Origin of the sequence: Streptomyces flavovariabilis, assembly GCF_000725785.1 — a bacterium.
Lineage (GTDB): Bacteria > Actinomycetota > Actinomycetes > Streptomycetales > Streptomycetaceae > Streptomyces > Streptomyces hawaiiensis.
The window spans coordinates 688497-745626 of sequence record NZ_JNXD01000001.1 but is presented as its reverse complement, the minus strand read 5'-3'; the positions used below and the strand labels follow the sequence as shown (position 1 = coordinate 745626).

47 protein-coding genes, 1 other RNA gene and 3 pseudogenes (2 of these 51 only partly in view) are annotated in these 57130 nt (G+C 71.5%); 24 read left to right on the top strand and 27 right to left on the bottom strand.

The window, feature by feature from the left end; genetic code table 11:
* The 4 genes from IO24_RS0103305 to IO24_RS0103290 all read right to left on the bottom strand — a co-directional run.
* Positions 1–728 carry the 5' portion of a pPIWI_RE module domain-containing protein gene (locus IO24_RS0103305; RefSeq protein WP_031131568.1) on the bottom strand. Its footprint begins 2140 nt before the window's first position, so 728 of the gene's 2868 nt are visible here — the first part of the coding sequence; its start codon is at positions 726–728; its stop codon lies beyond the left edge, outside the window.
* Between the two features lie 92 nt (positions 729–820).
* Positions 821–4258, bottom strand: a complete 3438-nt coding sequence (locus IO24_RS0103300; protein ID WP_031131566.1) for a pPIWI_RE_Z domain-containing protein — start codon at positions 4256–4258, stop codon at positions 821–823.
* A complete protein-coding gene (locus IO24_RS0103295) occupies positions 4251–5426 on the bottom strand; it encodes a pPIWI_RE_Y domain-containing protein (RefSeq protein WP_031131564.1) in 1176 nt (391 codons plus the stop codon). Before IO24_RS0103295 ends, IO24_RS0103300 begins: the two co-directional genes overlap by 8 nt.
* Positions 5423–7063 carry a PD-(D/E)XK nuclease family protein gene (locus IO24_RS0103290; RefSeq protein ID WP_031131563.1) on the bottom strand — a complete coding sequence of 547 codons (1641 nt, stop codon included), beginning with the start codon at positions 7061–7063 and terminating at the stop codon, positions 5423–5425. The genes IO24_RS0103295 and IO24_RS0103290 overlap by 4 nt, the downstream gene beginning before the upstream one ends.
* Positions 7064–7198: 135 nt before the next feature.
* On the opposite strand from IO24_RS0103290, the gene IO24_RS0103285 reads away from it, so the two are divergent.
* The 4 genes from IO24_RS0103285 to IO24_RS0103270 all read left to right on the top strand — a co-directional run bounded on the left by IO24_RS0103285 (position 7199) and on the right by IO24_RS0103270 (position 12164).
* On the top strand, positions 7199–8074 hold the full coding sequence (locus tag IO24_RS0103285) for a hypothetical protein (RefSeq protein WP_031131561.1): 876 nt from the start codon (positions 7199–7201) through the stop codon (positions 8072–8074).
* A gap of 90 nt (positions 8075–8164) precedes the next feature.
* Positions 8165–9283, top strand: coding sequence for a hypothetical protein (locus tag IO24_RS0103280; protein ID WP_031131559.1), 1119 nt, complete (start codon positions 8165–8167; stop codon positions 9281–9283).
* The gene (locus IO24_RS0103275) at positions 9280–10797 is read left to right on the top strand and encodes a hypothetical protein (RefSeq protein ID WP_031131557.1); all 1518 of its coding nucleotides are present in this window, start codon (positions 9280–9282) and stop codon (positions 10795–10797) included. Before IO24_RS0103280 ends, IO24_RS0103275 begins: the two co-directional genes overlap by 4 nt.
* A complete protein-coding gene (locus tag IO24_RS0103270) occupies positions 10794–12164 on the top strand; it encodes an AAA family ATPase (protein ID WP_031131555.1) in 1371 nt (456 codons plus the stop codon). The genes IO24_RS0103275 and IO24_RS0103270 overlap by 4 nt, the downstream gene beginning before the upstream one ends.
* 180 nt (positions 12165–12344) lie before the next feature.
* Here the strand turns inward: IO24_RS0103270 and IO24_RS41930 are convergent, their stop codons facing one another.
* The 7 genes and pseudogenes from IO24_RS41930 to IO24_RS0103235 form a co-directional block, all read right to left on the bottom strand.
* On the bottom strand, positions 12345–13199 hold the full coding sequence (locus tag IO24_RS41930; RefSeq protein WP_157851232.1) for a hypothetical protein: 855 nt from the start codon (positions 13197–13199) through the stop codon (positions 12345–12347).
* Between the two features lie 765 nt (positions 13200–13964).
* A pseudogene (locus tag IO24_RS46185) lies at positions 13965–14072 on the bottom strand (DUF397 domain-containing protein); the annotation flags it as partial.
* A 462-nt stretch (positions 14073–14534) separates the two neighbouring features.
* The gene (locus IO24_RS0103255; protein ID WP_031131552.1) at positions 14535–15020 is read right to left on the bottom strand and encodes a PIN domain-containing protein; all 486 of its coding nucleotides are present in this window, start codon (positions 15018–15020) and stop codon (positions 14535–14537) included.
* Positions 15017–15346, bottom strand: a complete 330-nt coding sequence (locus tag IO24_RS0103250; protein WP_234335135.1) for a plasmid mobilization protein — start codon at positions 15344–15346, stop codon at positions 15017–15019. The genes IO24_RS0103255 and IO24_RS0103250 overlap by 4 nt, the downstream gene beginning before the upstream one ends.
* Positions 15347–15506: 160 nt before the next feature.
* Positions 15507–15956 carry a hypothetical protein gene (locus IO24_RS0103245; protein ID WP_031131548.1) on the bottom strand — a complete coding sequence of 150 codons (450 nt, stop codon included), beginning with the start codon at positions 15954–15956 and terminating at the stop codon, positions 15507–15509.
* The gene (locus tag IO24_RS0103240; protein ID WP_045295792.1) at positions 15953–18376 is read right to left on the bottom strand and encodes an AAA family ATPase; all 2424 of its coding nucleotides are present in this window, start codon (positions 18374–18376) and stop codon (positions 15953–15955) included. Before IO24_RS0103240 ends, IO24_RS0103245 begins: the two co-directional genes overlap by 4 nt.
* Before the next feature lie 218 nt (positions 18377–18594).
* The gene (locus tag IO24_RS0103235) at positions 18595–20268 is read right to left on the bottom strand and encodes a DUF262 domain-containing protein (protein ID WP_031131544.1); all 1674 of its coding nucleotides are present in this window, start codon (positions 20266–20268) and stop codon (positions 18595–18597) included.
* Positions 20269–20348: 80 nt separating this feature from the next.
* On the opposite strand from IO24_RS0103235, the pseudogene IO24_RS42610 reads away from it, so the two are divergent.
* Positions 20349–20573: pseudogene (locus tag IO24_RS42610) on the top strand (FtsK/SpoIIIE domain-containing protein); the annotation flags it as partial.
* Between the two features lie 316 nt (positions 20574–20889).
* Here IO24_RS42610 and rnpB read toward each other — a convergent pair.
* From rnpB to IO24_RS0103220, 3 genes and pseudogenes are all read right to left on the bottom strand, one after another.
* Positions 20890–21307: RNase P RNA component class A (gene rnpB / locus IO24_RS41935), an RNA gene on the bottom strand.
* Between the two features lie 115 nt (positions 21308–21422).
* Positions 21423–22139: pseudogene (locus IO24_RS47525) on the bottom strand (DMT family transporter); the annotation flags it as partial.
* 82 nt (positions 22140–22221) lie between these two features.
* Positions 22222–23049, bottom strand: a complete 828-nt coding sequence (locus IO24_RS0103220; protein ID WP_031131540.1) for a helix-turn-helix domain-containing protein — start codon at positions 23047–23049, stop codon at positions 22222–22224.
* A gap of 101 nt (positions 23050–23150) precedes the next feature.
* Between IO24_RS0103220 and IO24_RS0103215 the strand changes: the two genes are divergently transcribed.
* The 4 genes from IO24_RS0103215 (at position 23151) to IO24_RS0103200 (ending at position 26054) form a co-directional block, all read left to right on the top strand.
* Positions 23151–23903 carry a MerR family transcriptional regulator gene (locus IO24_RS0103215; RefSeq protein WP_031131537.1) on the top strand — a complete coding sequence of 251 codons (753 nt, stop codon included), beginning with the start codon at positions 23151–23153 and terminating at the stop codon, positions 23901–23903.
* Entirely contained in the window at positions 23903–24481 is a 579-nt protein-coding gene (locus IO24_RS0103210; protein ID WP_031131535.1) for a hypothetical protein, read from the top strand. Before IO24_RS0103215 ends, IO24_RS0103210 begins: the two co-directional genes overlap by 1 nt.
* Before the next feature lie 54 nt (positions 24482–24535).
* Entirely contained in the window at positions 24536–25318 is a 783-nt protein-coding gene (gene yaaA / locus IO24_RS0103205) for a peroxide stress protein YaaA (protein ID WP_031131533.1), read from the top strand.
* A gap of 73 nt (positions 25319–25391) precedes the next feature.
* On the top strand, positions 25392–26054 hold the full coding sequence (locus IO24_RS0103200) for a bifunctional 4-hydroxy-2-oxoglutarate aldolase/2-dehydro-3-deoxy-phosphogluconate aldolase (RefSeq protein WP_031131531.1): 663 nt from the start codon (positions 25392–25394) through the stop codon (positions 26052–26054).
* Here the strand turns inward: IO24_RS0103200 and IO24_RS0103195 are convergent.
* From IO24_RS0103195 to IO24_RS0103185, 3 genes are read right to left on the bottom strand one after another with little or no spacing between them, the layout of a single operon-like run.
* Positions 26029–27474: a bifunctional RNase H/acid phosphatase gene (locus IO24_RS0103195; RefSeq protein ID WP_031131530.1), complete on the bottom strand. Its 1446-nt coding sequence runs from the start codon at positions 27472–27474 to the stop codon at positions 26029–26031. The genes IO24_RS0103200 and IO24_RS0103195 overlap by 26 nt on opposite strands.
* A gap of 20 nt (positions 27475–27494) precedes the next feature.
* Positions 27495–28238: a zinc ribbon domain-containing protein gene (locus IO24_RS0103190; protein ID WP_031131529.1), complete on the bottom strand. Its 744-nt coding sequence runs from the start codon at positions 28236–28238 to the stop codon at positions 27495–27497.
* A complete protein-coding gene (locus IO24_RS0103185; RefSeq protein ID WP_031131526.1) occupies positions 28235–29089 on the bottom strand; it encodes a Nif3-like dinuclear metal center hexameric protein in 855 nt (284 codons plus the stop codon). The genes IO24_RS0103190 and IO24_RS0103185 overlap by 4 nt, the downstream gene beginning before the upstream one ends.
* Positions 29090–29286: 197 nt before the next feature.
* On the opposite strand from IO24_RS0103185, the gene IO24_RS0103180 reads away from it, so the two are divergent.
* Positions 29287–30585 carry a hypothetical protein gene (locus IO24_RS0103180; RefSeq protein ID WP_045295796.1) on the top strand — a complete coding sequence of 433 codons (1299 nt, stop codon included), beginning with the start codon at positions 29287–29289 and terminating at the stop codon, positions 30583–30585.
* A gap of 48 nt (positions 30586–30633) precedes the next feature.
* On the top strand, positions 30634–30801 hold the full coding sequence (locus IO24_RS45540; protein ID WP_167551587.1) for a hypothetical protein: 168 nt from the start codon (positions 30634–30636) through the stop codon (positions 30799–30801).
* A 78-nt stretch (positions 30802–30879) separates the two neighbouring features.
* On the opposite strand, the gene IO24_RS0103170 is transcribed toward IO24_RS45540, so the two are convergent.
* The 3 genes from IO24_RS0103170 to IO24_RS0103160 are packed head-to-tail and all read right to left on the bottom strand — an operon-like array spanning position 30880 to position 33835.
* The gene (locus tag IO24_RS0103170; protein ID WP_031131522.1) at positions 30880–31821 is read right to left on the bottom strand and encodes a 3-oxoacyl-ACP reductase; all 942 of its coding nucleotides are present in this window, start codon (positions 31819–31821) and stop codon (positions 30880–30882) included.
* 11 nt (positions 31822–31832) lie between these two features.
* The gene (locus tag IO24_RS0103165) at positions 31833–32909 is read right to left on the bottom strand and encodes a Zn-dependent alcohol dehydrogenase (RefSeq protein WP_031131520.1); all 1077 of its coding nucleotides are present in this window, start codon (positions 32907–32909) and stop codon (positions 31833–31835) included.
* Positions 32910–32941: 32 nt separating this feature from the next.
* The gene (locus IO24_RS0103160; protein WP_031131518.1) at positions 32942–33835 is read right to left on the bottom strand and encodes a MaoC/PaaZ C-terminal domain-containing protein; all 894 of its coding nucleotides are present in this window, start codon (positions 33833–33835) and stop codon (positions 32942–32944) included.
* Between the two features lie 319 nt (positions 33836–34154).
* Between IO24_RS0103160 and IO24_RS0103155 the strand changes: the two genes are divergently transcribed.
* Positions 34155–35372 carry a polysaccharide pyruvyl transferase family protein gene (locus tag IO24_RS0103155; protein WP_031131516.1) on the top strand — a complete coding sequence of 406 codons (1218 nt, stop codon included), beginning with the start codon at positions 34155–34157 and terminating at the stop codon, positions 35370–35372.
* A 125-nt stretch (positions 35373–35497) separates the two neighbouring features.
* Here IO24_RS0103155 and IO24_RS0103150 read toward each other — a convergent pair whose 3' ends face one another.
* A complete protein-coding gene (locus IO24_RS0103150) occupies positions 35498–36949 on the bottom strand; it encodes an MFS transporter (protein WP_031131513.1) in 1452 nt (483 codons plus the stop codon).
* 68 nt (positions 36950–37017) lie between these two features.
* Complete coding sequence (locus IO24_RS0103145) at positions 37018–38388, bottom strand: cytochrome P450 (RefSeq protein WP_031131511.1); 1371 nt, start codon at positions 38386–38388, stop codon at positions 37018–37020.
* Between the two features lie 268 nt (positions 38389–38656).
* On the opposite strand from IO24_RS0103145, the gene IO24_RS0103140 reads away from it, so the two are divergent.
* The 11 genes from IO24_RS0103140 to IO24_RS0103085 all read left to right on the top strand — a co-directional run bounded on the left by IO24_RS0103140 (position 38657) and on the right by IO24_RS0103085 (position 51094).
* Positions 38657–40396: an MFS transporter gene (locus tag IO24_RS0103140; protein WP_031131509.1), complete on the top strand. Its 1740-nt coding sequence runs from the start codon at positions 38657–38659 to the stop codon at positions 40394–40396.
* 112 nt (positions 40397–40508) lie between these two features.
* Positions 40509–41159, top strand: coding sequence for a class I SAM-dependent methyltransferase (locus IO24_RS0103135; protein WP_031131506.1), 651 nt, complete (start codon positions 40509–40511; stop codon positions 41157–41159).
* 107 nt (positions 41160–41266) lie between these two features.
* On the top strand, positions 41267–41554 hold the full coding sequence (locus IO24_RS0103130) for a hypothetical protein (protein ID WP_031131504.1): 288 nt from the start codon (positions 41267–41269) through the stop codon (positions 41552–41554).
* Positions 41555–41617: 63 nt separating this feature from the next.
* On the top strand, positions 41618–42568 hold the full coding sequence (locus IO24_RS0103125) for an N-acetylmuramoyl-L-alanine amidase (RefSeq protein ID WP_031131502.1): 951 nt from the start codon (positions 41618–41620) through the stop codon (positions 42566–42568).
* A gap of 157 nt (positions 42569–42725) precedes the next feature.
* The gene (locus IO24_RS0103120; RefSeq protein WP_031131500.1) at positions 42726–43565 is read left to right on the top strand and encodes a DUF5336 domain-containing protein; all 840 of its coding nucleotides are present in this window, start codon (positions 42726–42728) and stop codon (positions 43563–43565) included.
* Positions 43566–43664: 99 nt separating this feature from the next.
* The gene (locus tag IO24_RS0103115) at positions 43665–44675 is read left to right on the top strand and encodes an LLM class F420-dependent oxidoreductase (RefSeq protein ID WP_031131497.1); all 1011 of its coding nucleotides are present in this window, start codon (positions 43665–43667) and stop codon (positions 44673–44675) included.
* 46 nt (positions 44676–44721) lie between these two features.
* A complete protein-coding gene (locus IO24_RS0103110; protein ID WP_031131495.1) occupies positions 44722–45015 on the top strand; it encodes a hypothetical protein in 294 nt (97 codons plus the stop codon).
* A 1290-nt stretch (positions 45016–46305) separates the two neighbouring features.
* Complete coding sequence (locus IO24_RS0103100) at positions 46306–47373, top strand: polyprenyl synthetase family protein (protein WP_031131492.1); 1068 nt, start codon at positions 46306–46308, stop codon at positions 47371–47373.
* Positions 47370–48278, top strand: coding sequence for a terpene synthase family protein (locus IO24_RS0103095; protein ID WP_031131490.1), 909 nt, complete (start codon positions 47370–47372; stop codon positions 48276–48278). Before IO24_RS0103100 ends, IO24_RS0103095 begins: the two co-directional genes overlap by 4 nt.
* A gap of 10 nt (positions 48279–48288) precedes the next feature.
* Entirely contained in the window at positions 48289–49650 is a 1362-nt protein-coding gene (locus tag IO24_RS0103090) for a cytochrome P450 (RefSeq protein ID WP_045295799.1), read from the top strand.
* An 85-nt stretch (positions 49651–49735) separates the two neighbouring features.
* Complete coding sequence (locus IO24_RS0103085) at positions 49736–51094, top strand: cytochrome P450 (RefSeq protein ID WP_031131486.1); 1359 nt, start codon at positions 49736–49738, stop codon at positions 51092–51094.
* Positions 51095–51218: 124 nt separating this feature from the next.
* On the opposite strand, the gene IO24_RS0103080 is transcribed toward IO24_RS0103085, so the two are convergent.
* Genes IO24_RS0103080 through IO24_RS0103070 form a run of 3 tightly spaced genes read right to left on the bottom strand, consistent with a single transcriptional unit; the run spans position 51219 to position 54939 of the window.
* Positions 51219–52289 (bottom strand): prenyltransferase/squalene oxidase repeat-containing protein, encoded by a 1071-nt coding sequence (locus tag IO24_RS0103080; protein WP_031131484.1) that lies wholly within the window; start codon positions 52287–52289, stop codon positions 51219–51221.
* Positions 52286–53035 carry a class I SAM-dependent methyltransferase gene (locus tag IO24_RS0103075; RefSeq protein WP_031131482.1) on the bottom strand — a complete coding sequence of 250 codons (750 nt, stop codon included), beginning with the start codon at positions 53033–53035 and terminating at the stop codon, positions 52286–52288. Before IO24_RS0103075 ends, IO24_RS0103080 begins: the two co-directional genes overlap by 4 nt.
* Positions 53029–54939: a glycosyltransferase gene (locus tag IO24_RS0103070; RefSeq protein ID WP_234335137.1), complete on the bottom strand. Its 1911-nt coding sequence runs from the start codon at positions 54937–54939 to the stop codon at positions 53029–53031. The genes IO24_RS0103075 and IO24_RS0103070 overlap by 7 nt, the downstream gene beginning before the upstream one ends.
* 210 nt (positions 54940–55149) lie before the next feature.
* Between IO24_RS0103070 and IO24_RS0103065 the strand changes: the two genes are divergently transcribed.
* A complete protein-coding gene (locus tag IO24_RS0103065) occupies positions 55150–55809 on the top strand; it encodes a TetR family transcriptional regulator (protein ID WP_031131477.1) in 660 nt (219 codons plus the stop codon).
* 291 nt (positions 55810–56100) lie between these two features.
* Here the strand turns inward: IO24_RS0103065 and IO24_RS0103060 are convergent, their stop codons facing one another.
* Together IO24_RS0103060 and IO24_RS0103055 are read right to left on the bottom strand one after the other, a co-directional pair.
* Complete coding sequence (locus IO24_RS0103060) at positions 56101–56334, bottom strand: ferredoxin (RefSeq protein ID WP_031131475.1); 234 nt, start codon at positions 56332–56334, stop codon at positions 56101–56103.
* Between the two features lie 2 nt (positions 56335–56336).
* Positions 56337–57130: the 3' portion of an aldehyde dehydrogenase gene (locus IO24_RS0103055; RefSeq protein WP_031131473.1), read on the bottom strand. Its footprint extends 658 nt past the window's final position; 794 of the gene's 1452 nt are visible here — the last part of the coding sequence; its start codon lies beyond the right edge, outside the window; the stop codon is at positions 56337–56339.

Here is a 57130-nt window from a genome sequence, read left to right as displayed (position 1 = left end):
GGCGAGAAGGGAACGGTGCGCACGGTGATGCGGAGGGTCGCCGCGTAGTAGGCCGGCTTGGCGTCGCCGCCTCGCCGCCTGGGTACGTATTCGATCACGTTCGACATCAGCTCGGCGCCCCCGCTTCCCTGACCCCGGGCACCCGTGCGGCCGGCGACCTGCCGGAACGACAGCTGCTGCCCGTGGTGTTCGTACGGTCCCTGGCACACGATCCGTTCGGCGAGGATGTCGGGAAGCAACCGGTACACGTGGGACGCGGGCAGAGCGGTTCCCCCGGGCGACAACTCCTGTTCGAGGAGGTCGATCTTGCCGGGCCGCCAGCTGAGAGCCCCGGTGTCGAGATCACGGAAGCAGTTCATCAGCAGGGCCGTGGTCTCGGGATCGTCGGCATCGCGCGGGAGGCTCTTGAGCCAGGTGGCGATGTAGAGGTTCGTCACCGCCATCGGGTACGCGTCCTGGCAGTACAGCCAGGGGGTCTCCGAGCCGAACCGTGCCGTGGAGTCGACCGTGACGATGTCCGGCGCGGTGGCGCGCATCAGCTGGTTGACCGCCGCTGTGGGTACGCGGCGCCATCGCTCGGCCTGCCCCTCGGTCATTCCGCCGTGGTAGAGGCGCAGGAGTGGTTCCTCCCAGTGGGCAGGCAGGGAGAGCGTGTGCATCGGGACGACGAAGGGCCCCTGTGCCGGGTCGGGAAGGTATGCCGCCGGGCGGTTGTACTGGTAGGCCATGGTGCCGTTCTCCTCGGGGCAGGTGTGAAGTGCGCGGACGCGACGCAGTCACGTCGCGGATGCGGTGCGGTGCGGTGTGGTGACGGACGCCGTCAGCTCATGTCCACCAGGGCGCGGTAGAGCGGTTCGTACAGCTCACGGACGAGGGACTTGTCGATCGGGGCGGGGTCCCGCTCCGCCGCGTTCCCGTCCTCGAAGTAGGGGGCGAGCACCTCACGCATGCTCGCCAGCAGGCTGGTGTCGGGGGTGTCCGTGTCCTGGAATCCGGCTTCTCGCGGGGAGAAAGCCGCGTCGACGAAGACCACCCGGGCCGGCACGCCACCGCGCACCAGACGACCGATGACCTGCCACATGACGACGAGCTGGTCCCAGGTGAACGCCGCCTTCTCCTCGTCCCGCAGGCTGGACCAGGCCAGCCGCCGGGTGAGGAAGCGGTTCCACTGACGGCGTGCGCGGCTGCGGAACGCCACGGCCGCCTGGTCGGGGGTGGCGGCGGCGAGCGCGTTCTGCCGGAAGGATCCGCCGGGGTCCCGGAGTTGGCGTACGGCCCAGTCGTTGATGGACTGAATGGCGAGTGAGATGTCGTCGGGCCGAGGGTGGGGGCGTGCCAAGAAGTAGACGGTGCCGATGGCGGCCTTGCCACCGCGCAGGACGATGTTGTGTCCTCGCTCCACGGCGAGCAGCGGCGCGACGAGAATGTCGCCGCCGACCGCAGGGAATGCCTTTACGTCACCGCGGGGCAGGGTCCGTGCGGCGGCATTCTCCGGCAGCCGGGTCCAGGCGGTGTCGGAGTCCGCGTCGTCGGACACGAGCCGGGTGACGCGGCCGTTCCACTCGGGGATCTGGTTGAGGTACTCGGCGGCCCGGCGTGCCTCGTCGTAGCTGCCGACGAGCAACAGGATGCGGCGGCGGTCCGGATCGTCGATCTCCTTCAGCTCGGCGTCCAGCATGCTCTCGGCGTCGGGCAGGCTCCGGTCGGGCACCGCGAGCTGGTGCAGCATGTGGAGAAGGGCCTGCGGCCGTTCTTCGGGGTCGCAGCCGGACAGGCGCAGCGGCTTGGGCCGGGCGTTCCCGGGCCAGTACAGGAACTCCTTGCGGAACTCGCTGCCCAGGACGGCTTCCACTTCCTCATCGTGAGGACGCAGTACAGCCCCGACATCGGCGTGCACGTGGTATCTGCTCGACGTACCTGCCCAGCTCGTCGCGGACATGAGCAGGACGTGCGGGCCCGGGCGGCCGTCCACGGCGCACAGGTCACCGAGCCGCATGAGCAGTTCGCGGCCCACACCGTTGCAGTGGAAGAAGCGGAGTTCACCGCTGCGGTCGCCGTCACGCTCACGGTCGTCGTGGCGGAACTGGAAGCCGAGCACGTTACCCATGGGCGACTCTGGGATGACCGCCTCGTAGTCCTTCGGGGGCCTGCGGGAGAGCACGTTCGAGGCGCTCTCAAGATTGAGGGCGGCCTCGACGCGCGGCCACAGCGTGGTCATGAAGTCGAGACGGCTGTGCAGGGCGGAAAGGAGCAGGGTGAACTCGAAGCGCCGGGCCTGGAGGCCGGCGTCGGCGAGCACCGTGCTGTCGTCTCCGACGATGCCGGTGAGCGTGTCGCGCAGCCTCTCACGCGTCCGTGCTCCCTGGGGCGCGTGCAGGAGTTCCAGGGTGAGGTGGACGAAGGTGTTCACCAAGGGTGTCACTTCATCGTCGTCTCCCGTGCTCTGCTGCTCGTGCAGCGGGTCGTCGCGGAACCGGCCGAGCGCACCGTCCAGCGTCCGGGCCGCCGCAGGTGGGCGTTCGCCCTCCTTCCGCCCCGGGAACCAGCTGTCCAGCAGCAGGTTGTGGAGGGTGAAGGCGCTGAAGTAGTCGACGCTGATCCACCGCCTGAGCTTGTCGTCTTTGACGAGCAGGGCGAAGAGGCGGTCGGTGGCTGCGCTGACCGTGTTGACGGCGTTGGTCCAGTCGTCGACGTCACGGGCGGACAGCTGGAGCCGCCCGTCCCGGGCCATCTGCTGGAACTTGTGGACGGCGACCTCGTCGAACCAGGAGTTCGGGGCCTTGCCGACCAGAGTGCTGGCCGGCGCGAAGGCTGTGTCGAGCTGCATCTGGACCCGGTCCGCCTCGTCGACGATGATCAGGTCGCTGAGCCGGCACGCGAGTTCGAGGTACCGGAGCTGTTCCTGGTGCTGGTGCAGCGGGACGGAGCTGTGCACCAGACCGGCCGGGGTGGCGACCCACACCTGTGCGTCGACCAGATCACGGGCCCCGCGGTGGCGCGGACAGCGGTTCCACAACGGGCACAGTCTCCGCTGTGGCTTCGGGCCTTGTGGGTCGCGCTGCGTGCTGTTCTCGTCGTCGAGGAGGGGATCGCCGTCCGTGGTCTCCTGCTCGGGGACGGTGTACAGCGTGATGCACGGTGCTTCACGGACGCCGAGCGGGCGGCGGGCTTCCAAACCGCGCAGCACGTCGACGGGGCAGGCGCTGCTGAGGTGGGCGAAGCCCGCGTGGTCGTGCCCGAGCATGGTGGCGGCGCCGGCCGTGGCGGTGCGGCGGTGCAGCCGGTTGATGTTGCGCTCCCTGGTGGAGTGCCCGAGGATCGGCGCCGCCCGTACACCGAGCCGGTCGAACTGCTCCACCACGGCGAGCGTCTCGGCCACGTCGCCGACGACGATGGTGACCCGACGGGGTGTTCGGGTCACGAGGTGGTAGGTCAGGATGTCCCGGAGGGTGGACTTGCCGGCTCCCACCATCCCCACGAGGTGCAGCAGCCGGTCGATCCTCAGCCGTCCCTGTTCGGTGAAGCGGCCGAGTTCCGTGTCGCGCACGAGCAGTTTCACTCGCCGGAGCCGCCCGGCCCATCCGCCCCACGCTCCCTGCGGCGCCGTCGCCTCGGCGGCGTCCATCTCGTCGGCGGCCTTTTCGAGCTCTTTCCAGGTGACGTCGACGGGCTCTCCCTGCCCGGCGGGTGGTGCGTCGAGTACGTGGGCGCGCGGCAGGGTGTCCGTCAGCAGTTCCTCGTCGAACACCACCGAGTGGGTACGGTCCTGCACCCGGAAGGTGTGCTCTCCCGCCTCGGCGAACGGAATGGATCGTGTCGCGAACCGCGGAGCGGTGCTGAGCAGTTCTTCGAAGATCTCGAAACGGCGTGTGGCGCGCGACGGCTCGCGACGGCTCGGCACGGAGCCGGTTCCGTCGATGTCGTATCCGCGCAGGTGCTGGGGGACCTTCAGGTAGTCGGCCAGTGCCTCCGACCAGGCGTGCCGTCGCCGCATGTCCCACAGGTAGTGGCGGGCGCGCAGAACGCGCAGCCGCTGTTCGTCGGTGCGGACGTCTCCGAACACCTCGCTGTACGGGTAACCGCCCAGCAGCGGCCAGACATCGGCGGCCGTGCGGGTGGGCGTCACGTCCTGCAGGAGGTACAGGCCCAGTTCGACGTCGAGAAGGTCGCCGGGGCGGAAGCTGCCGAGATTCGCCGGCCACACCTCGGTGAGCTGCTGCGGTGAGCAGCGCCGGTGCCATCCTCTGCGGTCACGCACGGCGTCCTCCTTCGGTCCGCGGGTCCCGCGCCTTGTCGCGCGGGGTGGAGATCTCGTCGGCGACCAGCCGCAGGAAGGCCTGGTCGTCCAGGAGGGTGACCCGGTCGGACAGGTCGTCCGGCAGGTTGCGGCGGAACTGCCGCCCGTACGCCTCGTTGTCGCGGAAGCGGTAGCGGGGCACGACGAGGAACGCCCGGTCGTACGGCGGCTCGTTCCTGAAGGGCGTGAGGGAGCGCGCCAGGAGAACGGGGTTCACCCGGTCCTTGACGTCCACCGCCCAGTGCCGTCGCCCCGGCAGGGGGACGCGAAGGTCGTACGCGTCGTAGTTGGGCCACATCTCGGCGGTGATTCCGAACTTCTTCTCCAGGGCGGCTTGCAGATCGGTCTCCGCGAGCCCGGGGCTGGTGATGAACATCCGCAGGGGGCGGCTGAGCTGGAAGACGCCGCCTTTGTCTGCGCGGAGCGGCGTGCCTTCGTCCGAGGTGCCGTCGCGGCGGCACCGGTCCAGTTCGCATCGGTGGCCGCCGTGCAGCAGCGGCACCATCAGGCAGCGGCAGCGAGCGCACTGCCGGTACGTGCCGCGCCGCAGGTAGGAGGCGGGCACGGGTTCGTAGCAGCGCTTGATCACGTCGTGCAGCAGCATCCCGCAGTCGGGATCGCCGCCGAGCAGCGCCAGCTCGGCGCCGGTCAGCACGGGCCTGGAGGTGAGCAGGGCCCGGAACGCGGTGTACGCCTGCGGAGACTTGGCCGCACGGCACACGGCGAGTGCTTCCCGGATGCGCTCGTTCTCGAAGAGCTCGGCGGCCGGGTCGGCCGCGCTCACCTCCCACTCCAGGCACAGCTGGTGCGGCAGCCGGGTCTCCGGATCGACGAGCAGGGCGGCTCCGGGAAAGTTGTCGGGCGGCAGCTCCAACGGCCACTCGGTCAGAGGCCGTTCACAGGCCCAGCGGACCATCTGCGGCACACTGCCGGGCGGTTCCTCGCCCCGGCGCAGGCAGTGCACGACGAGTCGGTTGTACGCGTTCTGCACCTTCGCCGGGTAGACCGGGTTGGGTACGGTCCTCTGCCGGGACAGGCACGCCAGGGCGCTGGCGATCTGGCGAAGCAGCGCCTCGTCCGTGCCGGCGGCGTCCTCGGGCCGTGCGTTCCTCGTGTCGGTCGTGGTCACGCCGCCCCCTCTCCCGCGACGGTGCCGTCAGGCGCGGCGCTGGGACACCACCGGGACACCGGGCAGGACCGGCAATGCGGTCCGGGGCGGGCGTCCCCTGCCTCGTCCTCCCGCCACGGACCGGCGTACCGCCGCAGTACCGACAGCGCCTTCCGCTGCCGGCCGGGGTCCGTCGGGTCGATCACGTGCGGATCGGAACCGTCCGGCCGGAGGATCTCCACCTCGACGCGCGAGCCGTCCGGATCGCCGTCCAGCGCACCCTGCGCCAGGAGCGTGACCGCCAGGGCGAGTTGGGGATAGGTGTCGAGAAGGTCCTCGTGGTGGCGGCGCCGCTTCCGTGTCGTCTTCAGCTCCCGCCACACCCACGAGCCGTCCTCCTGGTAGAGCAGGTCGGGTTTGGCGATGACGACGGCCTGCGCCGCGGTGTCGTGGACGACTCGGAGGGCTTCGGGCTCGACCCGCTGGATGAGGGCGGCGTCCTGGAAGGGGCAGGCGTCGACGTGGTGAAGCAGCATGTCCCGACCGGTCGCGGCGTCCTCGTCGGAGACCCGCCAGCGTCCCTCCGTCCAGTTCTCGCCCTCCGGGGGCATGTCCCCGGCCGTGCACGGCGGCCAGCCCGGGCGCCGGTGCAGCTCCTCGATCCAGCCGTGCACCGCCTGGCCGAGCCTGGCCGCGCTGCCGTACTCGTCGGACTTGGGCAGGTGCAGGGCACGGAGGAATCCCTGCGCGGGGCAGGATGCGTGATAGCGCAGATCGCTGATCGACACCTTCCTCAGCGGCGCCACTCGCGAGGAGAGTCCGAGGACGCCGGGCCTGCGCGGCACGGCCTCGCAGCCCGTGAACTGCTTGCAGTCGACGCAGGACGAGCCGGGTGCCGGCCTGCCGCCCGTCACGACACGGGCCACGTGCGCGTGCCCGTGCTCGGCGTAGTACGCCTCGGCCTCCTCGGCCGTCCCGTCGAACTGCACGCGTGGCCGTGCGTCGGCGAGCCCGACTTCGACGACACGCACCCGCTCCGGCCGGACACTGGGCCCGTACGGCTGAAACGCGCGCGCCCATTTCCGGGGCCAGGCCGCCTGGCGCCCGTGAACGGCCACGTACACGGCGATGGCGATTTCGCCGGGCTCGGAGTCCTTGGCCTCGCCGTGCCGCAGCCGCCGGTACTCGCGCAGCCGTCCGCCGGCCGACTCGTACCTGCGCCACCAGGCGTACATCTCCCAGAACTTGCCGTTCTCCCGCTGGGCCACCCAGTACGGACGGACCGGCCGCAGCCGCTGCTCACCGTCGCCGGCGCACGCTCCCACGTACGTACGGAGGGCGTGCTCGGCATACGTCAGGTGACCAGGGTGGAGAGCGGGGGTGCGGGAGTGCAGCCCCGCCAGGGCCTGGTCGGGTGTCTCACCGTGGAACTCGACCCGGTCGACGGCGTCCATCACCGGCCCGAGGGTGAACGTCTCGAGCTCCGGCTTCGGCAGCCGGAGACGCCGGGTCGGCAAGAGACCGGGCCGGGCCTTGGCCGCGGCGTGCGAGGGGCAGGTGTGCTCCTCGCTCCCGCCCGTGCCGGGCCCCACGCGCACGAGGCCGTCGTCCCCCGTCAGCCAGTGCGGCTTGTGCCATGCCGTCGTGTCGTGACTCATTGCCTCCCCCTTGTCTCGGAACAGACGGCACCCTTCGGACCAGCCGGGTGCGCCGCCGCATTCGACCGTAGCAGGAATCTTGGAACTCATTGGAAATTATTGGCACAGGTTGGTTCCTGCGCTAAGCTGCCCCGCATGGCGGCATCACTGGAGGAGCTCGAGCAGCGCCTGTCCCACCTGCGCACCGAGCTGCGCGGTGCTGTGCGCGCACGGGACAAGGCCGAAACCGCGCGCATCCGTCGCGCGCTGCGCGAGGCCGAGGCTGCTTGGGAGCAAGCCCTCGAGACCGAGGCGGGACCGGACGGCGAGGCACTCCTGACCGAGCCCCCGGCCCCGCAGGCGTCGGCAACCACAGGCGCACCACGCCGCAAGGAGCGCCCGACGCACGGTTCCATCCCGATCCGCGAACAGGTCCACCAGGCGCTCACCCTGCTGGGCGCCCCGGCCTCCCCGAAACTCATCTCGTCCACGTACGAGGCGTTCTTCACCGAGTCGCTGGTCGCCACCAAACTCGCGTCCCTCCGCCGCGACGAGGAGCGCTCCTTCACAGCACAGGGCTATGCCCGCCCGTACTACATCTGCGCGGCACTGACCCACGACCGCCTCGTCCCCGCACGCGGACTCCTGGCCCTGTCCACCTGGCCCGTGGAACGGCGGATCATCGGCCCGCTCAGCCCGCGCGCCGACTTCCTCACCCACGCGGTGGGGACCGCCGAGCAGATCCAGCGGCTCACCACCGCGGGGCATCCGGCCCCCGACGCGGCTTGGCGGCTGCTGCGCCGTTTCGCCCTCACGATCCCGGGCGCCTACGACGCCGCGGCCCCGGAACCCGAGCCCGTCCGCGTGATCGCGGCCGCGCACGCCGAAGCGGCCGTCCACCAGCAGGAGGACGACCAGCAGCGGCAAGCGGCCGCGCAACGCGCCCGTGCCCAACTCGCGGACGTACAGCAACTGTTCGGTGCGGCGCCGATGCGCGACGCCCTGCGCGACGCGGGTGGCACCCTGTCCTGACGCCCACTTCCCGACGGCGATGACGTCAGACGCCTCGCACGCCGGTGAGTTCCCGAAGACGTACCCGAAGACATTCCCGAAGCAGAGACGATGCCCTCGCAGCAGTCCGAACCTCCCGACGGCCGACTCGCGCGACTGCGTGGACCGCAGCCCCCTCAGCCATACACCGCCCGCAAGATCACCGCCCTGACCGCCAACCCCGCCTGCGCCCGCCGCGCCGTCCTCGACGCCACCGGAGTGGACAAGGCGTTACTCGCCCAGCAGGTCGGATACGAACCGCGCTTCGGCCAGTCACCCTTCGCCCTCGCCCGCGAACAGGCGTTCCACGGCCTCGTGAAGTGGGGTGGCTACGCCGAGCTCATCCGACTGCTGCGCGAGCAGCTCTCCGTCCCCGTGGCGGAGGCCCATGTCACCGACCTCAACGAGGTGGGGGGCAACACGGCCCTGCACGTGCGCGAGCGGGAGACCCGCCGCCTCATCGCGCACGTGGCCTCCGGCCAGGACGTACGGCTCATCCTCGACCGCCCCGTACTCACCCTCGAAGTCGCCGGTCAGACGGCGTACTTGGAGCCGGACGCGCTCACTCACCGCATCGACGGGAAGTTCCACGCCGTCCTGATCCGCTCGTTCGCGGCGATCGACGGCCAGGCCAACCCGACCGCCGTCGCCGAGGCGGCCAAGCAGGCCGCGGTGTACGTCCTCGCCCTGCGCCGCGCCTTCAACACCGCCGGCCTGCCCACCGAGCAGATCTCCCACAAGTTCCTGCTCGTCTGCCCCAAGGACTTCTCCAACCGACCCTACGGCCGCCTGATCGACCTCCGGCAGGAACTCGACGCCCTCCAGTTCCAGCTCTCGCGGCTGCGGCGCGCCGAGGACCTCGCGGCCGGGCTCCCCGAGACGGCGACCCTGGACACGACCCGAAGAGCGGACGAACTCTCCTCCTCCATAGAGGCGTTGGACGCGTCGTACGCGCCCTCCTGCCTGTCCTTCTGCGAGATGGCGCGCTACTGCCGCGACGAGGCCGACGGATGCGCCTCGCCGGCCCGCCTGGGCAGCGGCGTGCGAAACAACCTGCCGGGCATCGACTCCACCCGCACCGCGCTCGACTACCTGGACGGCGTCGCCGCCCCGGGAGAAGCCGAGGCGGAAGCCGCCGACCTGCTGCGCGCAGCCGCCCGGCTGCGCCGACTCCGCCGGGGGGCCGCATGAGCGTCCTGTCCACCGTCGCGGCGCTCACGGCGTCCCGCACCGGCCGTGCCGAACCGCTGACGACCGTCCGCCACCAGCACATGGACGACAAGCCGTTCGTCCTGGTACCGCTCACCCTCGCCGGCGAGGCGTGCGCGCCCCTGGCCGCACTCGCGGGCACGGACCCCGAGCACCCGACCCTCCTCACCGTCCGCCAGCCGCGCAACCGCGCCGAACGCTTCCGGTTCGCCGAGCGCCTCGCCGCACTCCTCCTCGCGTACATCGACGGGTGCCGGACGGAGACGGAGCCCTACACCGTGGGCCGCGGCAAGGAGAAGGAGGAACGCCTGCGCTTCCAGCGGGCCCCGCAGCTCCTCGTGCCGAACGGCGAGGGCATCGCGTACGTGCGCCTGCTCGGCAGACTGACCCGACTGCGCGCCACCGAGGGGCCGTACGCGGTCGACCCGTCCGTGCCCACCCTCGGCAAGTGGCTGACCTGGTGCGCGGAGCTGGCCGAGTTCCCGAACTCCGGTGTGCTGCTCGCGATGACCCGGCTGCTCGCCGCGCACTGGGCCACGGGCCAGAGCCCTTCCGAGGACTCCCACCTCGCGTCCCTGCTCGCCTGGATCGATCCGCCGGAGGGCAACGACGGCGCGCGGGCGGCGCGGGAGGCGGAGGACCCCGCCGTGTGGCCGCCGTCCGGCCCATCCACGGACCCGGTCTTCGACCGGACCCTCCACGAGCTGATGACACGCTACGACGAGGCGTCCGACGAGCGCGGACGCGAGGCGGTCGGCCGCCAGATCGACCGTGAGCTGAGCGGCCAGATGCTGCCCACCTGGCGGCTGATGTGGCGCGGCGTGGAACTGCTCCGCGATCTGCCGGAGGGCGCTCACGTCCCCGATCGCTGGGCCCTCGACCGGCGCTGGTTCTCGGAGTACGCCGAGTACCTGGACGCCGACGGCCGCCCGCAGGCCCGCCGCGACCAGGCCGTCAGAGCCGCCCGCCGCCTGGCCCGGCTGGAGGACGCGGTCGCCCGCTACGAGGCGGAGCGCGCGTACGACGATCCGCTGGTGATGGCGGAGTACGAGCTGACCGGCGAGGCGTTCACGGGGACCGTGACGGCCCGAGACGAGGACCGCTTCGTCCCCGGCGACCGTCCCGGCTCCCAGGTGTGGCGCCCGACGATCACGCTCCGCACCGGCACCGACACCCGCGTCGGCCTCGCGGTCGGCACGGAGGTGAAGTCCCCCGCCCGCCCCGGCCAGGGAGCCCGGATCCTCGAAGTACGGCAGGAGGACGACGGCAGCCACGTCGTGGTGCTCCAGCTCAAAGGCGGCTTCGCGCGGAAGCAGAAGCCGCCCGCACCGGCCGGCACCCTCGCGGAGACCGGCGAGGAACTGACGTACACCACGCTCAACCCCACGGCCATGCCGTCCGCCCTGCCCGACGAGGAGAACACCCCCTGGACCCACGGCGGTCCGCCCCAGCCGTACGAACCCACCGACGAGGACGCAGAGGAGACCTGGGAGTGACCGCCCTCCTTCCCGACACCGGGGAGCCCGAAGCCCTCACCCCCGGCGAACGCGCGGACCGGGCGGTCGCGGGAATCCTGACCAGCCTCGACACCGCGCCCGGCCGGGGCGTCGTCGTGGACTCGCCTCCCGGAGCCGGGAAGTCCACGCTGGTGGTGAAGGCCACCGGGCACCTGACGTCCGCGGGCCACCAGCTCATGATCGTCGCGCAGACCAACGAGCAGGTCGACGACCTGGTGGACCGCATCGCGCGGGAGCATCCCGGCCTGGCGCTCGGCCGCCTCCACGCCGGCGGCCACGTCCTCCCGCCCCGCGTCACCCGGCACCCCAACGTCACCGGGAGCAGCCAGGTGACGGACCTGCGCGACCTGCCCGTCGTGGTGTCCACCGCGAAGAAGTGGTCGTTCGTCACCCCGGAGAAGTGCGCGCCGTGGCGGTGGGCGATCGTCGACGAGGCATACCAGATGCGCTCGGACGGGCTCCTGGCGACGGCCCCGCTGTTCGCCCAGGCCGACTCGCGGGTCCTCTTCGTCGGGGACCCCGGCCAGCTCGACCCCTTCGCCACCGTGGAGACCGACCGCTGGCACGGCCTGACCTGGGACCCCCTGCGCAACGCGGTCGACGTCACGCTCGCCCACAACCCCGACCTCTTACGCCACCAGCTCCCCGTCTCCTGGCGCCTGCCGGAGACGGCGGCACCCCTGGTCGAACAGGCCTTCTACCCCTTCTACCGGTTCGTCCCCGGCACCACGGCACCGGAGCGCGTGCTGTCGTACGCCAGCCTGTCCCACGGCTCCGGCCCGCTGGACGACGTCCTCGCCCGGGCCGCCGACTCCGGCTGGGGCCACCTGGAACTCCCCGCCCGCCACACCCTCGACCAGGACCCGGAGGTGGCGGATGCCCTCGCGGCGACGGCGGCCCGGCTGCTGGAGCGCGGTGCGCTGGTCAACGGGGAGCCCCTGACCGCGGACCGCATCGCCATCGGCACGGCACGCACCGTGCAGGCGGACGCGGTCCGCTCCCGCCTCGCCGCCCGCGGCCTCACCGGTACGACCGGCATCACCGTGGACACCGCCAACCGCCTCCAGGGCCGCGAGTTCGACGTCACCCTCGTCTGGCACCCGCTCTCCGGCCGCCAGGACGCCTCCGACTTCCACCTGGAGACGGGCCGCCTGTGCGTCCTGCTGTCCCGCCACCGGTTCGCCTGCGTCGTGGTGGCCCGCGCCGGCATCCGGGATCTGCTGGACCGGCATCCGCGGACCAGTCCTGTGTACCTGGACGTGCCGCCTAAGTTTCCGGATGGGTGGCGGGCGCATCAGGTGGTTATGGGGTGGTTGGAGCGGGGGGAACACAGAGCACGTGGCTGACGGGCGCGCCCCTTGTCGTGCCGCGTGCGTTACCGCGAATGTACGACAGCTCTCCGCCATCGTCAGTGCTGCGGATGAACGGCGGTATTTCTGGCGGTCGTTCAGCTCTTCGTCACGTCGTCTCAGCCGGTGTCGCTCTCACGGCGCTCGTGGCCAGGTTCACCGGTGCGGCTGATGGACTCAGCTCTCCGTCCACAGTCTTTTCATCAGATGCCGCCTGTCGTCGGGTGCCGAGACTCTCCGAAAGACGCCGGGAGATACCCGGTGAACACAATCGACGCCATACCGGTGCAGCAGCTGAAGTTCCCGCTCGTCGGGCGGATCAGGGAGCAGCACGGCAAGCCGGTCCACAGGACGCGGACTGTGCGGGGCATAGTCCAACAACTGGGAGAGGGCTTCACGCACGTACGCGTGCTCGGTGCGGCTCTTCGCTTCGATCACCTCCACACTGTCAGGCCCCTGTATATAGATGTCACAGAGACCGGCTGGGGAGCGGAAGCGCTCAGCAGCAACGGTGAGCGTGGCGCAGAACTCCATGACCAATGGTTGTTCGTCACGCCTGTAGAGGGTCGTCGTCGCCGCGCGCTCGAAGCTGACGACCGGCGTGTGCTGCTGTTCCAATGCCGCCCGCTGAATCGGGAGCGGATCGCGGGCAGGCGGCTTCTCGACGCCGAGCTGCTCCAGCATCGTCCTGGTGGTTATGCGCAAACCCTCGATGACAGCTCGGGCTTTGTCACCTTCGAGCACCAACTGGCCGGGAAAGCCGTAGTTCTTAGAATATCCGATCAGCTCAGCCAGTTCCTCGTATGGAACCTCAGCTGGGACGAAGTCCCGCAGGCTGTACACGGTATGCCAACTCTTACCTCCGGGCGATGGTGGCCAGAGCGTGTCGGCGACCTCACGGTTGACGAAGATGACGCCGACTTCTCCTACAGCAAGCACCTTCTTCGCCCCGGTGAACAGAGCCACGTCGCCAGTACGAACGCTGGACATGGCCTTGTCATGAGTCGATGTGGCACCCCAGAAGCGGGCCATACCCGCAGGATGTAAGCGGCTGAGCTGCTCAAGCTGTCGAGGCGACAGATACCTCGTCAAGGCCTCCACAGTGAAGGGCACTTCCTGCTCAAGCGTGTCGCGCCAATGTCTACGCGACTCCTTGCTTCCGTATGCCGGACACACGAGCACTCGCGCTTCGAAGTCGACGTCCGGCACGGAGCCCGCCGCGTCCTGGGTGAGGTCAGCCGCACACACGTAGCGATCTTAACCGCAACTCAGCTAATCATACTAACTAGCGTAATCTTTCAGCCTTACTCCTCACTGAGCCAATCCCTCGCGTAGACAGGCGAGTTGTTCATGGCCTTGCACCCAGAGACACTTCGGGCCGCTCGGGGGGAACTGGGCGAGCGGCACGTCGCCAATCATGACTCCACGACTGGGCCATGGTCGACGTGCACGCGGGTGGACCACACCCCTGACGGCGTCTCCCACCTGCCTAACCGCCGCCACCGCTACGGCGGTGAGCTCTCCTTCCACCCCTACCCACCGCCCTGGCCGGTTTAAGGAAAGGGCGTGTAGCAAGTGGAAGGGCAAGGGGGACTTCCAGCCCCAAGGGGCACGTGTGGACTCGACGAAGACCAGACCACCTGCTGGGACTCGTGGATGCGCTGGCTCTTGATCAGGATGCTCGCCGTCACCGCCCTCGCCGTCACCCGGTCCCGCACCGGCGCTCCCGCACTGGCACCCGCCAGTGCCCGAGAACTCCTCCGACTACTGTGGGCCACCGCGCTGCCGCACCACCGCTCACACGTCCGTCAGGTACCCCACGTACCGCGACCACTCCTCGCGGCCGACAGCGAAGTGAGGGCGCGCCGCATCCTTGGAGTCCCGTACGCACACGGCCTGTTCGGTGTTTTGGGAATCATGCTCGGCGGGAGCGGCTCCGCCACCATTACCAAGGTCGCCGAGCGCACGGGGCAACACTGGGGACGGCAGGTTGTCGCCAAGGTGCCAGTCGAGACGTTGCGTCAGATCAACAAGATCCTGGGGGAAGAACTTCGTCACGAAGTTCGGGACCAAGCAGGGAATCATCGTTCTCGGTCGAGTGGCACCGTTCGGTATCGGCGCTGTGATTGGTGGGGGCGCCAACGCTGCCATGGCCACTCTGGCTGTGAGGGCCGGTCGTCGCGCATTTGGCTCGCCCCCGACGTCGTGGCCAGGGCTGACGTGCAGCACACCGCCGACTTCCGAGGAGTCGCCTGACTGACCCTCGGCGACTGAAGGGCGTCGAGCACCCCCACGCCGCGCTCCTGCCGACGGCTCGTTCACCGCCTGCGCGGCCACTGGACGGGCCGGGAGCGTGACTGCAGGTCGTCAGACGGCAACGACGTGCACGTCCGCCGGCGCGAGGACCGTCAGATAGGCGTGGATGTCCCCCGGGTCGGTCGTGAAGATCACCGCGCTGCCGTGCCGGGCCGCTGCCAGTGTCACCCAGGCGTCCACCGCGTCCGGCCTCTTCTTCGCCGGCAGGGCCGCCCGCCCCAGAGCGGTGCCGATGCGCCGCCAGTCCGCGAGGTCCGGGCCCGTCGCACAGGCCAGACACTCCGGACGGCCCGCCTTCGTCTCACGCATGGGCGGCTCGGACGTACGGGCCTGAGGAACCGTGCAGTCCTTCAGGACGCCGGACAGGGCGTGCACCAAGCCCGGCTGGGGGCGCCACACCTGGGCGAGGACGGGTCCGAGCACCAGCGCCCGGTGCGGGACCGTCCGCAGTCCCTCGTGGAGAGCCACTGCCTTCGCCTTGCGGTCGGCGAGTGCGATGAGCATGCCGGTGTCGTAGACCGGCACCCGTGCGCTCACGCGGCATGCCCCGGACGGCGGCCTTGCCGGTCCCGGCCGTGGACGAGGCCCAGGGCCTCCTCGACCTCGCGGCGTTCCTGCTCGGTCAGTTCCGCGGCCGCTTCCGGGGCGGGTTCGGCAGGCAGTCCGTCCGCTGCCCGCTCCGCCCGGACGATGAGTGCGTCCACCTCGGCGAACTGTTCCTCTATGGCATCGCTCTCGGCCATCTGGCGCGTTGCTGCGTGCACCAGGTAGGCCGAGACGTCCATGCCCGCCCGCTCCGCGTGCTGCCTGATGCGTTCGGCCTGGTCCTGCTCCAAGCTGATGGTGATGCGCGCCTTTGCCACGAAGGCATCGTAATACGCGTATGACGACAGTGCGAGTGCGTGCGGTCGGGGTGGGCAACCGGGCACGCCGCCTCTCCCCGGCGTCCGGTGCCGTACCACCCCGCCTACCGACGTCCGCCGCCCGCCCCGCGCGGCGGTCCTGCTGTCCGACGGCGATCCGTCACCGCACCCGGGGCACCAAAGCCTCGATCACCCGCTCGACGTCGTCCCGCCACGCACATAGCTCCGCCTGCGTGGGAGCCAGTTCGTACCCGTGGTAGTGGCAGGCCCGGCTGAGGCAGGCCCAGGTCGCCGACCAGCGGCGGGCCGTGTCGGGGTCGGCGTAGGACTCCAGGCACAGGGCCTGGGCGTGCGGCGGGCAGTGGGCCAGCTGCGGTTTGCGGGTCTGCCAGTAGCGGCGCAGGGTCTCTTCGAGGGCGTGGCGCAGCAGCAGTGCCACGGCGCGCGGCCAGACGCCCGTGGTGGACGTGGTGGCCGTACCGAGCAGCCGGTCGGCGCCCGCGAGCAGTTCCTCGGGGGTCGAGGTGGACGGCGGCGGAGGCGGAAGGGGTGCGAGGAGCCGGGGCGGGTGCGCGGGCGGGACGGGTGTGGCCGGGCGGATCGTGGTCACAGGGATCGCACCGCCTTCGCGAGGTCCGCGGTGCGGCGGATGATCTCCTCCACGTCGTCGACGGGCACGGCTTCGTGGGAGCCCCTGTTGCACCACCGGATGTGGTCGGTGGCCTGCCGACCGTAAGCCCGGGTGAGGTCGGTCATGGTCTCGCCCACTCGGTCGGTCTCCCCGTAGAGGGCGAGGGATGCGAGTTCGGTGAGCTTGTAAGCCTTGGCGATGCGTCGCTCTATCTCGTCGTGGGACAGGCCCGTGCCAAGGAGCCGGCGGCGGGCCGGTTCGAGGAGGGCGGCCTCCAGGGCGGTGCGGCAGAGGCCGGGCAGGACCCGGGCAACGACGTCGCCGGGCAGGTCGCGGGTCCTGGCGAGCGCCTTCGCGTCGTGCAGGGCCTGCTTGACGGGGTCGTCGCCGGAGCGGACGCGTACGGCGGAGCGCTCTCGGCGGTCGACGGTGAGGACGGTGGCGGGCAGCCGCAGGTACTTCAGGGCCTGCGGCAGGCGGGTGTCGTGGGTGAAGACGACGACCTGGCGGTGCTCGGCGAGGAGGGCGAGGACGCGGGCGAGGCCGTCCACCTTGGCGGGGTCCATGGACTGCACCGGGTCGTCGATGACCAGGAACCGGAAGGGGTTCTCCGGGAGGAAGGTGCGCGGGAGGAAGAGGGACAGAGCGAGGGAGTGCAGTTCCCCCTGGCTCATCACGCCGAGCGCGGGGGCGTCGATGTCGTCGACGGTCACGTCGAGGGCGACCTTGCGCTGAGTTGCGGAGCCGCTCAGGCGGACCGGGCCGAGGGCGACGTTGCTCTGCTGGCGCAGGTTGGACCAGATGCGCTGGGCGTCCTCGGCGATGGGCCGCATCCGGTCGGCACGGATCTCGTCGTGGGTGGCCTTGAGCCATTTCTGGGCGGCCTTGACGCGGGCCAGGTGCGGGGCCGCTTGCTCGGCTGCGTGGGCCTTGTCGAGCCAGGCGGCGAGCGCCCGCGCGGCGTCGCGCCAGGTGTCGTCCTGGTCGGCGAGGCGCGCCGCGGCCTCCTGGCGGGTGACCCGTGCGGCGTCGGCGGCGGTCCGTGCGGCGTTCTCGGAGACGGATGCCACCACGGCCGGGTCAAAGACGGTGCGGCACCGCAGCCAGTCGCCCCAGGCGGCGGCGATCTCGGACGGCAGCCAGTCGGGGGGCGGGACGGCCAGGTCGCGGACGGCCTGCGCGGCCGCGTCGAGTTCCCTGCAGGCGGTGAGGATCTGCTCGGCTTCGGACCGCAGCAGGCGTTCCTGCTCGGCGGCGTCCCGTGCCCATTCTTCGTCGAGGCGGGCCGTGCCGCCGCACACCGGGCAGGTGTGGAGGGCGGGGTGGGCGCGGTGGTGGGTGAGTGCACGGGCGAGGAGTTCGGCGCGGCGCAGAGCGTCCTCGGCGGACGTGCCTCGCAGGTCCTCGGCTGCGGCGATGGCTTCGTGCAACCGGCTCACGGCCGCGGCGACCGCCTCGGTGTCGGGGCCGCTCAGGGCGGAGCGGCGGCGCAGGTCGAACAGGAGGGACTCGTCCGCCGCACCGGTCCCGACGGCCAGTTCGGCCGCCTGCGCGAGGTCCGGCCGCCGCCCGCTCAGCGCGGTGTGGGCGGCCCGGGCGCGGGGGTCGTCGGTGCCGTCCAGGAGGGTGAGCAGGGCGGGCAGTTCGGCCTTGGCCGCCTTGGCAGGTGCCTCGTACTCGCGGGCCAGCTCACGCAACCCCTTGTCGGCGGCGGCGAGTTGCTCCAGCCCGAGGATGGAGGCCACGGCGTCGTACATCTCGCTGGGCTTGCCGCCGATCACCTGGCCGAGCTCGGAGTAGGACAGGAAGGGGCGGTAGGTCGCCAGGTCCTCCTGCCAGCCGAGGTTCTGGAGGGGGACGGGGTCATGGCCGGGCCGGTCGAGCTCGGCGGTGGAGTCGGCGACGTCCTCCCCGTGCCAGGTGCGCAGTACGGTGGCCGGCTCGGGATCGCCGTCGATGCGCAACTCCACAGCGACCTGGGGCTCCTGGCCGTGGTGAAGGTTTCGCCAGCTCTTGCGCCAGATGTCGCTGCGGCCGCGCCAGCGGGCGTTGTCGCCGGTCAACGTGATCTCGACGGCCTCCGCGAAGCTCGACTTGCCGGAGCCGTTGCGGCCGGTGACCAGGGTGAGTCCCGGGCCGGGGGTGAGGGGGAGGCGTGCGATGCGGCCGATGCCTCGGAAGCCGCTGACCGTGACGGACTGCAGGTAGGCGCCCGGCATGCGGCCGCGCGCCGGGCCGTCGTCCTGGAAGGCGGTGAGCAGGAGGGCCCGGGTGTCCTCGTCGAGGTCCGAGCCGGCGAGCCGCCCGTCGATGAGGTGGGCGAGGGTGCCGACGGGCGGATCATGGGCGGGCGGGCCCGTGGGAGGCGAGTCCGGTGCGGGATCGGCGGATACGGACATGAAGGGACTCCCGTGGAGGCGACGACTGCGAAGCGAATAGTCGGGCAGACCGGCGGCGACTGAGCGGCAGGGGACACACGGGTGCGGCGGAGTGACACGGGGACCGTGAGCCGTGCGCTGCCGATGACCATAGTCCACAGAAGCCCAACCATGGAATTCATTGGAACTTCATGGAGTTCTTTGGTAGAAGATCGAGGCACAGGGTCCTCGGCCCGCACTCACAAACGCCACTCCTCGGCGAGCATGCCCAGCAGCTCCTCCTGCCTGGCCTTGAGCGACTCGGGGGTCCACTCGGCGTGCTGGAGCACCTGGCTGGTCAGCGCGAAGGGGACCACTCCCCCGCGTCCCGTGAAGTACTTGGCCCTCTTGGCGGCGAAGTCGTAGTTCTGAGCCGCCGAGTTCTTGGCGCGGTTCAGCAGAACGAGGTTTCCCAGGCGGTGCGTCCACTGAGCACGCTGCTCCTCATCGAACAGCTCGACCCACTGCGAGTCGTCATTCGGGCTCTGTGGCAGAACGTGCTCCACGGTGATGAGCGGGTGGTCGTACGTCACGCCCTGCCCCCGGGCCAGCAGCTCGTCGAGGCGCAGCAGTACGTACTTGCGGATCCTGCGGACGAGATAGAGGTCGCCGTCGAGCAAGGTGAGAGTGTCCGCCTTCTCGTCATCCCTCAGTTCGAGGGCCGGGGAGTCCAGGCCCTGGCCTTCGTCGAGCTGCCGGAGTAGCTCGGCATAGCGCGTGACGCGAGGCGTCGTGTAGACGCGTCGGATGAACATGCTGGCCGACAGGCGCTCCAATGCCCGCAGGAACGCGTCGAGCCATGCCGGGTCGCTCTCATGGTGGCGCAGCGCCCAGAGAGCGGCCGGTCGCCAGTCGTAGTTGTCGATCTGGTGGAGCCTCCTGAACCAGGCGTTGACCGCCTCCGCGCCCGAAGCCGACTCATAACGAGCTTCCTTGATCTGAGCGTAGGCCTCGGCATACGGCCGAACGACGTCATGGACGAACGCCTCGGCCCTGCCGGGGAGGTAGTGGCTGAGCACCTGCCCCGGGAACTCCTTGAGCAGCTCCTGCTCCGCCCGCTTCTTGGCGAAGATCAACCGCAGATGGAGGAAGAGTTCCGCGAAGTCGTCGCGCCCCAGCATTTCCTCCGCGTCCTCCCAGGTGGTGGCGCACGCCTCGGAAGCCTCCGCATCGAGATCACCGATGATCTGCGACTTGAAGATGTCGGTGGGCGACAGGTCCAGGCCGCGGGAGTTCATGACGCTGAAGATCCGGTGGGCGCTGTCGAGGTCGGGGGTACTGACGACGACCAGGAACGTCCGCTCGGCCAGCATCTGGGCCAGTTCCAGCCGGCGCTCCTCGGTCTGCGCGGTGAGGCTGCTGTGCAAGACCCGCGCGTTGCGGAGGATGGCCTTCTGCGCGTCGGTCCGCAGGGTGTCCTCCGTGAGCGCCAGCAGCGTGTCAACCGCGCCCTTCGTTTGCACATGCTTCTCGAAGAAGTCCGCGTCGCGGCTTCGCAGGGTGAGCCGTGGCCTTGGAGCGAGGCCACGGATCTTGGCGCCCGGCTCCATCACCAACCGGTCGAGATCACCGCGCAATTCCGCGTCCTCGGTGAGGTCGCGCAAGACCGACAAGAGGATGGTGAGGGTGGTGAGCCGCTGCTGGCCGTCGATAACGTCCGCTTTCGGAGCCCCGCCGTCCTTGACGAGTACAACGGATCCGAGGAAGTACGGCTCGTCCGCACTGCGGTCCAAAGCCTCCTGCAGGTCGGTCAGCAGCTGGGACGCCTGCTCCTCCTGCCAGGCGTACGGGCGCTGGTAGTCGGGGATCTGGAAGTCGTAATCGCTGCTGAACACCTTGTGCAGGGGCATCTCGTGCGCCTCGAGTTTTTGCATGCTCCGATGATGACGGAACAAGACACTCAATCGTCCCAACTTGCCTGTTCTCAGCTGGGTTACGAGGAGGTGGGCCATACCTCGCCCGGAGGCACGCGGCCGTCATCGGCGGCCCGCAGTCCGGCAAGACCGCCCCCCTGCGCGCCCTCTCCCGGGCCCTCACCCACCCCCTGTACGACGTCGCCGTGTACGGCCTCGACCTGTCCGGCGGCGGCCTGTCCGCCCTCGCCGGACTACTGCACGTCGACGGCATCGCCTCCCGCGCCGACCACGAACGAGCCACCCTCACGGTCGCCGAGGGGCGCGTCGCACCTTACGGCGACAAGGAACTCGTCTTCGGCGTCTACAGCCCCCGACGCGGCCTGCGCGGCGTGGTCCCCGAGCCGCGCCCCGGCCCACCTGGCTCGCCGCCGTCGGACACCCCGACCGCCCGCCCTTGCCACCGTCCGCGTGCTCCGCACACCGACGGGAGTCGAGGAGGACATCACCCTCGCGCTCGGCTACAGCAGTGACGGGGCGCCGCCGGATCGATGGCAGTCGGCCACCGGCGTCCACAGCACCCCGGGATCTCACCGAAGGTGAAGTGGTGGCCCCGGACCAGTGCGAAGCCGGGGGTAGCGGCAGACGAGTCGGGCTGTACGCCGGGTTCTGTTCCCCGGTTCCCTCGCGGGAGCCGGGGCGACGGCCATCCATCTAGGGCCGGTGTTGCCACCGGCCTCGTGCGGTCTACCCGCGGACTCGGGCGGGCAGCCCTCGATCGTCCGCGCAGGAGCACCCTTTCTTTCGAAGAGGTGCTCCCTCTTGACCTTGCTCCGGGTGGGGTTTACCTAGCTGCCTGAGTCACCCCAAGCACTGGTGGTCTCTTACACCACCGTTTCACCCTTACCGAGGACCGAGGTCCCCGGCGGTTTGCTTTCTGTGGCACTGTCCCGCGGGTCACCCCGGGTGGCCGTTAGCCACCACCCTGCCCTGTGGAGCCCGGACGTTCCTCGGGAAGCTCCCCGTCAGGGGGACTCCACGCGGCCGTCCGCCCGGCTCGTCTGCCGTGTCGACCATGGTACCCGGCGGACGACACGCTTCGGCGCCGCGGCCGTGGCCAGCACCGAGCCCGCCAGGATCAGGGTGAAGGCGACGCCGATGCCGAGGGTCAGCTCCTCGTTCAGGAAAAGCGCGCCTGCGGCGACCGCTACCGCCGGGTTGACGTAGGTGATCACGCCGGCCCGGGTCGGGCCGACCTCCTTGATCAGCTCCAGGAAGGCCACGAACGCGATCGCGGTGCAGACGACGCCCAGGCCCGCGAGGGCGGCCAGGACCTCGGCCGAGGGCATGGCGGCGGGCCGGGTCAGGTAGGCGGCGGGGGCGTAGACGACGGCGGCCAGCGTGAGGCAGGGGGTGATCAGCTGGAGGGTCGGGACGTCCTTGAGGTGCCGGGCGGCGATCAGCGGGGCGATGGCATAGCCGACGACCGTCACGAGCACCTCGGCCAGGGAGCGGGCGTCGCCGCCGGTGAGGTGCGGCAGGGTGAGGACGGTGACGCCCGCGAGGCCGAGGGTGAGACCCGCGATACGGCGGGCGCCCACGCGTTCCTCCGCGCCGAAGAAGCGGGCCAGGAGTACGGCGACGATCGGCACGCCCGCGATGAGGAGTCCGGCGGTGGAGCTGGACAGGTGGCGTTCGGCGTCGGTCAGGGTCCACCAGGGGCCGATGATCTCGATGACGGCGAAGGCCAGCATCGGCTTCCAGTGCGCTCGGACGGTACGGCCGAGGCCGCCCTGGCGCAGGGCGAAGGGGAGCAGGAGTACGGCGCCGAGGGCGCAGCGTGTGAACACCACCATGGAGGGGGACAGCTCGTCCACCGCCACCTTGATCATCAGGTAGGGGACGCCCCAGATCACTCCCATGAGGGAGAACAGGAACCAGCCGCGTGCAGTCATGCGGCGAGTCTCGGCCGTGTCACCCGGTGGTGTCTTGAACGCTGTTGCGGTATGCCGCCGGGGTCACCCCCAGCACCCGGCGGAACCAGCGGGTGAGGTGCGCCTGGTCGGCGAAGCCGACGAGGCCGGCGACCTCGGCGGGGCGCAGTCCGGCTTCGAGGAGGCTGCGGGCCCTGGCCACCCGGTGCTGGGCGAGCCAGGCGTACGGCGGTACGCCCATCGTCGTGCGGAAGGCGCGCAGGAGCTGGTAGCGGGACAGGCCGAGGTCGGTGGCGAGGGAGGCCAGGGACGGGGGTTCCAGCAGTTCGTCGGCGAGGCGGTCGCGTACGGTCCTCGCGATGCCGTCGGCACCCGGCACGGTGTCGCTCGCCGCCCGGCCCGTGGAGTGGCGGCGGGCCAGGGCCGTGAGCAGCCAGGGCAGCCGGGACTCGGTCTCCAGCGGGTCGGGGCAGGTGCTGATGTCGGTGTGGGCGGCGCGCAGGGCGGTGGCGAGTTCCGGGTCGTGCAGGACGGGGTCGCGGAAGTGCGGGAGGCCGCCGAGGGTGCCGTCGCCGAGCAGGGCCGGGTCGGCGTAGAGGGCCTGGTAGGCGTATCCGTCCGCCGCTGCCGGGCCGCCGGTGTGCATCTCGCCGGGCTCCAGGACGACGATCGAGCCGGGGTAGGAGTGGATGTGCCCGCCCCGGTACGCGATGACCTCCGAGCCGCCGACGGTGACGCCGATGGTGAACTCGGTGTGGGCGTGGGGCGCGTAGACGTGGCTGTCGAAGTGGGCGGTGAGGAGGTCGAGGGGTGGGCCGCAGCGGCCCAGGCGGGCCCTGGTCCAGTGGGCCTGTTCTCGCATCCCCATGTCGTACCCCCGGAGCAAAGAGGACCAGAAGCGACCCGCGTTGTCCAGGCCGGAACGGCAGTGCTTGACCTTGCCGCAGCGTCAACGTCTTCACTGGTGGCATGCGGATCGGAGAACTCGCCGCGGTCGTCGGCGTCACCACACGGACCGTGCGGCATTACCACCAGCTGGGGCTGCTGCCCGAGCCCGTGCGGCGGGCCAACGGGTATCGGGAGTACGGGTTGCGGCATGCCGTCGTGCTGGCGCGGATCAGGCGGCTGACCGAGCTGGGGCTGGGGCTGGCGGAGGTGCGGGACGTGCTCGCGGACGAGGCCGGGAAGGACCTCGTCGAGGTGCTGACCGAGCTGGACGAGGATCTGGCGCGGCAGGAGGAGGCCCTGCGGGGGCGGCGGGCGCGGTTGCGGAGCTTGCTGGAGGCGGAGGGCGGGATGCCCGTCGAGGGGCCGGTGTCGCCCGAGCTGGCCGCGCTGTTCGCGGGGACCGCGCATCTGTCGGACTCGCCCATGGCCGTGAAGGACCGCGAGATCATCGCGTTCCTGGAGACCGCCATGCCGGCCGGGGACCGGGAGCGGCTGGTGTCGTCGGTGGGTGAGGCGCTGGGGAGTCCGGGGGCGGTGGCGCGGGCCGGTGAGGCCTACGCGCTGCTCGACGCGCTCGCCGGCGCCGAGCCGGATGATCCGCGCGTCGGCGAGGCGGCCCGGGCGCTCGCCGCCTGCATCCCTCCGGGGGTGTTCCCGGGGGCCGGGGAGCTCGACCGGGACGACAGTTTCCTGCGCGCGTTCTACGAGGATCTCGCCCCGGCGCAGGCGGAGGCCGTTCGCCGGACGCTGCGGATCCTCGCCGAGGAGCGGTGATGAGGGTCGGGTGGCTGCTGGTGCGGCATGAGGTGTGGTTGCTTGCGAGTCTCGCCCTGTGGGTGGCGCGGCGTACGCACGGGGCGAAGAGTGGGCGGGCCTTCGGGTACGCCTCCGGGCAGGGCGCGATGATGGCCGGGTTCGCGTTCGTGTGCCTGGTCGAGACGGTCGCGCTGTCCGTGCTGTTGCGGGACTGGCCGGCCGTGCACGCGGCGTTCCTCTTCCTGGACGTGTACACGATCGTGTTCGTCGTCGCGCTGCACGCCTCGTCCGTCGTGCGTCCGCATGTGCTGGATGTGGACGGCGGCTCGCTGCGGATACGGCGGTACGTCCATGTCGATCTGTACGTGCCGCTGGAGCGGATCGCCTCCGTGCGGCGTGAGCTGCGGATGACGCACAAGCGGGCCGACGGTGAGCTGAATGTCGAGGTCGGCTCGCAGACCACCGTCACGCTCGAACTGACCGAGCCGGTCACCCACGTCACCTTCCTCGGCCGGCGCCGCCAGGTACGGCTCGTCCGCTTCCACGCCGACGACCCCGACGGCCTGGTCCGTGCCCTCGGCCGGGCGCGCGTCTGAGCTTCCCGTACGCCCCCGTACGCTGTCGGCTGCGGTTCGATCGAAGGAGTACGCGTGCTTGTCCTGCTGCCGCCGTCCGAAGGCAAGGCCTCTTCCGGCCGCGGTGCCCCGCTGAAGCCGGAGTCGCTGTCGCTGCCGGGGCTGACCGCCGCCCGGGAGGCCGTTCTCACCGAGCTGGTCGAGCTGTGCTGCGCCGACGAGGAGAAGGCCCGTGAGGTGCTGGGGCTGAGCGAGGGGTTGCGGGGCGAGGTCGCGAAGAACGCGGAGTTGCGGACGGCGGGGGCGCGGCCGGCCGGGGAGATCTACACGGGTGTGCTGTACGACGCCCTGGGTCTGGCGTCCCTCGACACGGCCGCCAGGCGGCGGGCCGGGCGGTCGCTGCTCGTGTTCTCGGGGCTGTGGGGTGCCGTGCGGGTGACGGACCGGATTCCGTCCTACCGGTGCTCGATGGGGGTGAAGCTGCCGGGGCTCGGGGCGCTGGGTGCGCACTGGCGTACGCCGATGGCGTCGGTGCTTCCCGAGGTGGCCGGGAGTGGGCTGGTACTGGATCTGCGGTCCGCCGCGTATGCCGCCGCCTGGAAGCCGAAGGGCGAGGTCGCCGGACGCACGGCGTCGGTGCGGGTGCTGCACGCGCCCACGCGGAAGGTGGTCAGCCACTTCAACAAGGCGACCAAGGGGCGGATCGTGCGCAGCCTGCTGACCGACGGGGCCGATCCGAAGGGGCCGGCCGAGTTGGTGGAGGCGCTCCGGGATCTGGGGTACGCCGTGGAGGCGGAGGCGCCCGCGAAGGCCGGGCAGGCGTGGGCGCTGGATGTGCTGGTGGACGAGGTGCACTAGCGGGCACTGCCCTCGCATTGCACTCTGCGCAACGGCCTTTGCGCGCCTTGCAGGCCGACGGCAGGATGACGCCATGGCCTCCGCTCCCCTGCCCTCCTCCCTGCCCGCCTCCGTGCTGGACCTCGCGCCCGTCGTCCCTGTCGTCGTCATCGAGGACGCGAGCGACGCCGTGCCGCTGGCGCGGGCGCTGGTCGCGGGCGGGTTGCCCGCGATCGAGGTGACGTTGCGTACGCCGGCCGCCCTGGAGGCGATCCGAGGGATCGCCCGGGAGGTACCGGAGGCCGTGGTCGGGGCCGGGACGGTGATCCGTCCCGGGCAGGTCGCGGAGGCGGTGGCCGCGGGCTCCCGCTTCCTGGTCAGTCCCGGCTGGACGGACGTGCTGCTGGAGGCGATGCGGGCGTCCGGGGTGCCGTTCCTGCCGGGGGTGTCGACCGCGTCCGAGGTGGTGGCGCTGCTGGAGCGCGGGGTGCGGGAGATGAAGTTCTTCCCGGCGCAGGCCGCGGGCGGCGCGGCGTATCTGAAGTCGCTGTCGGGGCCGCTCCCCCAGGCCCGTTTCTGCCCCACGGGCGGGATCGGCGCGACATCCGCCCCGGACTATCTGGCCCTGCCCAATGTCAGCTGTGTGGGCGGGAGCTGGATGCTGCCGCAGGATGCCGTCGCGGCTCGCGACTGGGACCGCGTCGAGGCGCTGGCCCGGGAGGCGGCGGCGCTCAGCGCAGGTGGGACGTGTCGTTGAGGAGACGGACGCTGGCGTTGCCGTCCGCGTAGTAGGCGACCACCGACAGGGACGCGGCCGACAGTTCCATGCGGAACAGGGACTCCGGTGGGGCGCCCAGGGCGAGCCGGACGAGGGTCTTGATCGGGGTCACATGGGTGACGAGCAGGACCGTTCGGCCCGCGTGGGCCGCGACCAGCCTGTCGCGGGTGGCGGCGAGCCGGGTGGCCGTCGCCGCGAAGCTCTCGCCGCCGCCGGTGGGTTCGGCGTCCGGGGAGGCCAGCCAGGCGTTCAGGTCGTCGGGGTGGCGCTCGCGCACCTCGGCGAAGGTGAGGCCCTCCCAGGCACCGAAGTCCGTCTCGCGCAGCCCGTCGTCGATGCTCACGTCGAGACCGAGCCGGGCGGCGACGATCCCGGCGGTCTCCCGCGTACGGGCGAGCGGCGACGACACGACGGCCTGGATGGTGCCCCGCCGGGCCAGCAGCGCGGCGGCCCGCTCGGCCTGCTCCCGGCCGGTGCCGGAGAGGGACGGGTCGGTGCCGCCGCTCCCGGAGAACCGCTTCTGCGGCGTCAGCGGCGTCTCACCGTGCCGCAGCAGCACGAAGGTCGCCGGGGCTCCCATATCGGCGGGTGCCCAGCCGGGACTTGCGACGGCCTTGGCGGCACGGGCGTCGGTGTCGGCTTTCGTGGTCAAGGGGTCGGTGGCGGCACCGGCGTCGTCGTCAACCTGCACGGCACGGGCTTCGGCGCCGGCCTTCGCGGCACGGGTGTCGGCGTCGGTCTCGCCGCCGCCGGAGGCAGAAGCCCCGTCCGGGACGTCCCGGACGGGTTCCGCCGAGGCCCGCGCGGCGTCCGGGCCCGAGGCGTCCGCCGCGGCCGACGCGCGTCCCTGCGCCAGAGCTCCGCGCACCCGCGCCGCACCCGCCGCCGCGTCACCGGGCGGCCCGGAGGGCGCGACGGCCTCGGCGCGCCCCGCACCCCCGGCTGCCGTGTCCAGCTCGGCCGTGGAGGCCGATTCCGACCACTGCTCGCCCCTGGCCCCCGCGTCCATCGCCTCGTTGGCCAGCCGGTCGGCGTGCTTGTTCTGCGCCCTCGGCATCCACTCGTAGGTGACCCGCCCGGGCGGGAAGATCCGGGCGGCCTGCGCGGCCAGTGGCTTCATGTCGGGGTGCTTGATCTTCCAGCGGCCCGACATCTGCTCGATGACGAGCTTGGAGTCCATCCGGACGTGGACCGTCGCGGCCGGGTCCAGTTCCCGGGCGGCGTGCAGGCCGGCGAGGAGGCCGCGGTACTCGGCGACGTTGTTCGTGGCGACGCCGATGTACTCGGCGGTCTCCCGCAGGGTCTCCCCTGTCGCCGCGTCGCTGACCACGGCCCCGTAGCCGGCGGGCCCGGGGTTGCCCCGCGAGCCGCCGTCGGCCTCGACGATGAACTCCCGCACCGGAAGGGCTCCCTGAAGGCCTAGAGACCGGACTCGGACGTGCGCACCAGGATGCGGCGGCAGTTCTCGCAGCGGATCACCGTGTCGGGCGCCGCCTTGCGGATCTCGGCCAGCTCGGTGATGGCGAGCTCCTGCCGGCAGCCCTGGCAGCTGCGCGCGTACAGCTTCGCCGCGCCGACGCCGCCCTGCTGCCCGCGCAGCTTGTCGTAGAGCTTCAGCAGGTCGGCGGGGATCGAACCGGCGATGACCTCGCGCTCCTTGGTGATCGTGGCGACCTCTCCGTCGATCTGCTCGAAGGCCGCGTCGCGGCGCGCGGTCGTGTCGTCGACCTTCGACTGGACGGAGGTGACGCGCTCGGTCAGCTCGGAGACCCGCTCCTGCGCGGACTCCCGGCGCTCCATGACCTCCAGCACCACGTCCTCCAGATCACCCTGCCGCTTGGCGAGGGAGATGATCTCGCGCTGGAGGTTCTCCAGGTCCTTGGGGGAGGTGACGGCACCGGAGTCGAGGCGCTGCTGGTCGCGGGTGGCGCGCTGGCGCACCTGGTCCACGTCCTGCTCGGCCTTGATCTGCTCGCGGGCGGTGTCGCTCTCCTCGGTCTGCGCGGCCACGAGCAGGTCGCGCAGCTGGGTGTGGTCCTTGGTCAGCGACTCGATCTCGGCGTGCTCGGGCAGCGACCTGCGCTTGTGCGCCAGCTGCTGGAGGCGGACGTCGAGGTCCTGGAGGTCGAGGAGTCGGATCTGGTCGGCGGGCGCGGCGTTCAGTTCGGGGCTCCAAGGGGGTCGGAAGTGGCAGAGGCCGCGTGCGCGGTCCAGGGGTCGGTGACCGTCTTCGAGACGTGGACGCGCAGGTCCCATCCGTGCCGGTCGGAGATTTCGTCGAGCTGGCTCGCGGCCAGCTCGCACCAGGGCCACTCGGTGGCCCAGTGCGCGGCGTCGAGCAGCGCGAGGGGGCTGTGGGCGCGGGCCTCCGACACCGGGTGGTGGCGCAGGTCCGCGGTGAGGAAGGCGTCGGCTCCGGCCGCGCGTACGTGGTCGAAGAGGCTGTCGCCGGAGCCGCCGCTGACGGCGACGGTGCGCACGAGGGCCTCGGGGTCGCCGGCGACGCGGATGCCCTGCGCGGTGGCGGGCAGCCGCTCGGCGGCGCGGGCGGCGAACTCGCGGACGGTGAGCGGGTGGTCCAGCGCGCAGAGCCGGCCGAGGCCGCGGCGGCCCTCGGGGTCGGCGGGGTCCGGCACGAGCGGCCCGGTCACGCGCAGGTCCAGCGCGCCCGCGAGGGCGTCGGAGACACCCGGGTCGGCGGTGTCGGCGTTGGTGTGGGCGACGTGCAGCGCGATGTCGTTCTTGATGAGGGTGTGCACGACACGGCCCTTGAAGTGCGTCGCGGCGACGGTCGTCGTGCCGCGCAGATAGAGCGGGTGATGGGTGATGAGCAGGTCGGCGCCCAGTTTCACCGCCTCGTCGACGATCTCCTGGACCGGGTCGACGGCGAACAGGACCCGCGTGACCTCCTGGTCCGGGTCGCCCGCGACGGTGCCGACCGCGTCCCAGGACTCGGCCCGCTCGGCGGGCCACAGGGTCTCCAGCGCGGCGATGACTTCAGACAGACGGGGCACGGGAGCAAGGCTACCCGCCTGATCTGTGGCGTTGCACCGCCGCCGTCCGCTCCCGGCACCCATGGCCCCGCTCAGCACAGTCGCCCCCTTTTCCTCAGGCGAATCGTTCCTGGAACACCCTTATGTGTGAAGCCTGCGCCCATGGAATTCGCGGCCCGCGTACGAAAACTACGTTCGTCACTGGAGGTGACCGAACGATGACGGTCTGTGCGATCGAGCCTTCGGCGGGACACGAGGACGAGGACGGGACCACGCCGGCAGGCTGCACGCTCACCGCGGACGGTGCCTACGGTGCACGTCTCGCGTCGGCCGGCGACTCCTGGTTCCCGGAGCGCTGGACTCTGGACGGCCCCGAGCCGTACGCGGTGCCCCTGCCCCGCAACCAGCCGGAGGAGCCCGGCACCGAGGTGCAGCCGATGGGCGACGGGCGGGTCCTGATCCACCGGGTGGTGGCCGGGCGGCACGCCTTCTCGCTGCTGTATCCGACCGGGCCCGGCACCGGCGAGCTGCCCCTGGGCGCGGTCGAGTGCCCGGACGAGAGCGCCCGGCTGCGGCTGCTGCCGCCCGCCCCGGGCGGTGAACGGGCCTACGCCCTCGCGGTCGGGCCGCGTACGACGTCGGTGTGGCTGGTGGCGGGCGGCGCCTTCGGGCCCGAGCGGCTCGCCGAGCTGCCCGGCCGCTGCTCGGGCGGGGTCTGGCTGGACGGGACGGGGCGGCTGCTGGCGCTGGACCGGGAGGCGGGCGGCCGCACCAAGACCGTCGTGGTGGACCTGGAGTGCGGTGGCGAGGTGTCACCGCTGCTGCAGATCGCCGCCGACAGCGACGACCGGCTGCTGCTCGCCGACCACGACAGCGGGCTGCTGATCGTCCGCTCGGACGCGCCCTCGCCGGGGCAGGACCGGCTGGGCTGGGGTGTTCTCGGCAGCACCCTGCCGGTGCGGTTTCCTGAGTGCCTGCGGGTGCGGGACTGCTCCGTCACGCCGTTCGCGATCCAGCCGGGGCAGGTGCTGACGCCGGAGAGCTGCGCGGTGGCGCTGCGGGTGGACGGGCCGCGGGGCAGCTGGGTCGGTGTCTGGCGGCCCGCCGAGCGACGGGTGCACCATCTCCGGGCGCCCGAGGGGTGGTTGGCGGGCACGGGCCTGTGGACGCCGGAGGGGGTGCTGCGGCTGCCGTACGCGACGGAGGCCGTGCCGTGCGGGGTGGCGTGGGTGAGCCCGCCGCCGGCCGCCGAGCAGGAGCCGCAGTCGCAGTCGCAGTCACAGTCGCAGTCGGAGCCGCAGTCGGCAGACACGTTTCCGGAACCCCCCGGGGAGCCCGGGGAGCCCGGGGAGCCCGGGGAGCCCGAACCACCCGCCTCTTCAGCGCCGTCCGGCCCGCCTTCGACGCCCTCGGCACCTCGCCCTGTGCCCCTTCAGGAAGCGCCGTTGGGACGCCTTGTAACGAACCAGTGCCGGTTGGCGTGGCTGCCTGGATCCGAGGTCAGGGGTGCCGGTTAGACTCACCCGGCTGTAAAAAAGATCATGTTGACGGGGTGAATTCCACCGATGAACGACGCCAGCACGACCCAGCCGCGTAATGCCGACGTCCAGCAGACCTCCTCCGGCCCCGGCCGGCACCGTGGTGAGGTCTCCACGCAGGACGGCGAGACGGCTCCGCGCGGGCGCCACCGCAAGCCGGTGGCGGAGACCGAGCAGGCCGTGACCGCGGCCTGACGGCACGCCGGTCACCGGACGGCGAACGGCCCTTCCCGCCACAAGCGGGGAGGGCCGTTCCGTGTCACTGACCGTCACTCACCCGCGTTTCAGCCCCAGGACCTCCGCCGCCGCGAAGGTCTCCCCCGCCGGCCGGTCCGCGTAGTACGGCCCGAGGACGGCCTCCAGCTCGTCGTACGTGAAGGTGTCCTGCTTGCTGTCGAACCTGGCGGCGACCCGGGGCCGTTCGACGACGGCGACCATCCCGCCGTGCACCACGAGGACCTGGCCGTTGACGTGAGCGGCGGCGGGCGAGGCCAGATAGCCGACGAGCGGGGCGACGTGCTCGGGGGCGAGCGGGTCGAGGCCGGTGCCGGAGGGCTGCTCGAGGCCCGCGAAGACGTCCTCGGTCATCCGGGTGCGGGCGCGCGGGCAGATGGCGTTGGCCGTCACGCCGTACTTGGCGAGGGCGAGGGCCGTGGAGGTGGTCAGGCCGACGATCCCGCCCTTGGCGGCGGCGTAGTTGGGCTGTCCGGCGGAACCGGCGAGGAACGCCTCCGAGGAGGTGTTCACGATCCGCCCGAACACCGGCTCCCCGGCCCGCTTGGAGCGTTCCCGCCAGTGTGCGGCGGCGAACCGGGTGGTGTTGAAGTGGCCTTTGAGGTGCACGCGGAGGACGGAGTCCCACTCCTCCTCGGCCATCGAGAACACCATGCGGTCGCGCAGGATGCCCGCGTTGTTGACGAGGATGTCGAGCTTGCCGAACGCGTCGACGGCCGCCCCGACGAGGGTGTGGGCCTGTTCGAAGTCGGAGACGTCGCCGGTGTGCGCGACGGCGGTCCCGCCCGTCGCGCGGATCTCGGCGGCGACCTCCTCGGCGGGCCCTGCGGACGCCTCGCCCGTGCCGTCGCGGCCGGGCTGCCCGTAGTCGTTGACGACGACGGCGGCGCCGAGCCGGGCGAGTTCCAGCGCCTCGGCCCGCCCGAGCCCGCGGCCCGCGCCCGTGACGATCGCGGACATTCCCTGGAGCGGCAGCGGCATGGCGTGGGCCCTCACATCTCGATGCACGTACGCAGGGCGGTCCCGGTCCGCATCTGGTCCAGGGCCTCGTTGACGTCGGCGAACGGGACCCGGTGGGTGATCAGGCCGGCCAGGTCGATCCGGCCCGCGCGCCACAGGGCGATGGTGCGTTCGTAGGAGCGCAGCACGTCTCCGCCGCCGTACATGGACGGCAGGATCCGCTTCTCGTCGAAGAACAGCTCGAACATGTTGAGCTGGAGGAAGTCGTCCATGGCGCCGGCGCCGACCACGACGAGGGTGCCGCCGCGCCGGGTGTTCTCGTACGCGGTGCGTGCCGTGGCCGACTTGCCGACGACCTCGAAGACGTGGTCGAAGCCCTCGCCGCCGGTGATCTGCTGTTTGGCGCCGGGCAGTTCGTCCGGGGAGACGGCCCGGGTGGCACCGAAGCGGACGGCTGCCTCCCGGCGCGAGGCCACGGGGTCCACGGCGACGATCTCCGCGGCGCCCTTGAGCCGGGCGCCCTGGATCACGGAGATGCCGACGCCCCCGCAGCCGATGACCGCCACCGACGAACCGGCCTCCAGGTCGGCCGTGTTGAGCGCGGCGCCGAGGCCGGTGGTCACCCCGCAGCCGATGAGGGCGGCGATGTCGAAGGGCACGTCGTCGGGGATCGGCACCGCGCAGCCGGCGTCGACGACGACCTCCTCGGTGAAGGTGCCGGTGCCGGCGAAGCCGAAGACGTCCCCGCCGGGGCGCTTGAAGTTGGGGGTGCCCGCGTTCATGAACCCGGCCAGGCACAGCTCGGTCTGCCCGCGCTTGCAGGCGGGGCAGGCACCGCAGGCGGGCAGCCAGCACACGACGACCCGGTCACCGGGCTGCACGCGGGTGACGCCCTCGCCGACTTCGAGGATCTCGCCCGCCCCCTCGTGCCCGGGCACGAACGGCGCGGGCTGCGGCAGCACCCCGCTCATCGCGGACAGGTCCGAGTGGCACAGTCCCGTGGCGCGCACCCGGATCCTCACCTTGCCGGGCCCGAATCCCACCGCCTCGACGTCGTCGAGGACCTCCAGCTTGTCCTGGCCGATCTCGTGCAGTACGGCTGCGCGCATGGTGCGGGCTCCCCTCGTACGGCGTCTGGGACTCAGGTGTGTTCGACGATGGTGTCGGCGAGGACGGGCGCGTCGTCCCGCTCGACCGCGCTGACGGCGACCCGGGTGGACTCGGGCGTGTGCCACATGCGGATCCGCAGGGTCTCCCCGGGGTACACGACCCCGGCGAACCGGGTGGCGTAGGACCGCACCCGGGTCACGTCCCCGCCGAGCAGCGTGTCGACGACGGCCTTGAGGGTGATGCCGTAGGTGCACAGGCCGTGCAGGATGGGCCGTTCGAATCCGGCGACCTTGGCGAACTCCGGGTCGGCGTGCAGCGGGTTCCAGTCGCCGGAGAGGCGGTAGAGCAGGGCCTGGTCCTCGCGGGTGGGCCGCTCCACGGTCCGGCCGGGTTCGCCGGAGGGGGGCTCCGTGGGGGTCCCCCCGCTCGAGCGAAGCCGAGAGTGGGGGAGGGCCGAGGGGCCGCGGTCGCCGCCCCAGCCGCCCTCGCCGCGGATGAAGATCTGGGCGTCGTTGGTCCACAACGGGCCGTCAGGGTCGGCGACTTCGGTGCGCAGCACGAGGACGGCCGCCTTGCCCTTGTCGTACACGGCGGCGATCCGGTTGGTCGCGGTGGCGGATCCTGTCGCCGGGATGGGCCGGTGGATGACGAGGCTCTGGCCGCCGTGCAGGACGCGGGCCAGGTCGACCTCGATGCCGGGCATGGACAGACCGCCGGTCACGCCGGGTTTTCCGGCGCCCGCGACGGTGGCGAAGCTCGGCAGGACGTGCAGCCGGGACTCCAGGGTGTAGCGCAGTTCGTCGGGGTCGGTGGCGGGGCTGCCCGCGCCGATGCCGAGGTGGTAGAGCTGCACGTCCTTGTGGTCCCAGGAGAGCGCGCCGGTCCGGGGCTCGGCCGCGAGCGCCTTGGCTGCGTCGATGGGCATGGGGCTCCTGATCGCCGGAGGAAGGACCTCGGTACGGCCGTCCGCACCGTCGGCCGCACCGAGGCCGTCTGGGACCGGGCCGGGACGCGAACTGAAACGCGTTCCAGTCCCGCGCCCTCTGTATAGCCGAGGCCCCGGCAGTTGTGAAGGCTCCTGACGCCGTGTCAGATCGATGTGGCGGTGACACGCCTCAGGATGGGGCGGGGCAGCGGCCTGCGGGGGCGGGACGTTTTCGCGGCGGCGCGGACGTGTACGTTGGCCGGTGGTCCGCGCCCCCACACGGCGAGGGCGTCGGCAACGGCTAGGGGAACTGGAGCACATGGGACGCGTCGCCGTCATCACCGCGCCGAACATCGGGTACCGCAACACGGGCATGCTGACCGTGGACTTGGCGTTCGAGTCCCTGCGGCGGCGGATGGACACCGCCGCGTTCGACGCCACCTGGTACACGCTGCACACGCCGGAGACCGTGCCGCTGCGCGACGGCGCGCGCGGTGCCGAGTTCCCGTTCCGCTTCCATCCGCTGGCCGAGCACCTCGACACGCTCCGCGACCATGACGCAGTGGTCTTCTGGGGCGACTTCCTGCACACCCGGCACTACTTGGCGCAGGACGCGACGAACCGTCTGCTCGACTTCGGCTTCGCCGCGGACCGGGACGACGCCCGGGGGCAGCTGAACCGGGCCCTGCTGTTCGCGGACCAGCCGGACGAGGTCCTCGCGCGCACCCTCAGCTACGGCGGGACGATCCTGCACAACACGCAGTCCGACTACGAGGACAAGGAGTACGGCCCGCTGTTCTCCCGTCTGGTGAGGCGCAGCCACCGGATGTGGGTGCGGGATCCGCTCTCGGCGGCGAAGATCGCACATCTGCGCCGGGACCGGACGACCGACCACTTCGGTTCGGACGCGGCGCTGCTGTCCCGCCCCGGCGACCTCGACCACCTCCCGACCACCGAGTGGTCCCGCTCGGTCCCCGACGGCGGCGCGATCGGCGTCTTCCTCGGCGCCCGTACGCCGATCCCCGACTGGCTGCCCGTCTTCTGCCAGGGCCTGTCCGACCGCCTGGGCGCCCCGCTGGAGTGGCTGCCCTGGTTCGACCGGGACGTCCCCGCCGCGGTGAGCCACATCGCGGCCCGTCCGGGAGACCCCACCGTCGGTGATCTGGTCGGGGTGCTGCCCCGCTACCGGCTGGTCATCACGGACACGTACCACCTGGCCGTCAACTCCTGGGGCGCCGGTACCCCGGCGGTGTGTGTCGGCGCGCCCGAGCCGACCCCCAAGACGCACGACGACTACCTGACGCTGAGCGATGTGAAGAAGCACGTCTTCCACATGGCGTACGACGCGACGGACTTCTACCTGACCACCCAGGAGGGGCACGGGCAGGACCTCGACCGGCTCGTCCACCTGCTGGAGGGCGGCGGCGCCGAGGCCGTCGCGGCGCGCATCCGCGACCACGCGGACTACTCGGCGAGGGCGTTCACGCAGACGCTGACCTCACTGCTGGACACCCCCCGCGCCATCCCGGGCCCGTGACCGAACGGCCCTCCGCGCGCTGCTCGCGGAGGGCCCGGGCATGACGCGCGGTGCGCTCGCGCATCCTGACGACCTTCGGCCGCCCCGGCTGCCCGCGTCGCGCGATGGAGGCGGGAGCCACCGGCTCAAGCCTGGGCCGCCCGCCGCGGCAGCCACACCCACATCAGGACGACCCCGGCCGCCAGGACCACGGCCCCCACGCGGAACGCGAGTGCGTAGCCCTCGGTCAGGGCGTGCGGGGTCGTGTGGCCCGCCGACTCGGCCGCCGCCAGGGTGGACAGGACGGCCAGGCCCAGGGAACCGCCCATCGTGCGGGACGTGTTGACGAGTCCGGAGACCAGGCCTGCCTCTTCGGGGGCCGCGCCGGACGTGGCCAGGGAGGCGAGGGGGGTCGCCGCCAGGCCCGCGCCGAGCATCATGAGGACGCCGGGGACGAGGATCGCCGTGGCGTAGGAGCCGTCGGGGGTCATCGTGGACTGCCAGGCGAAGCCGGCCACGGCGACCAGGGTGCCCAGCGCGGCGACGTTGCGCGGGCCGATCGGGCGCATCAGACGGGGTGCGAGCTTGGAGCCGAGGATGACGGCGAGGGAGCTCGGGACCAGGGCGAAGCCGGCCTCGATCGGGGTGTAGCCGAGGACGTTCTGCGCGTAGAGGGTCATGAAGAACCACATGCAGAACATCGCCGAGCCGCACAGGAACATCGAGACGTTCGCGGAGGAGACCGCGCGGACGCGCAGGAGACCGAGCGGCATCAGCGGGCTCGCCGTGCGGGCCTCGACCGCGAGGAACGCCGCGAGCAGGACCAGCCCGGCGAGCAGGGGCAGCAGGGTGGCCGCTGCCGTCCAGCCCGCCGCCTCCGTCTGGGAGATGCCGTAGGCCAGCGTGCCGAGGCCGGCCGTGACGAGCAGCGCGCCCGGCAGGTCGAGGCGCCGCCCGTCCCCGGCCCGGCCCTCGGTGAGGAACCAGGCGGCGGCGCACAGCACCACGGCGCCGATGGGCACGTTGATCAGCAGCACCCAGCGCCAGGAGAGCGTCTCCACCAGCAGCCCGCCGACCAGCCCGCCCGCCGCGCCGCCGCCGGCCCCGACCGCGGTCCAGGTCCCTATCGCCCGGGCTCGCGCGGCCCCTTCCGGCACCGACGCCATGAGGATCGTCAGCGTGGAGGGCGCCAGCACCGCCGCGCCCAGACCCTGCACGGCCCGCGCGAGCAGCAGCTGCCACTCCTCCTGTGCCAGCCCGCCGGCCAGCGAGGCCAGGGTGAACAGGCCGAGCCCGACGAGGAACATCCGCTTGCGGCCGTACAGGTCCCCGGCGCGCCCGCCGAGCAGCATGAACCCGGCGAAGGCGATGGCGTAGGCGTTCACCACCCACTGCAGGCCCTGCTCGCCGAGCCCCAGCCCGGTCCGCATCGACGGCAGCGCCACGTTGACGACGGACACGTCCAGCACGACGAGGAACTGCCCGGCGCAGGTGAGCGCGACGACGAGCCACATCGGCGGCGCCCCGCGCGGACGCAGCCGGGGCAGTCGGGATATGCGGGCGCTGGCGTCATCGGCGGATTCGAGCATGGGTGTCATGCTCTCAACCGCCTTGCACCCTTGCATCGTGATTTCACCGGGCCGGTCCGGTCCCTCGGTGCCGGGACCTATCTGAGGCCGGCCCCGGCTCGGGGGCGGTTGCGGGGGTGGACGGTCATCCGCAGGCTGCGCGGCCGTACGGTGAGCCGGGCGACCTGGCGGATGACCTGGCCCTCGGCGAGTTCCAGCCGTACCGAACGCAGCATCGTCGCGAGCGCCGTGACCATCTCGGTGAGGGCGAGACGGTCCCCCATGCACTTGTGCTTGCCGTCCCCGAAGGGCAGGAACGCGCCCGGCGGGGGCTCCTGCGCGGGGTCGGTCCACCGGTCCGGGTCGAAGGTGAGCGGGTCGGGGAAGCGCTCGGGGTCGCGGTGCAGGGCGTGCTGGCAGTAGGCCAGTTCAGTGCCCGCGGGCAGCGTCCACTCGCCGAGCCGGGTCTCCTGGGTGGTGCGGCGGGTGACCAGCCAGCCCGGGTGGTGCAGCCGCAGGGTCTCGGTGATCACCCGGTTCAGGTACGGCAGCCGGGTCACGTGGTCGAAGGTGACCGGCCGTTCGCCGAGGACCTCGTCCAGCTCGGCCAGGACCCGGGCCTCGACGCCGGGGTGGCGGGCGAGTTCGTACAGGGCCCAGGACATGACCGACGCGGTGGTCTCGGTGCCCGCCACGGCCAGGGTGAGGATCTCGGAGCAGATCTGGTGCCCGGTCAGCGGCTCGCCGGTCTCCTCGTCGACGGCGCGCAGCAGCATGGAGAGCATGTCCCCGGTGTCGTGCCCGGAGGCCTGCAGTTCTTCGACGGCGGCGTTGACGGTGGCGCGCACGCCGGCCTGGGCCCGGTCGAAGCGGCGGTTGAAGGGCAGCGGCAGGCGCTCGGCCCAGTCGGGCAGCATGATGCGCACACCGACGTCGTTCAGCACCACCGACAGGTCGCTGCGCAGCCGGCGGAAGACGGCGTCGTCGAGGCTGCCGGCGAACACCGTCTTGGCCAGCATGTCGAGGCTGAGCCCGACCATCGCCTCGCGTACGTCGAGGGTCCGCCCGGGCTCCCAGCCGGCGACCGTGGCCGTCACCTCGGCGCGCATGATGTCGACGTACCGGCTGATCTCGGTGTGGGCGAACGCCGGTTGCAGTTGGCGGCGTTTGCGTACGTGGTTGCGGCCGATGGCGGTGACGACGCTGTCGCCCAGCAGCTGGCCCAGCTTGTCGTAGAGCCGGCCCTTGTCGAGGGTGGGCCCCAGGGCCTTGAGCATCTGGTGGATCAGGGCCGGGTCCTGGACCACGACGGTGCGCGTCCCGGGTTGCAGGACGATCTCGACGAGTGGTTCCCGTGTCTCGCGCAGCGAGTCGATGAAGCCGAGGTTGTCGCGCATCTTCAGAGCGTGGCCGATGAACGGAAACGATCCTGCGGCTCGGGGTATGGGGGGAGGCGCAGTGGACGTCACGGGTCATCCCTTCAGGGCAATCGTGGGCGCCCCTATGACTTCCCTGAACCTTCGCCGGCGCAATCCCGTCATGAACGTGTCCTGCGCCACGCCCGACGCCGACCGAGGACACAGGTCCCGGGCCCCGGGCCCGCCCACGCAATCCCCCGGCGAGACCAAGAGAAGGTCAAGTTTTCGTTAGGGTGCCAAAGCAACGGAATAGTTGCCTGCACATACGAGGTTCAGATCCCACGTAACCCGACGCACCCCGGCCTGGAGGCCCTCTTCCATGACGCAGACGACGACAGACCGCCCGGCCGGCAGAGCGAGCGGGGCCGTGGTCCCGGTGCTCGCCTTCGCGGGCATCGTTGTCGCGGTGATGCAGACCCTGCTCGTTCCGGTGATCAAGGATCTGCCGCAACTGCTGGACACCACCCCCAGCAACGCGACCTGGGTCCTCACCTCGACCCTGCTCTCGGGTGCGGTGGCCACCCCGATCATGGGCCGCCTCGGCGACCTCTACGGCAAGCGCCGCATGCTGATCCTGAGCCTGGCGGTGATGGTCGTCGGCGCCCTGGTCAGCGCGCTCACCAGCGATCTGCTGCTCATGATCACCGGCCGTACGCTCCAGGGCTTCGCGATGGGCGCGATCCCGCTCGGCATCGGCCTGATGCGCGACATGCTGCCCCGCGAGAAGCTCGGCTCGGCGATGGCCCTGATGAGCTCCTCCATAGGCGTCGGCGGCGGCCTCGCCCTGCCCGCCGCCGCCCTGGTCGCCCAGCACAGCGACTGGCACGCCCTCTACTACGGCGCCGCCGGTCTCGGCCTGCTCGCCATCGGCCTCACCCTCCTCGTCGTACCGGAGTCCCCGATGCGCGCCGAGGGCACCTTCGACCTGCCGGGCGCGCTCGGGCTCTCCGCCGGGCTCGTCCTGTTCCTGCTGCCGATCACCAAGGGCAGCGACTGGGGCTGGGCGTCGGGCACCACGCTCGGCCTGTTCGGCGCCGCCGCGGTCGTCCTGCTCCTGTGGGGCGTGATGGAGCTGCGCCTGAAGGCCCCGCTGGTCGACCTGCGCACCACGGCCCGCCCGGCCGTGCTCTTCACCAACCTCGCCTCGATCATGGTCGGCGTCTCCTTCTACGTCGTCTCCCTGGTCCTGCCCCAGCTGCTCCAGCTGCCGAAGTCCACCGGCTACGGCCTCGGCCAGTCGATGGTCGTCGCGGGTCTGCTGGTCGCGCCGCTCGGCCTGACGATGATGTTCACGGCGCCGGTCTACGCCCGGCTGTCCGCGAAGTACGGCCCCAAGGTCACGCTGATCCTCGGCCTGCTGATCATCGCGATCGGCTACGGCGCCGGCCTCGGCCTCATGAGCGCAGCCTGGCAGAGCCTGATCATCTCGGTCCTCCTGGGCGCCGGCATCGGCCTGGCCTACTCCTCGCTGCCCGCGCTGATCGTGGGCGCGGTCCCGGCGTCGGAGACGGGTGCGGCGAACGGCCTCAACACCCTGATGCGTTCCATCGGCACGTCGGTGTCGAGCGCCGTGATCGGCATGGTGCTGGCGAACACCGCGAACAACGTCGGCGGCGTCGAGATCCCCACCATGCACGGCTTCCGGGTCTCCTTCCTGATCGCCACGGGCGCGGTCGCCGTGGGCCTGCTCCTGGCGCTGTTCCTGCCGGGCCGGCGTCCGTCGAACAGGCCCCAGTTGCGCGCCAGCAGCGAGGAGGACGCGGCGCTGGAGCGCGCCGAGCGGGTCCTGCGCGGCTTCCGCGGCCGGGTGCTGGGCGCCGACGGCTCCCCGGTCGCCCGCGCCAAGGTCACGCTGATCGACCGCCGCGGCCGTCAGGCCGGCGCGACGCTCTCCGCCGAGGACGGCAGCTACGCGCTCACCGTCCCCGCCCAGGGCTCCTACGTCGTGGCCGCCCGGGCCGCGGGCCATGGCCCGCTCGCCTCGTCCGCGACCCACGCGGGCGACGAGCGCCCGGTCGACCTGGACCTGTCCCTGCCGGGCGAGACGGTCCCCGCCTGACCCCGCGTGACATCGCGTGACCCCGCCTACTCACCGGTACCCCCTGTCGTCCCCGCGGCAGGGGGTACGGCACGATGGGCGCGCTGACCGTCGTACGACCGAGAGGAACCCCATGCCCGCGGCCCCGAAGCCCGAGATCCTGGCCGCGTTCGAGGCGGCGAAGGGGTTCATGCCGGTCGGCGAGGGCCTGGCGCTGTACGCGGCGGCCGTGGAGGCCGGGCGGCTCGGGCTGCCGCTGCTGGAGGTCGGCACCTACTGCGGCCGGTCCACGGTCCTGCTCGCCGACGCGGCCCGCCAGGCCGGGGTCAGCGCGCTCACCGTCGACCACCACCGCGGCAGCGAGGAGCAGCAGCCCGGCTGGGAGTACCACGACCCACAGACGGTCGACCCCGAGCTCGGCCTGATGGACACGCTGCCCACGTTCCGCCGCACGCTGCACCGGGCCGGCCTGGAGGAGCACGTGGTGGCGCTGGTCGGGCGTTCCCCGCAGATCGCCGCGTTCTGGCGGACGCCGCTGGGGTTCGTCTTCATCGACGGCGGCCACACCGACAAGCACGCCACCGCCGACTACGAGGGCTGGGCCCCGCACGTCGCCGAGGGCGGGCTGCTGCTCATCCACGACGTCTTCCCCGACCCGCAGGACGAGTTCACCGGCCAGGCCCCGTACCGCGTCTACCTCCGGGCCCTTGAGTCCGGCGCGTTCACCGAGGTCTCCGCGACGGACTCGCTGCGCGTCCTGCGGCGCACGGGCCCGGGCATCTGAGGGAACGGCTGGGCGGGTGAACTGCACACCCCGCACCCCCTCCCGGTCGGCCCACGGGCGGCGTGGCGAGTCGGCGGGCGAGAGCCGCTGCCCAAGGATCCGGGCGCGTGGCACACACCTTCGCAGAGCTCGTGGAGAAGCAGCGCGCGGCGGACGAGGCGTACGCCCGCGTGCGTCACCTCCAGGACGCGTACGGGCCGCCCACCCAGACCAAGTGGAGCGACCGGCAGACCACCACCTGGGAGACGGCCTGGCGCGCCTGGCGCGACCTCGCCCGGGACGTCCAGGCGGCGGTGACCGGGTACGCGAAGCAGGAGGGCACACCGCGCCAGGAGATCGAGGCGCGGGTGAAGGAGGCGGTACGGCACGGGGACGGCGGCGGGAACGGGACGTAGCCGCCACCCGGTCGGGCCGTCCTCGGACCACCGCCCCCGCGCACGGCCGCTAGGGTGGCAGGCGTGTCGTACGCAGGCCCGGACTTCGAACCTCCCCAGCCCCGCCGCCCCCGCCGCGGCCCCCTGACCGTCGCGCTCGCCGCGCTGGTCCCGGGGGCGCTGCTCGGCTGGCTGGTGTACGAGACGGCGGGCGGCTCGGGGAATGACGGGGGGTCGGGACAGGCGACCGTACGGTCCTCCCCGCCCGCCGCGTCGAGCGCGCCCTCCGACGACGCCAAGGAGCCGGGCGCCTCACCGAAGCCCACCGACACGTCCTCGGCCTCCGCGCCGGCCGCCTCCGGTCCGCTCAAGGGCAAGGTCGTCGTCATCGACCCGGGGCACAACCCGGGCAACTTCCGGCACGCCTCCGAGATCAACCGCAAGGTGGACATCGGGACGAACCGTAAGGAGTGCGACACCACGGGCACGTCCACCAACGACGGTTACACCGAGGCGAAGTTCACGCTGGACGTGGCGCACCGGATGCGCACGCTCCTTCAGGAGCAGGGCGCCACCGTGAAACTGACGCAGGACGGCGACCGGCCGTTCGGGCCGTGCGTGGACGAGCGGGCCCGGATCGGCAACGAGGCGAAGGCCGACGCCGTGGTCTCGGTCCACGCGGACGGCTCGGGCGCCGGCAACCGCGGCTTCCACGTGATCCTGCCCGGCGCGGTCAAGGCGGGCGCCGCGGACACCCGGGCGATCGTCGGCCCCTCCCGCGATCTCGGCGAGCGCGTCGCGGGCCGCTTCGTGGCCGTCACCGGCAGCGCGCCCTCCGACTACGTCGGCGACGGCAGCGGTCTCGTCACGCGTAAGGACCTGGGCGGTCTCAATCTGTCAACGGTTCCCAAGGTGTTCATCGAGTGCGGCAACATGCGCGATAGCAAGGACGCGGCGTTGCTCACCAGCGGCGCGTGGCGACAGAAGGCGGCGCAAGGGATCTCCGAGGGAATCGTGAGTTTTCTGCGCGGGTAGTCCCGGACCGGCAGATCCCGGCGGACACCCTGACCGGGCGGACGATAGGGTCCTCCTACGATGAGGGGCCACCCCCGCGCTTCACACCGAGTCCGGACGGCGGCATGGTGACAGCGACGCCTCTACCGACGATGAGACGACCTACGAAGGACCTGAAGTGAATATCCGCTCCCTCACTCGGGGCGACGGCGTGGTGATCGGAGCAGCGGTATTGCTGTTGATCGCGTCGTTCCTCGACCTCTACTCGTTCGACAATGTCCCCGACAGCGTCGACCTCCCCATGCTGTGGGGCAGCGGCCCGGTCGTGTTCAGCGTCGTGCTGGCCGGGATCATCGGCGCCGCGCTCGTCGTCGTCTCCCGGGGCCTGCCGCAGGCCCCGAAGGTCGCGGGAATCGAGCTCGGCCAGTTCGGCGCCGCCTTCACGGTGTTCGCCGCGTGGAGCGCGCTCGGCAACATCTTCGACGCGCCCAGCGGCTTCGACAACATCGGTGAGAACGCGAGCGAGGGCGCTCCGAGCCCCGGCATCGGCCTGATCCTCGCCCTCGTCGCCACGCTGCTGATGGCCGCCGCCGCCCTCGCCACCCCCCTCGTCCCGGCCCTCAAGGGCGCTCTCCTCCCGGCGCCCCGCCCGGCCGCTCCGCAGCCCTACGGCGCCCAGGCTCCCGGTGGTTACGGCTACCCGGGTGCGCAGCAGCCCGGTGGGTACGGCCACCCGCAGCCGGGGCAGCCCGGTCAGCCGTACGGCGGGCAGCCGCAGCCCCCGCAAGCGCAGGCGCAGGCTCCGCAGCCGCCGGCCGGGGACTTCTCCCCGTTCTGGTTCGCGGTGCCGGTGCCGCGGCCGCTGTTCGCGGAGGACGGTTCGCCCACGCCGATCGCCGAACTCGCCCCGGGTACCTGGTACCTGGCCGTCGAGCAGCGCGGCGCGGCCCTGGTCGCCCAGACGCAGGACGGCCGTCGCGGTGTCCTTCAGGACACGTCGGGCATCCAGCGCGGCTGAGCCCCGCGACCTCTCACGGCCCCTCGCCCTTCCGGGCGGGGGGCCGTTGTCGTACAGTCGGCGTCCCGCTCCGAACTGACGGACCGTCAAGGAGTAGAGATGCGGCTCGGTCTCGCGCTCGGCTACTGGGGCCGCGGCCCCTCTCCCGGCCATGTGCCCCTCGCGCAGGAGGCGGAACGGCTCGGCTACGACTCCGTCTGGACGGCGGAGTCCTGGGGCTCGGACGCGTTCACCCCGCTCACCTGGATCGCGGCGCACACCTCCCGCATCCGGCTCGGCACGGCCGTCGCGCAGATGGCGGCCCGGTCACCGGCCACGACCGCCATGCACGCCCTCACCCTGGACCACCTGTCCGGCGGCCGCATGATGCTGGGCCTCGGACTGTCCGGTCCGCAGGTCGTCGAGGGCTGGTACGGCCGCCCGTTCCCCGCCTCCCCGCTCACCGCCACCCGTGAGTACGTCGACGTCGTGCGGCAAGTGCTGCGCCGCGAGGCCCCCGTCGAACTGGCCGGCCGCTTCCACTCCCACCCCTACCGGGGACCGGACGCCACGGGCCTCGGCAAACCCCTCAAGCCGATCACCCACCCGCTCCGCCCCGATCTGCCGATCCTGCTCGGCGCGGAGGGCCCGAAGAACGTCGCCCAGACGGCCCGGATCGCCGACGGCTGGCTTCCGCTGTACTGGTCGCCGACCCGGCCGGAGGTCTACGGCCCGGCCCTGGCCGATCTGCCCGAGGGTTTTCTGGTCGCGCCGATGGCCCGGGCCCGGGTCTGCGACGACGTCACCGAAGGCCTGCTGCCCGTCAAGGCGATGCTCGGCTTCTACATCGGCGGCATGGGCCACGCGGCCCGCAACTTCCACGCCGACCTGATGGCCCGCATGGGCTACGAGGCCGAGGCCCGCCGCATCCAGGAGCTGTTCCTCTGCGGCCGCCGGGAGGAGGCCGTGCTGGCGGTCCCCGACGCCTTCGCCGACGAGATCTCCCTGGTCGGTCCGCGCGAACGGATCGCACAGCGACTGGAGTTGTGGCGCAAGGGCCCGGTGACGGACCTCCTGGTGCTCAGCCCCGACCCGCACACCCTGCGCGTTCTCGCGGAGTTGAACTCCTGAGCGAATCCCCGGGTTTCATCCAGAGTTCAAGGGCAATCCGGAAGGTATGTCCCCTCGATATCGCAACGGTGCGAATCAAGCCGGCACGATCGTGGCGGTCGTGGCCGACATCATGGCCCTGATCCTGGGTCTCTGGATCCTGATGTACCTGCTGGACGCCAACCCCGGCAACTCCTTCGTCCAGTTCATCCACGACGCGGCCCGCTGGCTCGCAGGCTGGTCGCACGACCTGTTCACCTTCGACGAGGCGTGGGCCCGAGTGGTCTGCGGCTACGGCCTGGCAGCGGTGGTGTACCTGTTCATCGGGCACGCCATCGCCAATCGAGTACACCGGCACTGAGAAGTGTCCTGCGGGGCTCGTCCCTCAGGGGCGAGCCCCCGCGTGCGTTCGCGGTGACCCTGCGGTCGGCGAGCACGAACGTGCGAGGGCGTCGCCCGGCCCGCCCGCCACCTCACCGACGGGTCGCTCCTGTGGTCGAGTACGCAGGGCGTGCCGCCCCAGGACAGCTCGGCCGCCGTCCGGACACCGGCCACGTCCGAGCCGGGCTCCGGCTCGGCGGTCGCAATGGCGGTCACCAGGGCGCCGGACGAAGCCCGGCAGCGGCGCCGCTCCTCCATGCCGAGTTTGCCCACCTCGCTGCACATCACGTGGCACTCGGCCGGCGGTTTCCCATTCCGAATAGACGGGTACGACCTCCGCCTCGATTACTCGCGCGCCTGAGTGCGGAAGGCTTCGCGCACATCCTGGAAAATAGTGCATCTCACCGCTCATCCCCCTGCTGCTCTGACCGGTGTGCTCGCCAACGACTCGAACGTAATACGAGTCGAGGTCGGTGTCCAGGGAGGGCGGGCCTTGTCACCCACGCCCCCCGTGTGCCTAGTATTCGACCACCGGGATCTCGGCCGCTTAGGCGGACCGGCGGTCCTGCCTGCCGAACTCATGGGGGAGACTGGCATGGAGTCACCGGGCAACGAACTTTTATTTCCTCGGACGCCGCACGGGCACCGGGTGGTCTTCGGATGCGATGAGATCGTCGCAATTCCGCGAAAGCCCGAGTTATCCGGTGAATGTCCACCAGACCCGAAATGGGCCGCACAACGGGGCGGACAGGACAGCCCGATCACGCCGGCCACCCGGAGCCGGAAGCTGATGCGGGACGGGGAGGCGCACCGTCGGCTGTGCGTTCCGGCCGACCCGGTGTTCACCGCCCGGGCCATCCGTGAGACGACTCCCCGGATGATCTGCCTCGCCCACCGGACCATGGACGAGATGGGCGATGGCCATGACGTCGACCCCATCAGTCCCCGCGGCGGAGGCGGCGTTCCGACCCGGGCCGCTGCGCCGTCACGGAACTCCGGGCCGAGCAGACCCCCTGACACTTCGGACCCGCGGTGCGCCGGGCCGTGTCGCCCCGCGGACCTCGTCAGGCCGTGACCTTCCCGGCGGGCGGCCGACCGTCCCTTTGCCCGCCCATCATCCGGCCCGTCTGACGGTATTCCGACCGAACGCCATTCCCCCGCGTCACCCTCCCCGCCCAGCGCTCGGCGCGGCGCGGGAATGCCGGTGTATACCGTTTCGTGCGCGGAACCGATTTGACGGGCCCTACGAGTGGGGATGTAGCACAAAAACATGAGTACCCACACCATATCTCCCGACATGCTGGACCCGGTCGCCACGAGGGCCGCCGTGGACACCGTCCTCTTTGATTTCCTGGAAAATCAACGAATGAGCTCCGGGCAACGACAGTTATCCCAGTTCGTGGAATTGCTGGAAGAATTCATGGTGGGCGGCAAGCGAATACGGCCGATCCTCACCGTGCTGGGCTGGCAGGCGGCCGGCGGAGAAAATGACTTGACGACCGTGGTACGTGTGGCCGCGTCACTGGAGATGTTTCACGCGTTCACTCTCATCCATGACGACATCATGGACGACAGCGACACCCGGCGCGGTCGTCCGACCATCCACCGGACACTCGCCGGGGAACGCGGCGACGAGCGCACCGAGCGTTTCGGAATCGGCGGCGCTGTGCTGCTGGGCGATCTCGCCTTCGCCTGGTCGGACGACCTGCTGCACACGGCCGATCTCACCCCCGCGCAGTCGGCGGCGGTGCTGCCGGTCGTCACCGAGATGCGCACCGAAGTCATGCTCGGCCAGTACCTGGACCTGCGGGCGACCGGCGAGCTCACCGACGACGTCGATGCCACCCTGACCGTCAACCGCTACAAGACCGCCAAGTACACGGTGGAACGGCCGCTGCACATCGGCGCCGCCCTCGCGGGCGCCGACGCCCCGACCCTGGCAGCCTGCACGGCGTTCGCGCTGCCCCTCGGGGAGGCCTTCCAGCTCCGCGACGATCTGCTGGGCGTGTACGGCGAGGCCCGGGACACCGGCAAGTCACGACTGGACGACCTGCGGGCCGGCAAGAACACCACCCTGGTCGCGCTGGCACTGCGCGCGGGTGACTCGGCACAACGCGCCCGGCTGCGCACGCTGATCGGCGATACCGGCCTGGACGAGACCGGCGCCGAGGAGGTCCGCGCGATCTTCGCGGCCACCGGCGCCCGGGACGCCGTGGAACGCCTGATCGATGACCGTTACCGGCAGGCGCTGGGCGTGCTGGACGCCGCCCCCTTCACCGCCGACGCGGTCACCGCCCTCAAACACCTCGCCGCCACTGCCACCAGGAGGAACTCATGACCGCGGATCTGACCGCACCGGCCCCGGCGGGGACGGCCCGCCACTGGCAGGAGTGCACCGACCGGTTCGCCGCCCTCTTCGACCGGCACCTCGGGTACGAGGCCCAGAAGGTGCCGATGACGGACGCCGAGCTGCGCGAGGTCATCGACGCCTGCAACCGCGCGGTCGCCCCGCTCGGCAAGAGCGTCTCCGACAAGCGCTGGATCTCCTACATGGACGTCGTGCGCTGGTCGCAGAGCGCCCGCCACCTCAAGGACATGGAGGCGTTCAAGGCCGTCTGCGTGCTCAACTGCGTGACCTTCGTGTGGGACGACATGGACCCCGCCTTGCACGACTTCGACCTTTTCCTGCCCCAGCTGCGCGCGGTGTGCGAGCGGTACTACACCCCGCAGGACGCGGAGTTCGCCTACGAGGGCGCCCGCGCCTTCGTCACCAGCGACCACATGTTCCGTGACTCGGAGCTCAAGAGAGTGCTCTGCGGCACCTCGCCCGAGCAGTACTTCCGCTTCCGCGTCACCGATGTCGGCGTGGACTTCTGGATGCGGATGTCGTACCCGATCTACCGCCACCCCGAGCTGACCGAGCACTCCAAGACGGGGCTGGCCGCCCGGATGACCACCCGTGGCCTGGCCATAGTCAACGACTTCTACTCCTACGAACGCGAGCAGGCCCTCGGGCAGATCACCAACTGCTTCCGACTGTGCGACATGTCCGACGAGGCCGACTTCCAGGCGTTCTTCCAGGCCCGCCTCGACGACATGGCCGAGGACATGGAGTGCATCAAGGCGTTCGACCCGCTCACCCGGGACGTGCTGCTCGACCTCATCCAGGGCAACTTCGTCTGGACCACCCGCGACCGGCGCTACCAGGCCGCGGTCAACGACGTCAACTCACGGATCCAGTAGGGGACCCGAGATGCCCCCCGCCCCCAGGTCGCCCTCGGTGGAACGGCCCTGGCAGATCGGCGCCGCTCCCGGCGCCGTGCCGCTGCTCGGACACGTGCCCGCACTGTGGCGCCGCCCGTTGGAGTTCCTGGCCTCGCTTCCCGCCCACGGCGACCTGGTCGAAGTCCGGCTCGGCCCCACCCGCGCCTATCTCGCCGTCCATCCCGAACTGGTCCGGCACGTCCTGCTCAACCCGCGCGTCTTCGACAAGGGCGGCGTCTTCGACAAGGCGCGCCAGCTCCTCGGCAACAGCCTGTCGGTCTCCCGCGGCGAGGAGCATCGCTTCCAGCGGCGGCTGATCCAGCCCGCGTTCCACACCACCAGGATCGCCGCATACACGACGGCGGTGGCCGCGGACACCCGCACCGTCACCGACGGCTGGCGGGCCGGCGAGATCCGGGACATCGGCGACGCCATGCACGCCCTGCTGATGCGGGTCGCCGCCCGCACCCTGTTCTCCACCGGGCTCGACGAGGACACCATCGAGGAGGCCCGGCAGTGCCTGCGGACGGTCTCGCAGGGCATCTACCGGCGGACCGTCGCCCCGCTGGGCATCCTGGAGAAACTGCCCACCCCTGGAAGACGCGCCTACGACCACGCCAACACACGGCTGCGGCAGATCGTGGCGGACATGATCGCGCTGCGCCGCCGGTCTGGCGCCGACCACGGCGACCTGCTGTCCACCCTGCTGCGGGCGGAGTTGCCCGAGACCGGGGAGAAGCTGGACGACGCCCAGGTCCTGGACCAGGTCGTCACCTTCCTGGTCGCCGGCAGCGAGACCACCGCCTCCACCCTGGCGTTCGTCTTCCACCTGATGGGCACGCTTCCCGAGGTGGAGCAGCGGGTGCACGCCGAGGTGGACAGCGCACTGGAGGGCCGGACGCCGGTCTACGACGACCTGCCCGCGCTGCCGTACACCCGCAACGTCATCACCGAGGCGCTCCGGCTGTATCCGCCGTCGTGGATGGCGATGCGGGTCACAGCCGAGGACGTCGAACTCGGCGGCCGGGCCATCCCCGCACGGACGATGATCATGTACAGCGCCTACGCCCTGCACCACAATCCCGAACTCTTCCCGGACCCCGAGACCTTCGACCCGGGGCGCTGGGAGGGTGAGCGGGCGGCCCGGGTACCGCGCGGGGCACTACTGCCGTTCGGCGCGGGCAGCCACAAGTGCATCGGCGACGTCCTCGCGCTCACCGAGACGGCGCTGATCGTCGCGACCGTCGCCGCGCGCTGGCGGCTGCGCCCGGCCCCCGGCAGCCGGCTGCGTCCCGAGCCGAAGGCCACTCTGGAGGCGGGCCCGCTGCCCATGGTTCTGGAACGCCGCTGACCTGTCCTGCCCCTTCTTCTCCCATTCCCTTCTCTCCCTCATCTCCCTTCTCTCCGTTCGTACCGTCTCAGGGGGCGCATCCGGCATGAAGACCCAATCCGACCCGGTCAGGCGCAGGTGGCGGATCGCCAGGGCGCCGGGCCGGCTACCGCTGGCGGGTCACGCGCTGCACCTGGCGCGCCGTCCTCTGGAGTACCTTTCGTCGCTGCCCGCCCTGGGCGACCTGGTCGAACTGCGGCTGGGCACCCGGCTCACCTATCTGCCCTGTCATCCGGAGCTGGTGCAGGACGTGCTGCTGAACGCGCGGGTCTACGACACCGGAGGCCCGGTGAAGGAGAAGGCCCGTCCCATCCTCGGCAACGGGCTGATCACCTCCGACTGGGCCGACCACCGCAGACAGCGGCGGATGGTCCAGCCCGCCTTCCACACCACGCGCATCGCGACGTACGCCGAGGTGATGCGCGAGGAGTGCGCGACGCACGCCGAGACCTGGCGGCCGGGCCGGCCGGTCGACGTCGGTGACGCCATGCAGGCGCTGACCGCACGGGTGACGGCACGCGCGCTGTTCTCGACGGAGATGGCGCCGCAGTCCGTCGCGGAGGTCCAGCGCAGCCTTCCTGTCATGGTGCGCGGCGCGTTCCGCCGGGCGCTCGATCCCACCGGCCTGATCGCCAGGCTGCCGCTGGCCGCCAACCGTGAGTTCGACGCCGCGCTCGACCGGCTGCACACCCTCATCGACGGCATCGTCGGGGACTACCGGCGCTCTGGCGAGGACCGCGGCGACCTGCTGTCGGCACTGCTGGCCGCGCGGGACGACGAGGACGGCGGCGCGCTGACCGACCGGGAGGTCCACGACCAGGTCATGACCCTGCTGCTGGCCGGCGTGGAGACCACCGCGAGCGCCCTGACCTGGGCCTGGCATCTGCTGGCGACCCAACCCGAGGCTGAGGCGCGGCTGCACGCCGAGGTGGACGAGGTGCTGGGCGGTCGTACGCCGACGTACGCCGACGTACCGAAGCTCGCCCACACCCAGCGGATCTTCACCGAGACCCTGCGCCTGTACCCGCCGGCCTGGATGTTCACCAGGATGACCACCCAGCCCACCGAACTCGCCGGTCAGCGGCTGCCGGCCGGGACGGATATCCTGATCAGCCCCTACGTCATCCACCGCATGCCGGAGTTCTTCCCGCGCCCGGAGGCCTTCGACCCGGACCGGTGGGTGCCCGAGCGCGCCGGGGACGTCACCCGCGGCTCGTATCTGCCGTTCGGGGCGGGCAGCCGCAAGTGCATCGGCGACGTCTTCGGGATGACGGAGGCGACGCTCGCGCTGGCCGCCCTCGCCTCCCACTGGCGTCTGCGGCCCGTGCCGGGCACCACTGTCTCGCCCCGGGCCGAGATGAGTCTGACGGCCGGGCCGCTGCCGATGGTGCCCGAACGGCGTTAGCGGAAGGCGACGGGAAGCGAGCGCAGGCCGCGGAGCGCCGGGCTGGGGCGCCACCGCAGGTCGGCGAGATCGGCGTCCGGGGCCGTGGCACCAGGCCGACGGGCATCAACCACGAACCGCGCTCTCAGGCGCAGCACTCCGCCTCGAGCCCCATCGGCAAGTGCTCCCCGCCGAACACCGCACACGTCGCCTCGTGCCCGCCCAGCGCGGCCACGGCCAGCAACAGCGACCCCGCCGTCCACGTGGTCAGTTCCCGGGGCCAGATCGCGCCGTCGTCGAAGACGTACCCGGTCCAGTACAGCCCGCTCTCCGGATCGCGCAGGTGCTGGATCGACTGCAGGATCTCCAGCGCGCGGTCCGACTCCCCCATCACCCACAGGGCGAGCGCGAGTTCGGCGGACTCACCCCCCGTCACCCACGGGTTGGGAACCACGCACCGCACGCCCAGCCCGGGGACGACGAACCGGTCCCAGGCCTCCTCGATACGGTCCTTGGCCTCCGCGCCGGTCAGCGCACCGCCGAGCACCGGGTAGTACCAGTCCATCGAGTACCGGTTCTTGTCGAGGAACCGCTCGGGGTGGTGACGTATGGCGTGCCGCAGCGCACCCGCCGCCAACTCCCAGTCCGGTTGCGGCTCTTCCCGCTGCTCGGCGATGGCCAGTGCGCAGCGCAGCGCGTGGTGGATGGAGGAGCTCCCCGTCAGCAGGGCGTCCGTCGTCTCCGTACCGTCGTCGTCGCGCCGCCAGCCGATCTGGCCGCCCGGCTGCTGGAGGCGGAGCACGAACTCCACTGCCGCGTACACCGCCGGCCACATCCGGTCCAGGAACGCGTCGTCGCCGGTGGAGAGGTGGTGGTGCCAGACGCCGACGGCTATGTAGGCGACGAAGTTGGTCTCGCGGCCCCGGTCGGTGACCGCGTCGGACTCGCCGTCGGTGTAGGCGGCGTACCAGGAGCCGTCCTCGTTCTGATGCCGGGCCAGCCACAGGTAGGCCCGCTCCGCGGCCTCGTGCTCGCCGGCGGTGTCCAGGGCCATGGCCGCCTCGACGTGGTCCCACGGGTCGAGGTGGTGCCCCCGGAACCAGGGGATGGCACCGTCCTCGCGCTGCACGGCGAGGATGCCGGCGACGGTCGCGGCGGCCTCCCCCGCGGTGAGGACCCCGGGCAGGACCAGATGTTCCGTCCGGGGAGTGGTCACTTGGCGTCCGCCCCGGTGTCGGCCAGACGCGGCAGGTGCGGCTTGGTCGCGTACGCCACGAAGCTCTTGCCGATCAGCGGGTTCAACGCCTGCTCGGCGACCCGGGTGGCCAGCGGTTTCTTCATGATGTCCCAGACGAGCAGCTTGTGGTACGCCCGCACCGGCAGGGCCTGGTCGTTGTCGACGCCGAACGCGCACTTGAGCCACCAGTAGGGCGAGTGCAGGGCGTGTGCGTGGTGCGTGCCGTAGGGCTCGAGGCCGGCCTCGCGGATCTTCTCCACCAGTTCGTCCGCCTTGTAGATGCGGATGTGGCCGCCCTCGACCTCGTGGTAGGCGTCGGAGAGGGTCCAGCAGACCTTCTCGGGGCCGTAGCGCGGGACGGTGACGGCGATGCGCCCGCCGGGCTTCAGCACCCGCACCATCTCCGCGAGGACGCCCTTGTCATCCGGGATGTGCTCCATCACCTCGGAGATGATCACGACGTCGAAGGACTCGTCGGGGAAGGGCAGCGCGAGGGCGTCGCCCTCCATGGCCGTGGCGGTGGCGCCCTCGGGTGCCTCCCCGGCCTCCTTCATCGCCGCGAACCACTTCGCGACCTCGCGGATCTCCTCGGCGTTCTGGTCCAGCGCCACGACCTGCGCGCCACGCCGGTAGCACTCGAACGCGTGCCGCCCGGCACCGCAGCCGAGATCCAGCACACGGTCACCCGGTGCCAGCGGGAACCGGGAGAAGTCGACGGTCAGCACGTGGCCCTGCTTTCGGAGTTGACGCCTTCTACATCTGTGGGAGCCGCGGATCCGGCACCCGCCGGGGTCACGTCCCCGGCACCGGCCACAGCCACGGATCCGGCACTCGCCGAGGTGACGGGACCGGCGGCCGTGGACCCGGCATCCACCGAAGCGTCGGACCGGACGGCCGCGGATCCGGCATCCGCCTCAGTGGCAGGCCGGAGGGCCGCAGAACCGGCGTCCGTCTCAGTGGCGGAGCCGGTGCCCGCCGACGCCGGGGAACCCACACCCGCCGCACCTACGGAACCGGCACCCCCTGGAGCTCCCGGCCCGGCCCCCGAAGAGGCCGCGGAGCGGCCCGGAGACCGGGGCACGGAGCGTTCGAAAGCGCCCGACGCGGAACGGCCGGAGACCACCGGCACGGATCCGGTGTCACCCGGCGCGGAGCCGCCGGGAAGTTCCGGCGCGGACCCGGCATCGCCCGACGCCGAACGGCCGGAAATCACCGGCGCGGAGCCGGTGTCCCCCGGTACGGAAGGGCCGGGAATCTTCGGGGCGGAACCGGTCCGCGGTGTTGCGGGGCGGGTGGGAGTCTCGGGGGCGGCGTGCCTGCCGTCATGACCGGCCCGGGCGATCGCCTCGCGGTAGCGGGCCACCGTGCCCTCCGCGGCACTGGCCCAGGTGAAGTGCCGCAGCACCCGTTCACGCCCGGCCGTGCCGAGGCGGGCGCGCAAGTCGGCGTCGGAAAGCAGGCGGCCCAGGCCGGCGGCCAGCGCGTCGGCGTCGCCGGGTGGTACCGCCAGGCACGTCTCCCCGTCGCGGCCGGCGACCTCGGGTATGGCACCACCGGTCGTGGCCAGCAACGGCGTCCCCGTCGCCATGGCCTCCGCGGCCGGCAGCGAGAAGCCCTCGTAGAGCGACGGCACGCACGCGACCTGCGCCGAGCGCACGAGGTCGACGAGTTCCGCGTCGGTGATGCCCTTGACGAACTCGACGGCCCCGGCGAGGCCGTACCGCTCCATCGCCTGGGCGACCGGCCCTTCGGTCGGCCGCTTGCCGACGACGACGAGGTGGGCGTCGGGATGTTCGGTCCGTGCCTTGGCCAGCGCCTCGACGAGATACACCAGGCCCTTCAGCGGCACGTCCGCGCTGGACGTCGTCACGATCCGGCCCGGCACCACCGGCACCGAGGGGTCCGGCGAGAACAGGTCGGTGTCGGCGCCGATGTGGACCACGTGGATGCGGTCCCGCCGGACACCGAGGTGGTCGATGATCTCCTGCTGCGACGTGCCGGACACGGTGAGCACGGACGGCAGCCGGCGCGCGACGCGCTTCTGCATGCGGGTGAAGGCGTACCAGCGCCGCACCGAGAGGCGCCGCCTGCGTCCCTCCGCCGCGTCCAGCTCCAACTGCCGGTCCACGGTGATGGGGTGGTGGATGGTCGTCACCAGGGGCGCGCCGACATCGCCCAGCAGGCCGTAGCCGAGGGTCTGGTTGTCGTGCACGACGTCGAACTCGCCGCGCCGGGCGCGCAGGTGGCGGCGTGCGCGGAGCGAGAAGGTGAGCGGCTCCGGGAAGCCGCCCGTCCACATCGTCGCGACTTCCAGCGCGTCGATCCAGTCGCGGTACTCGCCGCGCCCCGGCGTGCGGAAAGGATCCGGCTGGCGGTACAGGTCGAGGCTGGGCAGCTCGGTGAGGCTCAGCGCGTCGTAGCCCTCGTCGAGGACGGGGTACGGCTGGGCGCCGATGACCTCGACCTGGTGGCCGAGGCGGGCCAGTTCGCGGGAGAGATGCCGGACATAGACGCCCTGTCCGCCGCAGAACGGGTTCCCTTTATAGGTGAGGAGCGCGATGTGGAGCGGTCGCAAGCCGTCGGCGGCGGGGCCCTCCGTAGCCCCGGCCTCCCTGGCCTCAGCGGTCACTCTCGGCCCCCTTCTCCCTGCACTGTCCCGCGAGATTACGCCGGGACGCTAATCTAGAACAAGTTTCAGACTTGATCGTTCGGAGGCTCTGAATCTACCGGCAGGTAGGGGCGCTGTGAGTAGTGGATCAGGTGATTCACGCCACGGCCGGCGCCGTGCCATGCTGTGTGATCACTCGTCCTCACGGACGGTCACGGACGGGATCGACCCATGCCCGCGGAAGCCAAGGTGAGCGCCAAGGTGAACAAGCCGGCCAAGGTGGAAGCCAGAGCGGCAGCCCCCGCCTCCCCGCCCCTCACGGAGCGGCAGGAGGCCCGCCGCCGCCGCATCCTGCACGCGAGTGCGCAGTTGGCCAGCCGGGGCGGCTTCGACGCCGTGCAGATGCGCGAGGTCGCGGAGTCCTCCCAGGTGGCGCTGGGCACGCTGTACCGCTACTTCCCGTCCAAGATCCACCTGCTGGTCGCCACGATGCAGGACCAGTTGGAGCACATGCACGGCACGCTGCGGAAGAAGCCCCCGCAGGGCGAGACGGCGGCCGAGCGGGTCGCGGAGACGCTGATGCGGGCCTTCCGGGCGCTGCAGCGCGAGCCGCATCTGGCCGATGCGATGGTCCGCGCGCTGACGTTCGCCGACCGCAGTGTGAGCCCGGAGGTCGACCAGGTCTCCCGTCAGACGACGGCGATCATCCTGGACGCGATGGGCCAGGAGAACCCGACCCCGGAGCAGCTCTCGGCGGTCCGGGTCATCGAGCACACGTGGCATTCGGCGCTGATCACCTGGCTGTCGGGGCGCGCCTCGATCGCCCAGGTGAAGATCGACATCGAGACGGTGTGCCGTCTGATCGACCTGACCGCGCCGACCACCCCGTAGGCCCACGGACACGACTGGGCCCCCGCACACGACGAGGACCTACGAGACGGGTTCCCTTCGCCGGTATGGTCCGGATCAGGTGATGGGGGTCGCCTTCCGGTCGCCCGGCCTCTCGGCCCTGCGCCCTTCCGGCCTCTCAGCCCTACCGTCGCAGTCGGCACCCGCGGAAGCCGAAACTTCCCGCCGACGTCGGCTACTCCGGTCGGACTCCCTCACTCGCCTCGTAGGCCGACTTCAAGGATATAACGCCCATAAGAGAAAGAAACCCCTCTCTTCATGATTCTTCGGGCGCTACCCCTCCGGCGGGAACACCGCCTCCCCGCCGTCCCCCAGCGTGATCACGATCGCCTCCACAGGACAGCTCTCCGCCGCCTCCAGCACCCTCTCGTTCGCGCCCATGTCCGGGGCGGCCGGGTGGGACTGGCGGGCGGCGTCCAGGCGGAAGCCGTCCGGCGCGTGGTGGAGGCACTGCGCGGAGCCGATGCACAGGGAGCGGTCGACCTCGACGTGCCAGCGGTCGCCCATCGCTACGCCTGTGCCGGGAGGTGGATCATCTTGTGCTCCAGGTACTCGCCGTATCCCTCCGGCCCGAACTCCCGCCCCAGACCGGAGTTCTTGTAGCCGCCGAAGGGGCCCAGCATGTCCAGGCTGAAGGTGTTGACGGAGTACGTGCCGGTACGGACCCGGCGGGCGATGTCGATGCCGTGCTCGACGTCCGCGGTCCAGACGCTGCCGCTGAGCCCGTAGTCGGAGTCGTTCGCGATCTTCACGGCGTCGGACTCGTCGTCGTAGGGCAGCAGACAGATCACCGGGCCGAAGATCTCCTCGCGGGCGATGCGCATGGAGTTGTCGACGTCGCCGAAGAGGGTGGGTTCGACGTACCAGCCGCGGTCGAGGCCGGCCGGGCGGCCGCCGCCGGTGAGGATCTTGGCGCCTTCCTCCTGCCCGATGCGGATGTAGTCGAGGTTGCGCTGCTGCTGCCGCCGGGCCACCAGCGGCCCCACCTGGGTGGCCGGGTCCAGCGGGTCGCCGACGGCCAGGGCGCCCGCCGCGGCGGCTAGGGCGTCGGCGAACTCGTCGTAGCGGGAGCGGGGCAGGAGGATGCGGGTCTGGGCGACGCAGGCCTGCCCGTTGTTCATCCAGGCCGCGGGGGCGATGCCCGCCACGGCCGTCTCGACGTCCGCGTCGGGCAGGACGACGGCAGCCGACTTGCCGCCCAGTTCCAGGGTCACGCGCGTGAGGTTGCGGGCGGCGACCTCCATCACGCGCTTTCCGGCCGCGACGGACCCGGTGAAGGACACCTTGTCGACCCCGGGGTGCC

What these genes read in the sequence shown, in the direction of transcription:
- IO24_RS0103290 (WP_031131563.1), bottom strand. Translation starts at nt 7,063, where the DNA reads ATGAGTCACGACACGACGGCATGGCACAAGCCGCACTGGCTGACGGGG.
- IO24_RS0103285 (WP_031131561.1), top strand. Translation starts at nt 7,199, where the DNA reads ATGGCGGCATCACTGGAGGAGCTCGAGCAGCGCCTGTCCCACCTGCGC.
- IO24_RS0103280 (WP_031131559.1), top strand. Translation starts at nt 8,165, where the DNA reads ATGCCCTCGCAGCAGTCCGAACCTCCCGACGGCCGACTCGCGCGACTG.
- IO24_RS0103275 (WP_031131557.1), top strand. Translation starts at nt 9,280, where the DNA reads ATGAGCGTCCTGTCCACCGTCGCGGCGCTCACGGCGTCCCGCACCGGC.
- IO24_RS41930 (WP_157851232.1), bottom strand. Translation starts at nt 13,199, where the DNA reads ATGGCCCGCTTCTGGGGTGCCACATCGACTCATGACAAGGCCATGTCC.
- IO24_RS0103240 (WP_045295792.1), bottom strand. Translation starts at nt 18,376, where the DNA reads ATGTCCGTATCCGCCGATCCCGCACCGGACTCGCCTCCCACGGGCCCG.
- IO24_RS0103235 (WP_031131544.1), bottom strand. Translation starts at nt 20,268, where the DNA reads ATGCAAAAACTCGAGGCGCACGAGATGCCCCTGCACAAGGTGTTCAGC.
- IO24_RS0103220 (WP_031131540.1), bottom strand. Translation starts at nt 23,049, where the DNA reads ATGGGGATGCGAGAACAGGCCCACTGGACCAGGGCCCGCCTGGGCCGC.
- IO24_RS0103215 (WP_031131537.1), top strand. Translation starts at nt 23,151, where the DNA reads ATGCGGATCGGAGAACTCGCCGCGGTCGTCGGCGTCACCACACGGACC.
- IO24_RS0103210 (WP_031131535.1), top strand. Translation starts at nt 23,903, where the DNA reads ATGAGGGTCGGGTGGCTGCTGGTGCGGCATGAGGTGTGGTTGCTTGCG.
- IO24_RS0103200 (WP_031131531.1), top strand. Translation starts at nt 25,392, where the DNA reads ATGGCCTCCGCTCCCCTGCCCTCCTCCCTGCCCGCCTCCGTGCTGGAC.
- IO24_RS0103180 (WP_045295796.1), top strand. Translation starts at nt 29,287, where the DNA reads ATGACGGTCTGTGCGATCGAGCCTTCGGCGGGACACGAGGACGAGGAC.
- IO24_RS45540 (WP_167551587.1), top strand. Translation starts at nt 30,634, where the DNA reads ATGAACGACGCCAGCACGACCCAGCCGCGTAATGCCGACGTCCAGCAG.
- IO24_RS0103170 (WP_031131522.1), bottom strand. Translation starts at nt 31,821, where the DNA reads ATGCCGCTGCCGCTCCAGGGAATGTCCGCGATCGTCACGGGCGCGGGC.
- IO24_RS0103165 (WP_031131520.1), bottom strand. Translation starts at nt 32,909, where the DNA reads ATGCGCGCAGCCGTACTGCACGAGATCGGCCAGGACAAGCTGGAGGTC.
- IO24_RS0103160 (WP_031131518.1), bottom strand. Translation starts at nt 33,835, where the DNA reads ATGCCCATCGACGCAGCCAAGGCGCTCGCGGCCGAGCCCCGGACCGGC.
- IO24_RS0103155 (WP_031131516.1), top strand. Translation starts at nt 34,155, where the DNA reads ATGGGACGCGTCGCCGTCATCACCGCGCCGAACATCGGGTACCGCAAC.
- IO24_RS0103150 (WP_031131513.1), bottom strand. Translation starts at nt 36,949, where the DNA reads ATGACACCCATGCTCGAATCCGCCGATGACGCCAGCGCCCGCATATCC.
- IO24_RS0103140 (WP_031131509.1), top strand. Translation starts at nt 38,657, where the DNA reads ATGACGCAGACGACGACAGACCGCCCGGCCGGCAGAGCGAGCGGGGCC.
- IO24_RS0103135 (WP_031131506.1), top strand. Translation starts at nt 40,509, where the DNA reads ATGCCCGCGGCCCCGAAGCCCGAGATCCTGGCCGCGTTCGAGGCGGCG.
- IO24_RS0103115 (WP_031131497.1), top strand. Translation starts at nt 43,665, where the DNA reads ATGCGGCTCGGTCTCGCGCTCGGCTACTGGGGCCGCGGCCCCTCTCCC.
- IO24_RS0103110 (WP_031131495.1), top strand. Translation starts at nt 44,722, where the DNA reads ATGTCCCCTCGATATCGCAACGGTGCGAATCAAGCCGGCACGATCGTG.
- IO24_RS0103100 (WP_031131492.1), top strand. Translation starts at nt 46,306, where the DNA reads ATGAGTACCCACACCATATCTCCCGACATGCTGGACCCGGTCGCCACG.
- IO24_RS0103095 (WP_031131490.1), top strand. Translation starts at nt 47,370, where the DNA reads ATGACCGCGGATCTGACCGCACCGGCCCCGGCGGGGACGGCCCGCCAC.
- IO24_RS0103090 (WP_045295799.1), top strand. Translation starts at nt 48,289, where the DNA reads ATGCCCCCCGCCCCCAGGTCGCCCTCGGTGGAACGGCCCTGGCAGATC.
- IO24_RS0103085 (WP_031131486.1), top strand. Translation starts at nt 49,736, where the DNA reads ATGAAGACCCAATCCGACCCGGTCAGGCGCAGGTGGCGGATCGCCAGG.
- IO24_RS0103065 (WP_031131477.1), top strand. Translation starts at nt 55,150, where the DNA reads ATGCCCGCGGAAGCCAAGGTGAGCGCCAAGGTGAACAAGCCGGCCAAG.
- IO24_RS0103060 (WP_031131475.1), bottom strand. Translation starts at nt 56,334, where the DNA reads ATGGGCGACCGCTGGCACGTCGAGGTCGACCGCTCCCTGTGCATCGGC.